The 56235-nt window shown below is 72.3% G+C and carries 53 protein-coding genes and 4 pseudogenes (2 of these 57 only partly in view); 33 read left to right on the top strand and 24 right to left on the bottom strand.

Features of this window, described 5'->3' with window-relative positions; genetic code table 11:
* Positions 1-535: the 5' portion of a transcriptional repressor LexA gene (gene lexA / locus GA0074694_RS29615; protein WP_091463168.1), read on the bottom strand. Its footprint begins 251 nt before the window's first position; only the first 535 of its 786 coding nucleotides appear in the window; it begins with the start codon at positions 533-535; its stop codon lies beyond the left edge, outside the window.
* Between the two features lie 519 nt (positions 536-1054).
* On the opposite strand from lexA, the gene nrdR reads away from it, so the two are divergent.
* From nrdR to GA0074694_RS29600, 5 genes and pseudogenes are all read left to right on the top strand, one after another.
* Positions 1055-1573, top strand: a complete 519-nt coding sequence (nrdR, locus tag GA0074694_RS29610; RefSeq protein ID WP_091463167.1) for a transcriptional regulator NrdR — start codon at positions 1055-1057, stop codon at positions 1571-1573.
* A 62-nt stretch (positions 1574-1635) separates the two neighbouring features.
* Positions 1636-3297, top strand: a pseudogene (locus tag GA0074694_RS34040) (vitamin B12-dependent ribonucleotide reductase); the annotation flags it as partial.
* Positions 3298-3309: 12 nt separating this feature from the next.
* Positions 3310-4575 (top strand): annotated as a pseudogene (locus GA0074694_RS34035) (LAGLIDADG family homing endonuclease); the annotation flags it as partial.
* A gap of 3 nt (positions 4576-4578) precedes the next feature.
* Positions 4579-5787, top strand: a pseudogene (locus tag GA0074694_RS34030) (TSCPD domain-containing protein); the annotation flags it as partial.
* A gap of 203 nt (positions 5788-5990) precedes the next feature.
* Complete coding sequence (locus tag GA0074694_RS29600; RefSeq protein ID WP_091463166.1) at positions 5991-6233, top strand: DUF5522 domain-containing protein; 243 nt, start codon at positions 5991-5993, stop codon at positions 6231-6233.
* Between the two features lie 30 nt (positions 6234-6263).
* On the opposite strand, the gene GA0074694_RS29595 is transcribed toward GA0074694_RS29600, so the two are convergent.
* Complete coding sequence (locus GA0074694_RS29595) at positions 6264-6953, bottom strand: iron-dependent transcriptional repressor DtxR (RefSeq protein WP_091463165.1); 690 nt, start codon at positions 6951-6953, stop codon at positions 6264-6266.
* 161 nt (positions 6954-7114) lie between these two features.
* Here GA0074694_RS29595 and GA0074694_RS29590 point away from each other — a divergent pair, with 161 nt between their 5' ends.
* The 3 genes from GA0074694_RS29590 to GA0074694_RS29580 all read left to right on the top strand — a co-directional run bounded on the left by GA0074694_RS29590 (position 7115) and on the right by GA0074694_RS29580 (position 11820).
* Positions 7115-7972, top strand: a complete 858-nt coding sequence (locus tag GA0074694_RS29590) for a sulfurtransferase (protein WP_091463164.1) — start codon at positions 7115-7117, stop codon at positions 7970-7972.
* Between the two features lie 49 nt (positions 7973-8021).
* Positions 8022-9203 carry an acetoin utilization protein AcuC gene (locus GA0074694_RS29585; RefSeq protein WP_091463163.1) on the top strand — a complete coding sequence of 394 codons (1182 nt, stop codon included), beginning with the start codon at positions 8022-8024 and terminating at the stop codon, positions 9201-9203.
* Positions 9204-9267: 64 nt separating this feature from the next.
* Positions 9268-11820 (top strand): bifunctional acetate--CoA ligase family protein/GNAT family N-acetyltransferase, encoded by a 2553-nt coding sequence (locus tag GA0074694_RS29580; RefSeq protein ID WP_091463162.1) that lies wholly within the window; start codon positions 9268-9270, stop codon positions 11818-11820.
* 98 nt (positions 11821-11918) lie between these two features.
* On the opposite strand, the gene GA0074694_RS29575 is transcribed toward GA0074694_RS29580, so the two are convergent.
* Together GA0074694_RS29575 and sigB are read right to left on the bottom strand one after the other, a co-directional pair.
* Positions 11919-12326 carry a VOC family protein gene (locus GA0074694_RS29575; protein ID WP_091463161.1) on the bottom strand — a complete coding sequence of 136 codons (408 nt, stop codon included), beginning with the start codon at positions 12324-12326 and terminating at the stop codon, positions 11919-11921.
* A 100-nt stretch (positions 12327-12426) separates the two neighbouring features.
* Entirely contained in the window at positions 12427-13434 is a 1008-nt protein-coding gene (gene sigB / locus GA0074694_RS29570; protein ID WP_281190362.1) for an RNA polymerase sigma factor SigB, read from the bottom strand.
* 220 nt (positions 13435-13654) lie between these two features.
* On the opposite strand from sigB, the gene GA0074694_RS29565 reads away from it, so the two are divergent.
* Positions 13655-14443, top strand: a complete 789-nt coding sequence (locus tag GA0074694_RS29565; RefSeq protein WP_091463160.1) for a sporulation protein — start codon at positions 13655-13657, stop codon at positions 14441-14443.
* Between the two features lie 57 nt (positions 14444-14500).
* Here GA0074694_RS29565 and dtd read toward each other — a convergent pair whose 3' ends face one another.
* From dtd to GA0074694_RS29545, 4 genes are all read right to left on the bottom strand, one after another.
* Positions 14501-14923, bottom strand: coding sequence for a D-aminoacyl-tRNA deacylase (dtd, locus tag GA0074694_RS29560; RefSeq protein ID WP_091463159.1), 423 nt, complete (start codon positions 14921-14923; stop codon positions 14501-14503).
* The gene (locus GA0074694_RS29555) at positions 14923-16404 is read right to left on the bottom strand and encodes a DUF7782 domain-containing protein (protein WP_176738161.1); all 1482 of its coding nucleotides are present in this window, start codon (positions 16402-16404) and stop codon (positions 14923-14925) included. Before GA0074694_RS29555 ends, dtd begins: the two co-directional genes overlap by 1 nt.
* Before the next feature lie 162 nt (positions 16405-16566).
* A complete protein-coding gene (locus GA0074694_RS29550; protein ID WP_091463158.1) occupies positions 16567-16767 on the bottom strand; it encodes a DUF397 domain-containing protein in 201 nt (66 codons plus the stop codon).
* Complete coding sequence (locus GA0074694_RS29545; protein WP_091463157.1) at positions 16758-17561, bottom strand: helix-turn-helix domain-containing protein; 804 nt, start codon at positions 17559-17561, stop codon at positions 16758-16760. The genes GA0074694_RS29550 and GA0074694_RS29545 overlap by 10 nt, the downstream gene beginning before the upstream one ends.
* 413 nt (positions 17562-17974) lie before the next feature.
* On the opposite strand from GA0074694_RS29545, the gene GA0074694_RS29540 reads away from it, so the two are divergent.
* The 3 genes from GA0074694_RS29540 to GA0074694_RS29530 all read left to right on the top strand — a co-directional run bounded on the left by GA0074694_RS29540 (position 17975) and on the right by GA0074694_RS29530 (position 19667).
* Positions 17975-18223: a flavin reductase gene (locus GA0074694_RS29540; protein ID WP_091463156.1), complete on the top strand. Its 249-nt coding sequence runs from the start codon at positions 17975-17977 to the stop codon at positions 18221-18223.
* 162 nt (positions 18224-18385) lie between these two features.
* On the top strand, positions 18386-18877 hold the full coding sequence (locus GA0074694_RS29535) for a glycine-rich domain-containing protein (RefSeq protein ID WP_091463155.1): 492 nt from the start codon (positions 18386-18388) through the stop codon (positions 18875-18877).
* Between the two features lie 16 nt (positions 18878-18893).
* Positions 18894-19667 (top strand): phosphotransferase, encoded by a 774-nt coding sequence (locus GA0074694_RS29530; RefSeq protein ID WP_091463154.1) that lies wholly within the window; start codon positions 18894-18896, stop codon positions 19665-19667.
* A 430-nt stretch (positions 19668-20097) separates the two neighbouring features.
* On the opposite strand, the pseudogene GA0074694_RS29525 reads toward GA0074694_RS29530, so the two are convergent.
* From GA0074694_RS29525 to GA0074694_RS29510, 4 genes and pseudogenes are all read right to left on the bottom strand, one after another.
* Positions 20098-20484 (bottom strand): annotated as a pseudogene (locus tag GA0074694_RS29525) (DUF7059 domain-containing protein); the annotation flags it as partial.
* A gap of 47 nt (positions 20485-20531) precedes the next feature.
* On the bottom strand, positions 20532-20732 hold the full coding sequence (locus GA0074694_RS29520; protein ID WP_176738160.1) for a hypothetical protein: 201 nt from the start codon (positions 20730-20732) through the stop codon (positions 20532-20534).
* Between the two features lie 35 nt (positions 20733-20767).
* A complete protein-coding gene (locus tag GA0074694_RS29515) occupies positions 20768-21739 on the bottom strand; it encodes a type II toxin-antitoxin system HipA family toxin (RefSeq protein ID WP_218105836.1) in 972 nt (323 codons plus the stop codon).
* Between the two features lies 1 nt (position 21740).
* Positions 21741-23354: a GmrSD restriction endonuclease domain-containing protein gene (locus GA0074694_RS29510; protein ID WP_176738159.1), complete on the bottom strand. Its 1614-nt coding sequence runs from the start codon at positions 23352-23354 to the stop codon at positions 21741-21743.
* Positions 23355-23714: 360 nt separating this feature from the next.
* On the opposite strand from GA0074694_RS29510, the gene GA0074694_RS29505 reads away from it, so the two are divergent.
* Positions 23715-24299: an HhH-GPD-type base excision DNA repair protein gene (locus GA0074694_RS29505; protein WP_091463150.1), complete on the top strand. Its 585-nt coding sequence runs from the start codon at positions 23715-23717 to the stop codon at positions 24297-24299.
* A gap of 124 nt (positions 24300-24423) precedes the next feature.
* Here GA0074694_RS29505 and GA0074694_RS29500 read toward each other — a convergent pair whose 3' ends face one another.
* Positions 24424-24735: a hypothetical protein gene (locus GA0074694_RS29500; RefSeq protein WP_091463149.1), complete on the bottom strand. Its 312-nt coding sequence runs from the start codon at positions 24733-24735 to the stop codon at positions 24424-24426.
* Between the two features lie 13 nt (positions 24736-24748).
* Positions 24749-24934 carry a hypothetical protein gene (locus tag GA0074694_RS33475; RefSeq protein ID WP_245714974.1) on the bottom strand — a complete coding sequence of 62 codons (186 nt, stop codon included), beginning with the start codon at positions 24932-24934 and terminating at the stop codon, positions 24749-24751.
* 208 nt (positions 24935-25142) lie between these two features.
* Between GA0074694_RS33475 and GA0074694_RS29490 the strand changes: the two genes are divergently transcribed.
* Positions 25143-25496 (top strand): DUF3099 domain-containing protein, encoded by a 354-nt coding sequence (locus GA0074694_RS29490; protein ID WP_091464324.1) that lies wholly within the window; start codon positions 25143-25145, stop codon positions 25494-25496.
* Between the two features lie 9 nt (positions 25497-25505).
* Here GA0074694_RS29490 and GA0074694_RS29485 read toward each other — a convergent pair whose 3' ends face one another.
* Positions 25506-26405, bottom strand: a complete 900-nt coding sequence (locus GA0074694_RS29485; protein ID WP_091463148.1) for a carbohydrate kinase family protein — start codon at positions 26403-26405, stop codon at positions 25506-25508.
* Positions 26402-27328 (bottom strand): pseudouridine-5'-phosphate glycosidase, encoded by a 927-nt coding sequence (locus GA0074694_RS29480; protein WP_091463147.1) that lies wholly within the window; start codon positions 27326-27328, stop codon positions 26402-26404. The genes GA0074694_RS29485 and GA0074694_RS29480 overlap by 4 nt, the downstream gene beginning before the upstream one ends.
* 85 nt (positions 27329-27413) lie before the next feature.
* Between GA0074694_RS29480 and GA0074694_RS29475 the strand changes: the two genes are divergently transcribed.
* The 3 genes from GA0074694_RS29475 to GA0074694_RS29465 all read left to right on the top strand — a co-directional run bounded on the left by GA0074694_RS29475 (position 27414) and on the right by GA0074694_RS29465 (position 30399).
* Positions 27414-27632 carry a DUF3039 domain-containing protein gene (locus GA0074694_RS29475; protein WP_091463146.1) on the top strand — a complete coding sequence of 73 codons (219 nt, stop codon included), beginning with the start codon at positions 27414-27416 and terminating at the stop codon, positions 27630-27632.
* A 40-nt stretch (positions 27633-27672) separates the two neighbouring features.
* Positions 27673-28326, top strand: coding sequence for a trimeric intracellular cation channel family protein (locus GA0074694_RS29470; protein ID WP_091463145.1), 654 nt, complete (start codon positions 27673-27675; stop codon positions 28324-28326).
* Between the two features lie 342 nt (positions 28327-28668).
* Positions 28669-30399, top strand: a complete 1731-nt coding sequence (locus tag GA0074694_RS29465; RefSeq protein WP_091463144.1) for a DEAD/DEAH box helicase — start codon at positions 28669-28671, stop codon at positions 30397-30399.
* Positions 30400-30646: 247 nt separating this feature from the next.
* Here the strand turns inward: GA0074694_RS29465 and GA0074694_RS29460 are convergent, their stop codons facing one another.
* Together GA0074694_RS29460 and GA0074694_RS29455 are read right to left on the bottom strand one after the other, a co-directional pair.
* Positions 30647-30880, bottom strand: coding sequence for a DUF7455 domain-containing protein (locus GA0074694_RS29460; RefSeq protein ID WP_091463143.1), 234 nt, complete (start codon positions 30878-30880; stop codon positions 30647-30649).
* A gap of 242 nt (positions 30881-31122) precedes the next feature.
* Positions 31123-32724 carry an RNA polymerase sigma factor gene (locus tag GA0074694_RS29455; RefSeq protein ID WP_091463142.1) on the bottom strand — a complete coding sequence of 534 codons (1602 nt, stop codon included), beginning with the start codon at positions 32722-32724 and terminating at the stop codon, positions 31123-31125.
* 290 nt (positions 32725-33014) lie between these two features.
* Here GA0074694_RS29455 and GA0074694_RS29450 point away from each other — a divergent pair, with 290 nt between their 5' ends.
* Entirely contained in the window at positions 33015-33824 is an 810-nt protein-coding gene (locus tag GA0074694_RS29450) for an inositol monophosphatase family protein (RefSeq protein ID WP_091463141.1), read from the top strand.
* 30 nt (positions 33825-33854) lie between these two features.
* On the opposite strand, the gene GA0074694_RS29445 is transcribed toward GA0074694_RS29450, so the two are convergent.
* Positions 33855-34376 carry a LytR C-terminal domain-containing protein gene (locus GA0074694_RS29445; RefSeq protein WP_176738157.1) on the bottom strand — a complete coding sequence of 174 codons (522 nt, stop codon included), beginning with the start codon at positions 34374-34376 and terminating at the stop codon, positions 33855-33857.
* Between the two features lie 438 nt (positions 34377-34814).
* Between GA0074694_RS29445 and GA0074694_RS29440 the strand changes: the two genes are divergently transcribed.
* Together GA0074694_RS29440 and GA0074694_RS29435 are read left to right on the top strand one after the other, a co-directional pair.
* Complete coding sequence (locus GA0074694_RS29440; RefSeq protein ID WP_091464320.1) at positions 34815-35111, top strand: DUF4193 domain-containing protein; 297 nt, start codon at positions 34815-34817, stop codon at positions 35109-35111.
* 134 nt (positions 35112-35245) lie between these two features.
* Positions 35246-36091, top strand: a complete 846-nt coding sequence (locus GA0074694_RS29435) for a hypothetical protein (RefSeq protein WP_245714973.1) — start codon at positions 35246-35248, stop codon at positions 36089-36091.
* An 8-nt stretch (positions 36092-36099) separates the two neighbouring features.
* On the opposite strand, the gene GA0074694_RS29430 is transcribed toward GA0074694_RS29435, so the two are convergent.
* Entirely contained in the window at positions 36100-36633 is a 534-nt protein-coding gene (locus tag GA0074694_RS29430) for a DUF3093 domain-containing protein (protein ID WP_425413650.1), read from the bottom strand.
* 84 nt (positions 36634-36717) lie between these two features.
* Here GA0074694_RS29430 and dut point away from each other — a divergent pair, with 84 nt between their 5' ends.
* The 4 genes from dut (at position 36718) to GA0074694_RS29410 (ending at position 39159) form a co-directional block, all read left to right on the top strand.
* Positions 36718-37266 (top strand): dUTP diphosphatase, encoded by a 549-nt coding sequence (gene dut, locus GA0074694_RS29425; protein WP_245714972.1) that lies wholly within the window; start codon positions 36718-36720, stop codon positions 37264-37266.
* The gene (locus GA0074694_RS29420) at positions 37263-37949 is read left to right on the top strand and encodes a DUF3710 domain-containing protein (RefSeq protein WP_091463138.1); all 687 of its coding nucleotides are present in this window, start codon (positions 37263-37265) and stop codon (positions 37947-37949) included. Before dut ends, GA0074694_RS29420 begins: the two co-directional genes overlap by 4 nt.
* 128 nt (positions 37950-38077) lie before the next feature.
* Positions 38078-38458 carry an OB-fold nucleic acid binding domain-containing protein gene (locus GA0074694_RS29415; RefSeq protein WP_091464310.1) on the top strand — a complete coding sequence of 127 codons (381 nt, stop codon included), beginning with the start codon at positions 38078-38080 and terminating at the stop codon, positions 38456-38458.
* A 26-nt stretch (positions 38459-38484) separates the two neighbouring features.
* A complete protein-coding gene (locus tag GA0074694_RS29410; protein WP_091463137.1) occupies positions 38485-39159 on the top strand; it encodes a DUF3159 domain-containing protein in 675 nt (224 codons plus the stop codon).
* A 91-nt stretch (positions 39160-39250) separates the two neighbouring features.
* Here GA0074694_RS29410 and GA0074694_RS29405 read toward each other — a convergent pair whose 3' ends face one another.
* A complete protein-coding gene (locus tag GA0074694_RS29405) occupies positions 39251-39943 on the bottom strand; it encodes a potassium channel family protein (protein ID WP_176738156.1) in 693 nt (230 codons plus the stop codon).
* Positions 39944-39945: 2 nt separating this feature from the next.
* The gene (locus GA0074694_RS29400; RefSeq protein ID WP_091464306.1) at positions 39946-40611 is read right to left on the bottom strand and encodes a potassium channel family protein; all 666 of its coding nucleotides are present in this window, start codon (positions 40609-40611) and stop codon (positions 39946-39948) included.
* 164 nt (positions 40612-40775) lie between these two features.
* Here GA0074694_RS29400 and GA0074694_RS29395 point away from each other — a divergent pair, with 164 nt between their 5' ends.
* From GA0074694_RS29395 to dxs, 4 genes are read left to right on the top strand one after another with little or no spacing between them, the layout of a single operon-like run.
* Positions 40776-42860 carry an APC family permease gene (locus GA0074694_RS29395; RefSeq protein ID WP_091464301.1) on the top strand — a complete coding sequence of 695 codons (2085 nt, stop codon included), beginning with the start codon at positions 40776-40778 and terminating at the stop codon, positions 42858-42860.
* Complete coding sequence (locus GA0074694_RS29390) at positions 42853-44118, top strand: class I SAM-dependent RNA methyltransferase (RefSeq protein WP_425413649.1); 1266 nt, start codon at positions 42853-42855, stop codon at positions 44116-44118. Before GA0074694_RS29395 ends, GA0074694_RS29390 begins: the two co-directional genes overlap by 8 nt.
* Positions 44022-45341 carry an anhydro-N-acetylmuramic acid kinase gene (locus tag GA0074694_RS29385; RefSeq protein WP_245714971.1) on the top strand — a complete coding sequence of 440 codons (1320 nt, stop codon included), beginning with the start codon at positions 44022-44024 and terminating at the stop codon, positions 45339-45341. The genes GA0074694_RS29390 and GA0074694_RS29385 overlap by 97 nt, the downstream gene beginning before the upstream one ends.
* An 11-nt stretch (positions 45342-45352) precedes the next feature.
* Complete coding sequence (dxs, locus tag GA0074694_RS29380; protein ID WP_091463135.1) at positions 45353-47305, top strand: 1-deoxy-D-xylulose-5-phosphate synthase; 1953 nt, start codon at positions 45353-45355, stop codon at positions 47303-47305.
* A 130-nt stretch (positions 47306-47435) separates the two neighbouring features.
* Here the strand turns inward: dxs and GA0074694_RS29375 are convergent, their stop codons facing one another.
* Positions 47436-48629 (bottom strand): hypothetical protein, encoded by a 1194-nt coding sequence (locus GA0074694_RS29375; protein WP_091463134.1) that lies wholly within the window; start codon positions 48627-48629, stop codon positions 47436-47438.
* Between the two features lie 388 nt (positions 48630-49017).
* Here GA0074694_RS29375 and GA0074694_RS29370 point away from each other — a divergent pair, with 388 nt between their 5' ends.
* Positions 49018-50784, top strand: a complete 1767-nt coding sequence (locus tag GA0074694_RS29370) for a DUF6311 domain-containing protein (protein ID WP_245715059.1) — start codon at positions 49018-49020, stop codon at positions 50782-50784.
* An 11-nt stretch (positions 50785-50795) separates the two neighbouring features.
* On the opposite strand, the gene GA0074694_RS29365 is transcribed toward GA0074694_RS29370, so the two are convergent.
* Positions 50796-52619 carry a DUF6311 domain-containing protein gene (locus tag GA0074694_RS29365; RefSeq protein ID WP_245715058.1) on the bottom strand — a complete coding sequence of 608 codons (1824 nt, stop codon included), beginning with the start codon at positions 52617-52619 and terminating at the stop codon, positions 50796-50798.
* 157 nt (positions 52620-52776) lie between these two features.
* Here GA0074694_RS29365 and GA0074694_RS29360 point away from each other — a divergent pair, with 157 nt between their 5' ends.
* The 4 genes from GA0074694_RS29360 to GA0074694_RS29345 form a co-directional block, all read left to right on the top strand.
* A complete protein-coding gene (locus tag GA0074694_RS29360; RefSeq protein WP_091463132.1) occupies positions 52777-53535 on the top strand; it encodes a PQQ-binding-like beta-propeller repeat protein in 759 nt (252 codons plus the stop codon).
* Positions 53536-53918: 383 nt separating this feature from the next.
* Entirely contained in the window at positions 53919-54587 is a 669-nt protein-coding gene (locus tag GA0074694_RS29355) for a response regulator transcription factor (protein WP_091463131.1), read from the top strand.
* Entirely contained in the window at positions 54584-55819 is a 1236-nt protein-coding gene (locus GA0074694_RS29350; RefSeq protein ID WP_245714970.1) for a sensor histidine kinase, read from the top strand. The genes GA0074694_RS29355 and GA0074694_RS29350 overlap by 4 nt, the downstream gene beginning before the upstream one ends.
* A 177-nt stretch (positions 55820-55996) precedes the next feature.
* A protein-coding gene (locus GA0074694_RS29345; RefSeq protein ID WP_091463130.1) for a VOC family protein crosses the window boundary here: on the top strand, positions 55997-56235 show its 5' portion. Its footprint extends 145 nt past the window's final position; the window shows 239 of its 384 coding nt (coding positions 1-239); it begins with the start codon at positions 55997-55999; its stop codon lies off the right edge, out of view.

Below are 56235 nucleotides of genomic sequence, written 5' to 3'. Positions count from 1 at the left end.
GCATGAAGACCTCGCCCTCGCCCACCAGTTCGCGGGGGAGCGGGAAGATGTCCTCGACGGCCTGCTCGGCGAGGATCGGTCCGCCGGCGGCGATCCGGCCGAGCATCGGCACGTACGCGGGGGTGGGCCGCTGCGAGCGGGTCGCCTCGTCGTCGATCATGTCGCTGGGCGGGCGGACGTCCACCGCACGGGGACGGTTCGGGTCGCGCCGGAGGAAGCCCTTCCGCTCCAGCTCTTTGAGCTGGTAGGCGACGCTGGACGGCGAGACCAGCCCGACCGCCTCACCGATCTCGCGCACGCTGGGCGGGTAGCCGTGGCGGTCCACCCAGTCCCGGATGAACTCCAGGATCCGCCGCTGCCGGGCGGTCAGGTCGACGGTGGCCGGGTCGGGGAAGGCGCTGACCACCGGGGTGACCGGACGCACGGCGGGCTGCCCGGTGCGGCTGCGCGCGGTGCGACGGCGGGTGGCCGGTGGCCCCGCCTCGGCGATCTGCTGCGGGGGCTTCGGCCGGCTGGCCCGGTCCTCGGTCGACACGTCCGTCCTCCCTGGTCGGCCGCTGGGTGCCTCGGCGGCTCGTGGTGCGTACGGGTGAGCACCGGTCCGCCTGGACGGCGCACCCGCGCCCGGTTGTTCCCGACCGTATAGGTGGGATGGGTCATTTTCAAACGTCTGTACGACCTGATCCGGCGTGTCGCGGGGAAATCCGTCCCCCCGGGCGGGCCCGCTTTCTGTTTAATGGTACGCCCGCTCGAACTGCTGTTCGAATTGCCGACCGGTTCACCGGTAACCGGTGCCCGCTGGCGGACGTTGGACGTGGGGGGCCCGGGTGACGCGCCGGACACGCCGCCCAACTTGACCGCGGTCGGTCGGCAGCATACGGTCGACCCCTAGATGTAGTAGTCACATGGGTGTAAGTCGCCTATAGGTTGGGTTTGACTACCCACCGCACTTCCCGTTCGCGCCCACGGCGGCCAGCCATCGACCGATGGTTCCGCCGCGGTCACGCGTGTCCGGGAACGGGGCGCGCCCGCGATCGATGAAGGAGGTTCGGCGATGCGGTGCCCGTACTGCCGGCACGCCGACTCCCGGGTGGTCGACTCGCGGGAGGCCGACGACGGCCAGTTGATCCGGCGTCGCCGGGCCTGCCCGGAATGTGGCAAGCGGTTCACCACGGTGGAGGAGGCGGTCCTCGCCGTGGTGAAGCGGAGCGGGGTGACCGAGCCGTTCAGCCGGACGAAGATCGTCGGCGGGGTTCGCAAGGCGTGCCAGGGGCGGCCGGTCGACGAGGACTCGATCGCCCTGCTGGCGCAGAAGGTCGAGGAGACCGTCCGGGCCAAGGGAGCGGCGGAACTCCCGAGCCACGAGGTGGGGCTGGCGATCCTGGGCCCACTGCGGGACCTGGACGAGGTGGCCTACCTCCGCTTCGCCAGCGTCTACCGGTCGTTCGACTCGCTGGCCGACTTCGAGCGCGAGATCGAGACGCTGCGGGCGGCGGCGCGGGCGCGGGCCGGCGTCGGGGGCGACCCGGACGGGGCCCGAGGCGCGGCCGGGGCGACCGACCGCACCAACTGAGTTTCCAGACGGTAAGTGACGACGCGCGGTCGGGTGGCCGCGCAGACGAGGGGGCGGATGAGATGGCGGGGGACGGCGTGACAGCCAGTCGGACGCGGGCGGCGAAGAACGGTGCTGCGGTCACCGGGCTGAAGGTCGAGCGGGTGTGGACCACCGAGGGGGTGCACCCGTACGACGAGGTGACCTGGGAGCGCCGGGACGTCGTGATGACGAACTGGCGGGACGGCTCGATCAACTTCGAACAGCGCGGGGTCGAGTACCCGGGGTTCTGGAGCGTCAACGCGGCCAACATCGTGACCACGAAGTACTTCCGCGGCGCGGTGGGAACGCCGGAGCGCGAGTGGTCGCTCAAGCAGCTCATCGACCGGGTGGTCGGCACCTACCGCGCGGCCGGCGAGAAGTACGGCTACTTCGCGAGCCCGGCCGACGCCGAGGTCTTCGCCCACGAGCTGACCTGGATGCTGCTGCACCAGGTGTTCAGCTTCAACTCGCCGGTCTGGTTCAACGTCGGTACGCCGTCGCCGCAGCAGGTCAGCGCGTGTTTCATCCTGGCCGTCGACGACTCGATGGACTCGATCCTCGACTGGTACAAGGAGGAGGGGCTGATCTTCAAGGGCGGCTCCGGCTCCGGGGTCAACCTCTCCCGGATCCGCTCCTCCCGCGAGCTGCTCTCCTCCGGCGGCAACGCCTCCGGCCCGGTCAGCTTCATGCGCGGCGCGGACGCCTCGGCCGGGACGATCAAGTCCGGTGGGGCCACCCGGCGGGCGGCCAAAATGGTCATCCTCGACGTGGACCACCCGGACATCCAGGAGTTCGTGGTCACCAAGGCGCGCGAGGAGAACAAGATCCGCGCGCTGCGGGACGCCGGCTTCGATATGGACCTCGGCGGCGCGGACATCGTCAGCGTGCAGTACCAGAACGCCAACAACTCGGTGCGGGTCTCCGACGAGTTCATGACGGCGGTGGAGACCGACGGCCCGTTCGACCTGCGCGGTCGGCTCGACGGGGCGACCATCGAGACGGTCGAGGCGAAGAAGCTCTTCCGCACCATCTCCGAGGCCGCCTGGGAGTGCGCGGACCCGGGTCTCCAGTACGACGACACGATCAACGACTGGCACACCTGCCCGGAGACCGGGCGGATCACCGCCTCGAACCCGTGCTCGGAGTACCTGCACCTGGACAACTCCTCCTGCAACCTGGCCTCGCTCAACCTGATGAAGTTTCTCCGCGCCGACGGGGGCTTCGAGGTGGAGAAGTTCGTCCGCTCCGTAGAGCTGGTCATCACCGCGATGGACATCTCGATCTGCTTCGCCGACTTCCCGACCGAGAAGATCGGCGAGACCACCCGCGCCTACCGGCAGCTCGGCATCGGCTACGCCAACCTCGGCGCGCTGCTGATGGCCTCGGGCCTGCCGTACGACTCGGAGCAGGGGCGCTCGGTCGCCGCCGCGATCACCTCGCTGATGACCGGCACGGCGTACCGCCGCTCGGCCGAGCTGGCCGGCATCGTCGGCCCGTACGACGGCTACGCCCGCAACGCCGAACCGCACAAGCGGGTGATGCGCAAGCACGCCGCCGCCAACGACGAGATCAAGCCGAGCGGCACCGTCGCCACCGCCATCGTCCGCGAGGCGACCCGGCAGTGGACCCAGGGCAACAAGGTCGGTGACAAGTTCGGCTGGCGGAACGCGCAGGCCAGTGTGCTGGCGCCCACCGGCTGCCTGACCGCCGACACGATGGTCACGACCGACCGCGGGCTGATGCGGCTGGGCGAGATCGGCGACGTGTACGGCGACCGTTGGCAGGACCTGGACATGCAGGTCTCGACCGACGAGGGTGCGCGTCAGGCGACGAAGTTCTTCGTCAACGGCGAGGAGCCGACCCGACGGATCGTGACCGAGGCCGGCTACCGGATCCAGGGCACCCTGGCCCACCGGATCAAGGTCGTGGACCCGGGCAGCGGCGAGTGGGTCTGGAAGCGGATGGCCGAGGTCGCCGCGGGTGACCTGGTGCCGATCCAGCTCGGCACGCTGGTGGGGGAGCCGCGGCGGGTCCCCCTGCCGGTGCTCGACCAGGCGTACTACACCGACGACCGGCGGCTGTACGTGCCGGACGTGGTCGACGCGGAGCTTGCCGAGCTCGTCGGCTACTTCATGGGTGACGGCAGCCTGCATGCCAAGGGCCTGCGGTTCTGCGTGGCCGACGCGGACCTCGACGTCGTCGAGCGCCTCCGGGTGCTCGGCAAGGGCCTGTTCGGCCTGGAACCGGTCGTCAGCGAGCAGGCCGGCTACCGGGAGGTGACCTTCGCGTCCGTCCGGCTTGCCCGGTGGTGGCAGGCGGCGGGCTTCGCGAAGACCCTCCCGGGCGTCGACCACACCGGTAAGGGCTGGTCTCCCCGGGTGCCGTCGGCGGTGCTCGAGACCAACGACGTCAGCGTGTACGCCGCGTTCCTGCGGGGCCTGTTCGAGGCCGACGGCACGGTGGCCTCCGGCGTGCCGTCGTTGTCGACGGCCAGCGAGGCGTTCGCGGCCGAGGTCCGTACCCTGCTGTTGACGCTCGGGATGGCCACCACCACCCGTCAGACGACCAGTGGCCTGGGCTCGGACATGTGGCAGGTACGGCTCCGCAACACCGTGCACGCCATCGTTTTCGAGGAGATCGTCGGGTTCATCGGCGAGCGCAAGGCCGGCCTGCTCGTCGTCGAGCCGACGCAGACCGGCAACCGGGACCGCGTCCACCTGCCCGCTGCGGTCTGGGATCTGCTGGTGCCGGCCGGTCACGAACTGCGCTCGCCGGTCACCCAGTCGCTGCGCAAGACCGGCGGCGTGCCCCGGGCGGTGGCGATGCGGCTGTTCGCGGAGACCGGCGACGACCGGCTGGGCCACGCCCTCGGCTACCTCTTCGAGGCGGTCGCCGTGAACGAGGACGGCGGGATCCAGCCGACGTACGACCTGTCAGTGCCGGAGAACGTCACGTACGTCGCCGGTGGCTTCGTCAGCCACAACACCATCGGCCTGATGATGGACTGCGACACCACCGGCGTCGAGCCGGACCTGGCGCTGGTCAAGTTCAAGAAGCTGGTCGGCGGCGGCTCGATGCAGATCGTCAACCAGACCGTCCCGCGTGCCCTGCGCAGCCTCGGCTACCCGGAGGAGCAGGTCGAGGCGATCGTCGAGCACATCGCCGACCACGGCCACGTGGTGGATGCCCCCGGCCTCAAGCCGGAGCACTACCCGGTCTTCGACTGCGCGATGGGCGAGCGCTCGATCGCCCCGATGGGGCACGTGCGGATGATGGCGGCGGTCCAGCCGTTCATCTCCGGCGCGATCTCCAAGACGGTCAACATGCCGGAGGCGGCCACCGTCGAGGACGTCGAGAAGATCTACTTCGAGGGCTGGAAGCTCGGGCTCAAGGCGCTGGCGATCTACCGGGACAACTGCAAGGTCGGCCAGCCGCTGTCGGCGGCCAAGCCGAACAAGGCAGCCGAGTCCGCGCCGGCCCAGGTCGAGAAGGTCGTGGAGAAGGTCGTCGAGTACCGCCCGGTGCGCAAGCGGCTGCCGAAGAAGCGTCCGTCCCAGACGGTCAGCTTCTCCGTCGGGGGCGCCGAGGGGTACCTCACCGCGTCGTCGTACCCGGACGACGGGCTGGGTGAGGTCTTCCTCAAGATGTCCAAGCAGGGATCCACGCTGGCCGGCGTGATGGACGCCTTCTCGGTGGCCATCTCCATCGGCCTCCAGTACGGCGTGCCCCTGGAGACGTACGTCAGCAAGTTCACCAACATGCGGTTCGAGCCGGCCGGGATGACCGACGACCCGGACGTGCGGATCGCCGCCTCGGTGATGGACTACATCTTCCGCCGCCTGGCGCTGGACTTCCTGCCCTACGACACCCGCGCCGAGCTGGGTATCTTCACCGCCGCCGAGCGGACCGCCCAGATGCGGGCCGAGGCGGAGGCGGCCGAGGGCGGCGCGGACCTCACCGCCATGGCCTCCTCGGCCCCGGTCGAGTCGAAGCCGGAGCCGGCGGCCGAGCCCGCCGCCGAGGTCGCCGTCGCCAAGCCGGCGTCGTCGGTCGGTTCCTCCACCGAACTGCTGGAGGCCGTGATCGGCAAGGCCGCCGACGCGCCGCTCTGCTTCACCTGCGGTACGAAGATGCGCCCCGCCGGCAGCTGCTACGTCTGCGAGGGCTGCGGCTCCACCAGCGGCTGCAGCTGAACCGGGACGTTTGTGCTTATCCGGTGAGTGACTCCTGAGTAGATGCCTCCCACCTGATCGCGGGTGGGAGGCATCTACTTTCGGCGTACGAGAGGTGCGGTGAAGCTGTCGGTGAGCGTCATCTCGGCCACCGCCCGTCAGGATCTGGCGGACAGAAGGAGCGTGACCAGCATGGATCGCCGTCCCGACCCCCTGCTCTGTCCGTGACCGGGAAACGACTGCCGCTGGCGGCGCGGGCGTTGACCGAGCCGCATCCGTCACGCCTCGCGCCGGAGCACCCGGACCGGAAGCGGATCCTCGCCGCGCACGCCGCCGCGCTGGCGGCCGGTGCGGCCGGCTACGCCGACCCGTCGACCGGGCTCTTCGTGCTCACCGCGGGTTTCCTCGCCCGGCGCGGCACCTGCTGCGGACGCGGCTGCCGGCACTGCCCGTACGTCACGGACTGAGCCGGTCGACCGCGATCCCGCACGTGAGGCTCAGCCGGCGGCGACGAACACCCGGGAGGCGACCTCGCGGGGAAGGCGGATCTTCTCGCCGGAGCGGTCGATGGTGACCGCGTCCCGATCCTGGGCGACGGTCACCGTGGCGCCCGGGTCCACCCCGGCGGCGTGCAGTTGGCGCAGCACGTCCGCGTCGGTCTGCACGCTCTCGCAGATCCGTCGGACCGTCACCGTGCCGACGAGACCGGGGAAGGCCAGGTTGCGTTCGCCGTCGGCCGCCTCGGTGGTCGGCTGCTCCGGCGGACCCAGCTCCTCCAGCCCCGGGATCGGGTTGCCGTACGGGGACCGGGTCGGGCGGTTGAGCAGGTCGTAGACCCGCTTCTCCACCGCGTCGCTCATCACGTGCTCCCACCGGCAGGCCTCCTCGTGGGCCTCCTCGTAGGGCATGCCGATCACGTTGACCAGCAGCAGCTCGGCGAGGCGGTGCTTGCGCATCACCGAGACCGCCGTACCGCGGCCCAGCGGGGTGAGTGCGAGGTGCCGGTCGCCTTCTACGGTGAGCAGCCCGTCGCGCTCCATCCGGGCGACGGTCTGGCTGACGGTCGGACCGCTCTGCCGCAGCCGCTCGGCGATCCGGGCACGTAGCGGCGGCACCCCCTCCTCCTCGAGTTCGAGGATGGTGCGTAGGTACATCTCGGTCGTGTCGACGAGGTCGTGCCGGCCCATCTACCCCCACCTTTCATCGGAGGTATCTACGCCTTCGGTCGTGTCGACCAGATCAAGCTTCACGTCGCAGGTCCTCCCGGGAACCGATGCTACCCCGGTGACCGACCGGCGGCCGTCGGCGAACCGCCGGTCAGGGCCCGCCATGGGGTTAACTGGACGCCATGTCCGGTACCGAGGATCTCCTGATCGAGGCGGCGGAGCTGGCCGTCGAGATCGGTCACGACCACCCGCCGACCCTGCTCGACGTCCGCTGGCGGCTCACCGGCCCGCCCGGCCGGGACGACTACGCCGTCGGCCACCTGCCCGGTGCGGTCTTCGTCGACCTGGACACCGAGCTGTGCGGCCCGCCCGGTGCCGCCGGGCGGCACCCGCTGCCCGACCCGGTCGCGCTTGAGAAGGCGCTGCGCCGGGCGGGCGTCCGGCAGGGGCAGCCGGTGGTGGTGTACGACGGCGGCGACGGGATGGCCGCGGCCCGTGCCTGGTGGACGCTGCGCTGGGCCGGGCACCGGCCGGTCCGGCTGCTGCACGGGGGCTTCCCGGCCTGGGTCGCCGCCGGCCTGCCGGTCGACACCGACGTGCCCGACCCCACGCCCGGGGACGTCACCGTCCGGCCCGGTGGGCTGCCGGTGCTCGACGCCGACGCCGCAGCCCGGCTCGCCGCCGCCGACACGGCGGTACTACTCGACGTCCGGGCCGCCCCGCGCTACCGGGGCGAGACCGAGCCGATCGACCCGGTCGCCGGGCACATCCCCGGCGCGGCGAACCTGCCCGCCCCGGCGTACGTCACCGGGGGACGCTTCCCGTCCGCCGCCGTGCTGCGGGACCGGTTCGCCGACATCGGGGTCACCGACGGCCGGCCGGTCGGGGCGTACTGCGGATCCGGGGTGACCGCCGCGCAGGCGGTGCTGGCGCTGCACCTCGCCGGCCGGCCCGACGCCGCCCTCTACGTCGGCTCGTGGAGCGGCTGGGTGGCCGACCCGGACCGGCCGGTGGCCACCGGGACCGGGCCGGGACGCTGACGGGCGGCGTGCGGCGGGTCGGATCCGGCCCGCGTGCGACGATGACCCCATGGCCGACGACACGGTGGTGGTGTGGGACGAGGCGCTGCTCGCCTACGACCTCGGTGACCATCCCCTCGATCCGGTACGGGTGGAACTGACCGTCGCCCTCGCCCGCGAACTGGGCGTGCTCGACCGGCCCGGGGTGCGGCTGGTCCGGCCCGCGCCGGCCGACGAGGCGCTGCTGACCCGGGTGCACCGCCCGGACTACCTGGACGCGGTCCGGGCGGCTCCGCACGACCCGTTCTTCTCCGGGTACGGCCTGGGCACCTCGGACAATCCGGTCTTCGAGGGCATGCACGAGTCCAGCGCGCTGGTGGCCGGCGCGACCGTGGCCGCCGCCGAGGCGGTCTGGCGGGGCGAGGCACGACGCGCGGTCAGCGTGGCCGGTGGGCTGCACCACGCCATGGCCGGGCGTGCCGCCGGGTTCTGCGTCTACAACGACCCGGCGGTGGCCATCGCCCGCCTGCTCGACCTCGGCGCGGAGCGGATCGCCTACGTCGACGTGGACGTGCACCACGGGGACGGGGTGCAGCAGATCTTCTGGGACGAGCCCCGGGTGCTGACGGTCAGCGTGCACGAGACCCCGCTCGCACTCTTCCCCGGCACCGGCTTCCCGGACGAGACAGGCGGCCCGGCGGCACCGGGCAGCGCGGTGAACCTGCCACTGCCGCCGGGCACCGACGACGCCGGCTGGCAGCGGGCGTTCCACGCGGTCGTGCCGTCGGTGCTGCGCGCGTTCCGCCCCCAGGTGCTCCTCACCCAGTGCGGTGCGGACGGGCACCGCCTCGACCCCCTGGCCGACCTGCGGCTCAGCGTCGACGGGCAACGGGCCACCTACCTCGCCCTGCGGGCCCTCGCCGACGAGCTGTGCGAGGGACGCTGGGTGGCCACCGGCGGCGGGGGGTACGCCCTGGTCGAGGTGGTGCCCCGGGCCTGGACCCATCTGCTCGCGGTGGCCACCGGCGACCCGGTCGACCCGGCCACCCTCACCCCGCCGGCCTGGCGGGCCCTGGCCGCCGCCCGCCGACCCGGCCGGGAGGTGCCGCTGCGCATGGGCGACGGTGTCGACCCGGCGTACGAGCCGTGGCAGCCGACCGGCGAGCCCGACGCGGTGGACCGGGCCGTCGCCGCCACCCGCCGGTCCGTCTTTCCGCTGTTCGGGCTCGACCCGCACGACCCGAGAGACTGACCGCGCGATCCGCGCGACCGGGCGTGCGACCGAGAGAGGCGAACCAGCCGGGGAGGTGCCGGACGTGACCACGGTGGACCCGCCGGTGGACGTGCTGCTCAGCGACGGTACGACCGTCCAGCTGCGGCCGATCCACCCGGACGACGCGCCGGGCATCGTGGCGATGCACTCCCGCTTCTCCGAGCGCACCCGCTACCTGCGCTACTTCTCCCCGTACCCGCGCATCCCGGACCGGGACCTGCACCGTTTCGTGTACGTCGACCACCACGACCGGGAGGCGTTCGTCGTGCTGGCCGGCGACCGGATCGTCGCGGTCGGCCGGTACGAGCGGCTCGGCCCGCGCTCACCCGACGCCGAGGTCGCGTTCGTGGTGGAGGACGCCTACCAGGGGCGGGGTATCGGCTCGGTGCTGCTGGAACACCTCGCCGAGGCGGCCCGGCGGACCGGCATCACGTCCTTCGTCGCCGAGGTGCTCCCGGCCAACGGGGCGATGCTGCGGGTCTTCTCCGACTTCGGCTACCAGGTCCAGCGGCAGTTCGCCGACGGGGTGGTGCACCTGAGCTTCCCGATCGCCCCGACCGAGCAGACCCTCCAGGTGCAGCGGGGCCGGGAGCAGCGCACCGAGGCCCGGTCGATCGCCCGGCTGCTCGCCCCGCGTGGGGTGGCCGTCTACGGTGCCAGCGCCTCCGGCCAGGGCGTCGGCGCGGCGGTGCTCGGGCACCTGCGTGACTACGGGTTCGCCGGTGCGGTCGTCCCGGTTCATCCGCACGCGGCCACCGTCGCCGGGCTGCCCGCGTACCCGTCGGCGGCTGACGCCGGGCAGCCGGTGGACCTGGCGGTCGTCGCGGTGGCCCCGGAGGCGGTGCCGGCCGTGGTGGCCGACGCGGCGGCGGCCGGGGCGCACGGCCTGGTGGTGATCTCCGCCGGGTTCGCCGAGGCCGGTGCGGCGGGGGCGGCGGCGCAGCGGGCCCTGGTCCGCCAGGCGCACGCTGCGGGGATGCGGGTGGTCGGCCCGAACTGTCTCGGCATCGCCAACACCGACCCGGCGGTACGCCTCAACGCCACGCTCGCCCCGGGGCTGCCGCCGGCCGGTCGGGTCGGGGTCTTCAGCCAGTCCGGTGCGTTCGGGGTGGCCCTGCTCGCCGAGGCGGACCGGCGCGGCCTGGGACTGAGCAGCTTCGTCTCCGCCGGTAACCGGACGGACGTGTCCGGCAACGACCTGCTCCAGTACTGGCAGGACGACCCGGCCACCGACGTGATCATGCTCTACCTGGAGACCTTCGGTAACCCGCGCAAGTTCGCCCGGCTGACCCGGCGGATCGGTCGGGCCAAGCCGGTGGTGGCGCTCGCCTCCCCGGCCCGCCCTGCCGCCCTGCCCGGCGGCCCGGACGAGGTGGCGGTCAGCGCGCTCTTCGCCCAGTCCGGCGTGATCCGGGTCGACACCGTGGCCGAACTCCTCGACGTCGGGGTGCTGCTGGCCAAGCAGCCGTTGCCGGCCGGCCGACGGGTCGGCGTCGTCGGCAACTCCTCCGCGCTGACCGTGCTCGCCGCCACGGCCTGCGCGGCACACGGGCTCGACGTCGCCGTCGGCTACCCCCGCGACGTCGGCCCCCGGGCGGGGGCGACCGAGCTGGCCCTGGCCCTGACCGGAACCGCCGCCGACGAGCGGGTCGACTCGCTGGTCGCGGTCTTCGCCCCGCCGCTGCCGGGGCAGCTGGTGGACACTGCCGCCGACTTCGCCGCCGCGCTGGCCGGTGTGCTGGACGCGGGCAAGCCGGTGGTGGCGACCTTCCTGGCCGGCGGGGTCCCGGCCGACGTGCCGGCCTACTCCGGCGTGGAGGAGGCGGTCCGGGCGCTGGCCCGGGTCACCACCTACGCGGACTGGCTGCGCCGGCCACCGGGCACCCCGCCCGAGCTGCCCGACGTCGACCCCGCCGCGGCCGAGGCGGCGATCCGTGCCGAGGGCCCCGGCCAGGCCAACCGGCTGCTCGCCGCGTACGGCGTCGAGGTGGCCGACTCGGTGCCGGTGCGCTCCGCCGACGAGGCGGCTGCGGTCGCCGGACGGCTCGGCTTCCCGGTGGCGTTGAAGGCGGCGGCCGCCGGGCTGCGGCACCGCCTCGACCTCGGCGCGGTCCGCCTCGACCTGGCCGACCCGGCCGCGGTACGCCGCGCGTACGGCGAGATGGCAGCGGTCTTCGGGGCGGACGCTCTGGTCCAGGCGATGGTCCCGCCGGGGGTGGCGTGCGTGGTGGAGCTGGTGGAGGACCCGACGTTCGGGCCGGTGGTCGGCTTCGGCCTGGGTGGGGTCGCCACCGAGCTGCTCGGCGACCGGGCCTGGCGTGCGGTCCCGCTGACCGACCGGGACGCCCGCGAGCTGGTCGACGAGCCGCGTGCGGCACCGCTGCTGCGCGGTTACCGGGGTGCCGAACCGGTCGACCGGGAGGCCCTTGCCGACCTGTTGCTCCGGGTCGGCCGGCTCGCCGACGACCAGCCCCGGGTCCGGGCGCTGACCCTCAACCCGGTGCTGGTCCGCGCCGACGGCATCTCGGTGCTGCACGCCAGCGTCCGGATCGGTGCCGCCGCAGCCCGCCCGGACACCGGCCCCCGTCGGTTGTGACGGAGGCGGCAGCGGTGGGGTGAGGTGGTTGCAGGGGACCCCTGCTCACGGTTTCCGGTGAGGAAGGGCCCCCTGCAACCAACACCCCCCGAACCCGGTCACCCCCGGCTGGAGATCTGCTGCACCGCCCAGCCGTTGCCGTCCGGGTCCTCGAAGAAGAAGAAGCCGACGTTGTCCAGCGGGTCCGGCACCGGGCGCGGGTTCTCGCCGACGACCTGGATCTCACCCACCGGCACCCCGCGCGCGGTCAGTTCGGCGTGCGCACGGCGCAGGTCCGGCACGACGAGTTGGAGCCCCTTGAGCGACCCGGGCGGCATCCGGGGCACCGCGCCGGTGCCGATCACGACCGAACAGCCCGACCCGGGCGGGGTCAACTGGACGATCCGTACGTCGTCGCCGATCCGGGTGTCGTGGTCGACGGTGAAGCCGAGCTGCCCGGCGTAGAAATCCTTGGCCCGGTCGACGTCGGTGACCGGCACCACCACGACCTCCAGCGTCCAGTTCACGACGGCCTCCCACGATCGGTTCCCACGCGGTCGCGGCCATTCTCCGCCCCGGACGGCCGAGGGCCCCGGCGAACCGCCGGGGCCCTCGGGTGGTGCCGGTTCAGCAGGCGTAGGCCTCCAGCCGTTGCGCCCGCTCCGGGTCACGCAGCTTGAGCAGGGTGACCTTCTCGATCTGCCGGATCCGCTCCCGGGAGAGGCCGAACTCCCGGCCGACCTCGTCGAGGGTGCGCTGCCGGCCGTCGTCGAGGCCGAACCGGAGCCGGATCACCGCCTCCTCCCGCTGGGAGAGGGTGGCCAGCACGATCCGGACCTCCTGGCGGAGCTGGCCGTTGGCGATCTCGTCGCCGGGTTCCTGCCGCGGGTCGACGGCGGCGACGAAGTCGCCGAGGGCGCTCTCGCCGTCCTCGCCGACGGCCTGGTCCAGGCTGACCGGCTCCCGGTCGTACGAGATCAGCTCGATGACCTGGAACTCCGGCACCCCGAGCGCGACGGCCACCTCGGCGACGGTGGGCTCCCGGCCCAGCGAGACCGACAGCTCGCGGCGGACCCGGACCATCCGGTTGACCTGCTCGACCATGTGCACCGGGATGCGGATGGTGCGGGCCTGGTCGGCCATGGCGCGGGTGATGGCCTGGCGGATCCACCAGGTGGCGTAGGTGGAGAACTTGTAGCCCTTGGTGTAGTCGAACTTCTCGACGGCGCGGATCAGGCCGAGGTTGCCCTCCTGAATGAGGTCGAGGAAGGCCATGCCCCGCCCGGTGTAGCGCTTGGCGATGCTGACCACCAGCCGCAGGTTCGCCTCCAGCAGGTGGTCCTTGGCGGCACGGCCCTCGGCCGCGACGACCTCCAGGTCCGCCCGGAGCTGGACGGAGACCGGGGTGCAGGTGGCGAGCTTCTCCTCAGCGAAGAGGCCGGCCTCGATCCGCCGGGAGAGTTCGACCTCCTGGGCGGCGGTGAGGAGCTTGGTCCGCCCGATGCCGTTGAGGTACGCCCGGACCAGGTCGGTCGACGCGCCGCGCTCGTCGGTGGCGTCCAGGTCCGCCAGGGTCTCCATGGACGCGTGGTCGTCGGTGTCGGTCGTGGCCGGGGTCATCGCGTGCTCGCTCATCTGCAGAACCATCTCTGTCGCCTCCCCGCGTCAACTTCGCGCGTACCGGGCCAGTGGCGCCGGTGACACACAGCTTGCCGGGGAGGGCGTGAAACGGGAGTGAGGCGATCGGGGAACCGACAGGAATAGTGGGAGAACGTTGGCGGGGGTTGCCCCGCCCGGTTACGTTGCCACCGGTCGGCCCGTCGGGCCGCCACGACACAGCAAAGCGGAGGTCGGAGTGGTCTTCAAGAAGTTCATGCAGGCGATGGGGATGGGCGGTCCCTCGGTCGAGACGGTGCTGGCCAACCCCAACTGCCGGCCGGGCGGACACCTGGAGGGACGGATCCAGGTGCTCGGTGGGGACCACGCGACGGACATCGAGTACCTCGCGCTCGGGCTGGTCACCCGGGTCGAGGTGGAGAGCGGCGACAGCGAGTACGAGACCACCCAGGAGTTCCACCGCCAGCAGGTCACCGGCGCGTTCCGGCTGGAGGCCGGGCAGCGGTACGACGTGCCGTTCCGCTTCGAGGTGCCGTGGGAGACCCCGCTCACCAGCCTGTACGGCCAGCACCTGCACGGCATGACGATGGGGCTGCGCACCGAACTGGAGGTGGCGCGGGCGGTCGACAAGGGCGACCTGGACGCGGTGGCGGTGCACCCGCTGCCGGCCCAGGAGCAGATCCTCCAGGCGCTGCTGCGGCTCGGCTTCCGGTTCGCCCGGGCGGACGTGGAGCGGGGCCGTATCTACGGCGTGCAGCAGCACCTGCCGTTCTACCAGGAGATCGAGTTCTACCCCGCGCCGCAGTACGCCAGCGCGATCAACCAGCTCGAACTGACCTTCGTCACGAACCCGCAGCACATCCAGGTGGTGCTGGAGGTCGACAAGCGGGGTGGCCTGTTCACCGAGGGACGGGACGCGTTCGGCCGGTTCACCGTGGACCACGCCACCGCCGGGCAGACCGACTGGGCCGCCCAGCTCGACGGCTGGCTCCGTCAGTCCCTCCAGCGTCGCGGCCTCTTCTTCTGAACCCCTCCCCGTCCCCACCCGACCCCGAGAAGGCCGGGTGGGGAGGGGACAGAGGGCTCAGAGGTCCAGCAGGAGGGTGCGGGGGCCCACGTTGACGCTCTCGACCAGCATGTGGGCGCGGAAGCGGCCGGTGGCGACCGTGGCGCCCCTCGATCGGAGCGCCTCGACGACCTCGGTGACCAGGGGTTCGGCCACCTCGGCCGGAGCGGCGGCGGTCCAGCTCGGACGGCGCCCCTTGCGGGCGTCGCCGTAGAGGGTGAACTGACTGACCACCAGGACCGGTGCCCCGGTCTCCGCCGCCGACCGCTCCTCGTCGAGGATGCGTAGCTCGTGGATCTTGCGGGCCATCGTCCGGGCGGTCTCCGGGGTGTCCGCGTGGGTCACCCCGAGGAGGACCAGCAGGCCGTCGGTGATCGCCCCGACCACCTCGTCGTCCACCGTCACGCTGGCCCGGCCGACCGTCTGCACCACCGCCCGCATCAGGCGGTCACCGGCTCGACGAATCCCCGCTCGACCAGGTGCGCCACGATCGGGCCGGCCGCCTCGGCCAGCTCGTCCGTGGCGACGTCGTGCGCGGCGGCCAGCAGGGCGAGCTGGTCGCGCAGCGGCAACCGGCCGTCCGCGCCCCCGACCAGGGCCAGCACCAGCGGGTCGATCTCCTCGCTCCACCGCAGCCCGTGCGGCGCGGCCAGCACCTGCCGGTCCACCGCCCAGCCCTCGTCGCCCATGGTCGCCTCCTGCCGGAGCTGCAACCCCTCGGCCGCCCGGTACCGGTGCGCCAGCAGCCCCTCGGTGTCGTGGGCGCGCAGCCAGTCCTGCCGGTCGAACCAGCCGGCGACGTGGTCGCCCATCGGCGCCTCGACCCGCTGCCGCAGGTCCTCCACCCGGACCACCGGATCGTCGTGGCCGCTGTTGCGCAGGCTGACGATGCCGAAGCCGACCGCCTCCACCCGGTGCGCGTCGAACCAGTCCAGCCACGCGGCCATCCGGTGCGGGTCCGGGGTCTCGCCGACGTCGGTCAGCCACAGGTTCACGTACGCCATCGGGTCGGCCACCTCGCGCTGGACCGCCCAGGCATCCAGCCCGGTGTCGGCGAACCAGCCGGCGACCCGTTCGCCCCAGTCCTCGCCGGTGACGTGCACCCAGTTCGCCAGGTACTGCATCGTGCCACCCTCGGTGAGCAGCCCGGGGGCGGCGGCGGCCAGCTCCGCGCCGACCGCGTCGCCGACCCGGCCGGAGTCCCGGTAGACGTGGGTGGTCGTACCCGGCCCGACCACGAACGGCGGATTGCTCACCACCAGGTCGAACCGGCGGCCGGCGACCGGGGCGACCAGGTCACCCCGGAGCAACTCCCACTCCTGGCCGTTGAGCGCGGCGGTGGTGGCCGCGAAGCGCAACGCCCGCACCGAGACGTCGGTGGCGGTGACCCGGCGGGCGTGGGTGGCCAGGTGCAGGGCCTGGACGCCGGAACCGGTGCCGAGGTCGAGGGCGCTCTCCACCGGTCGGCGGACCGTCGCGCCGAGCAGGGTCTGCGTCGCCCCGCCCACGCCGAGCACGTGCTCGGCGTGCAGCGGACCGGGCCGGGCGCTGGCCGGCAGGTCGGCGAGCATCCACCAGTCGTCCCCGTACGGCTCCAGGTCGATGCCGGCGCGCAGGCCGTCGCCGTACGGCTCGACGAGCCCGGCGTCGAGGGCCTCCGCCACGGTCAGCGGCGCGAGGGCGGCGGCGACCGGCGCCGCCGGCTCGGTCTGCTCGCAGATGAACAGGCGGATCAGCGTGCCGAGCCGGTCCCGGTCCTCGGTCGCGCGCAGGGCGGCCCGGTAGTCGTTGCGGCCCATCGCGGCGGTGGCCTGCGGCCCGAGGCGGGCGGCGACGCCGGTGGCGGTGAAACCGGCGCTGGTCAGCGCGGTGCGCAACCGGTCGATCCCGGTAGGGGAGAGCAGCATGTCGTGTTCGTCCACCTCGCCATCCTGCCCTGCCGAGGAACATGGCCAGCCTGGCACCCGGCTCAGAACACTCCTCTAGCCACGGGGAGCGTGTCGAGACGCCGTGGGTAGTACCCCCGCAACGCAAAGGCCCCTCAGCGTCACGCTGAGGGGCCTTTTCTTCGCTACTGGAGAGGGTCAGGCGACCGGGCCAATCTGCTTCGCCAGGTCAACGAAGGACTGCCAGGCCGAGGGGGTGATGTGGAGGGTGCCGCCCTCCCGGTCCTTGGTGTCGCGCACCAGCACGACGCCCGGTAGGTTGTCCGCCACTTCCACGCAGTCGCCACCGCCGGAGCCGCTGCGGGTGGACTTGCGCCAGGTTGCGCCGATTAGGTCCATGACTTCACAACTTCCTTCATCAGCTCAGCCGACTGCCGGCGGGGCAGCGCCTCGCTGCGCACCGACTCCCACCGTGTCAGCAGGGTAGCCACGTCGGCCTCACGGTCGACAACGACCCCGCCCAACTGGTTCTCCAGATTAGCCACCCAGTTTCCGTCCCCACCCCTGGCCAAGATGAAGGGACCTGTCAACCCGACATGCATGGAGACCTCGTCGGGCAGGACGTGGACGCTCATGTTCGGCCGTTCGGCCATGGCCAGCAGGTGCTCTACCTCCTCCTTCATGACCTCGCGGAACCGCTGGTCGGTCCGGCGGAGAACATGCTCGTCGATCACCGCCACGAACTGCGGGCCGTTCTCCCTGATCAGGACGGATTGGCGGTCCATCCGCTCGGTAAGGCGAGTCTCGGCCTCCGCCTCGGTGAGGGTGTCATCGCAGCGGATGACCGCACGCGCGTAGTTCTCGGTCTGAAGTAGGCCCGGAACCAGGGTCGGCTGGTAGCACCTGAGCTGCGTGGCTGCCCGCTCGGCATCCAGCCAGGGCAGGAACCAGGACACCTGTCCAAGCTCCTCCGCCATCTTCAGCATCCCTTGCAGTAGGCCGCCGGTTCCTAGCACCTCGTCGGCCCTCGTCGCCAGCGGCAGATCCAGCGGACGCGAGCCCAGTTCCACCGCCGAGACCAGCGAGGCGGAGTAGTTCAGGCGTCGCCCGAACTCCTCCTGGTTCAGGCCGGCAGCGATCCGGAGTCGACGGAGCTGGGCTCGAATCATGTCGGAGTAACGGTCGGCTTCCACGGTTCCTCCAGGATTCTCGCCAAGATCGCCAGGGCCTCGCCAGAGGCAAGGGCCGGGCAGCAGGATGCCGCCGCAGCCAGCGCCAATGGCTTCCGACGGTAGCCCTGTCCTAACCAGACTGTCATGCATGCGGGCTTACTTCACGCCAGGGAGGGCTGGGGTGAGCTTCGGCCAGAGGCCGCCTAACCACCCGGCGGGGCGGCCCCTCTCCAAGTTTCGAGGTGAGTCGACGTGCGTATCCCGAGGTTCCGTCTAGACCGAGTGGCCGAGCCGATGTCGCCGAAGCGCGAATCGCGGCAATCTCTGCCTGACTGGGCGGCCGAGCGGACATACATGTTCCCAGATCTTCAGGTTGGCCGGGTCGGCAGGCTGACGCTCGCCCAGGAGAGCCGAGGGCGCGGGCGGCAAGGGCGATGAGACCTCGGCGAGCCATCCCGCACGTGGCGATGCGTCCGCTCTGGAGGTGCCGCAACTGTGGCGCGGAGTGGCCCTGCCAACCGGCACGCCTGTCCCTGCTCGCTGAGTACGAGGGCAACCGGGTCTCCCTGCTGGTCTACCTTGGCGCGTTGGCGATCGAGGCGGAAGGGCAGCTACGCCAGCTCAACCCGGACCACGAGGTCGACCTATATGGCCGCTTCACGCATTGGGCCAGGGCCCGATGAGCCGCGACCGCGCCCCGAGGGTGAGGGGTCCGCCGGCTCAACACCGCCGCAAGCCGGCCCCACCTGACGATCATTGACGGACAGACATGGAAGCAGGGGCTTCGCCCCCGCACGCGGCGCGAACCCAGTGCCGCGCTGACTGCACAGGTTGAAGGAGAAGCCGTGACTATCACCGCAGACAGATCGACCACGATCGCCTCCGATCCCCGAACCCTCGTCACGCCCGAGGTGTTCAGCAAGCTGGTCGACTACTTCGCCGCCGACCGGCACGTCACCCGGGCCTACGCAGAGCGGGCCGTCGAGCAATTCCTCGTGTTCCTGAAGGCGCACGCCGACAACGTGGGGAACCCGGACTTCGGGATGCCGCTGCCGGACGGGTCGATCGGCCGCGTCGTGCCGACTCTCCCCGTGGACGCGGTGTGGCACTCCGTGTTGCAGCACACCGTGCCATACGCCGCAGCCTGCGAGCAGATCGCAGGCGGCTTTGTCCACCACATCCCCATCCTCACCGAGGGGATGATGGACGGCACCGCCGTAACCTTCACGCTCGCGGCGCTGCATGCGACCGGGTACCGGGTCGAGATGGAATTCTGGGCCGGCGAGGCGGAATCGTGCTGCCCGCCGAACCCGCCCATGCCCGGAGAAGGTAAGTAGTAGCGAAAGGTAACCCATGCGCAGTGAGTGGACCGCTCTGCCCGACGCCGTCACGGCGGAGGTTTCCGAACGGGTCGGCGGCATCATCGACGTGTACCCGGCTCCGAGCGGCAATCACGCGGAGATCGCTTCGACTGTCACCGGCCCTGACGGCAAGGTCTTCGTCAAGGCGGCCTCTGGCGACTTGAGCGCCCGGTCACTGCGCTACGAGCTGGCGGCAACCAGGGCGGTCGCGTGGTACCCGCCTGAAGTGCTGTGGCACTTCCAGGTTGACGACTGGCTGGTGGTGGGGGTCGAACATCTGGTCGGCCCCCACCCCGACCTCTCTCCTGGCAGCCCCGATCTGGACCTGCTGGGAGTGACCTTGAAAGGGCTCCAAGAAACCCCAGCGCCAGACGGGACATGGTTCACCCCTTCGGCCCGCGTCGGGTTCTCGCATCCGGCGATGGACGGCGGGAATCTCGTCCACTCCGATCTCAACCCAGCCAACCTGATCATGACTGCAAGTGGCCTGCGGATCGTCGACTGGGCGTGGGCAACCCGGGCGGCCCCGTGGCTCGAACTCGCGCTGCTCGCCCAGTGGCTCATCGGCAGCGGCCATGCCCCCGGGCAGGCGGAGGAGTGGCTGGCGCAGTTTGCGGCCTGGGCCGCGACCGACCGCCGAGCCTTGGACGACTTCGCATCGAGGAACGCCTCGAAGTGGTCGGCCAAGGCTCGGCAGAGCAGCGAGATATGGGTGCATGACCTTGCGGCCTGGACCGGCGAGTGGGCAGCCCATCGTCGCGGATAGTGCCCAGCAGGCAGCTTGAGATTGATGGCTGGCCCGCCTCACCTTACGCAGGTACCGGCACCTTCGGCTCCCGCAGGTTCAGCTCGTCGAGTAGACGCCGCGCCCGGTCGGGGCCGGTACCCAGTACCTTCGCCGCGACCTTCACCGGTACCGTGCCGTTCGGCTTCCGGGGTACCGCCTTCGGGTCGAGCAGTACCTTCTTCAGCTCCTCGTCCCCGCTGACGTCGACCCGGGTGCCGGTACCCGCAGCGGTGCCAGCCGGCGGTGTCGCCCTTCTGCGGGGGACGGGTACCGCCGTGACCAGGGCCGGTACCTTCTTGGGCGGTGCCTTCGGGCCCGGGGGGCGATCGGCAGTACCTTCGCGCCGGCTGGCACCGGTACTGGGAAGGTGGCCGGTGGTGCCGGTACCTCGGCGGGTACCGGCTCGCGGACCGGGCCGGGCGCTGGCCGGCAGGTCGGCGAGCATCCACCAGTCGTCCCCGTACGGCTCCAGGTCGATGCCGGCGCGCAGGCCGTCGCCGTACGGCTCGACGAGCCCGGCGTCGAGGGCCTCCGCCACGGTCAGCGGCGCGAGGGCGGCGGCGACCGGCGCCGCCGGCTCGGTCTGCTCGCAGATGAACAGGCGGATCAGCGTGCCGAGCCGGTCCCGGTCCTCGGTCGCGCGCAGGGCGGCCCGGTAGTCGTTGCGGCCCATCGCGGCGGTGGCCTGCGGCCCGAGGCGGGCGGCGACGCCGGTGGCGGTGAAACCGGCGCTGGTCAGCGCGGTGCGCAACCGGTCGATCCCGGTAGGGGAGAGCAGCATGTCGTGTTCGTCCACCTCGCCATCCTGCCCTGCCGAGGAACATGGCCAGCCTGGCACCCGGCTCAGAACACTCCTCTAGCCACGGGGAGCGTGTCGAGACGCCGTGCGTAGTGCTCGGCGAGAGCCGCGAACCGCTTCGTCGCCTCGCTGGACAGCCCGCCGCTCCACGCGTCGCGGAGCCGGGTGACGGTCCCGAGCACGATTTCGACCGTCCGGTCCGGGTCCGAGTCGGCGCGTTCTGCCATCCGCCGGAAGTCGTCCAACGTGATCGCTGACGGCAGCGTCTCTCCGTTCAGGCTCAGGGCGAGCGTCGCATACGGTAGGGCTGGTAGACGGTGAGAGAGTGGAAGTCGTAGACCGGAGCCAACCTTGGGGTGCGGCCATCCGGGTAGAGGATCGCCCAGTTCTTCAGATGTGCGTCAGTGTTGCCGACGATCAACATGGCGACCAGCCGACGGACGAATTCCTCATAACCGGCGTGGCCGGTTAGCTGTCGGATCGCGGTGGCGAGCGTGTCGTAGGAAACTCCCGACTCGCTGTACTTGAACTTTGGATCGACGTCGGCGACCTGAGCGAAGTCCTCCACGTGTATTCGGCCCGTCGCAGTGCGATCGAATCGGTTGATCACATAAACCGGATCCGTGGCGTCGACCATTCCATCCGGAAGGCTAGCTACGTCCTTGGCAGGCAGGAGGTGTACGTCAGGCACCGGAAGTCCGGCAGCGTTGAGCCACCGCATGGTGAGGTATTCGTTGGTCGGTAGGTTCCGAAGAGCCTGGTCTGGAAGCTTGACGATCCACCAACCTCCATCGCCGCTCGCTGAAATCGCGAGTCGGCTTGCTGATATCGAATATTTGAGCTGTACTCCGGCCAGCGAATGTCGCAACGGGTGGTCCGAGGGGACGTCGTCGAGGTCATCCGGCATGCGGTCGTCGAAAGGTTCCTGATTCCCGTGTACGGTGACCGCTCCGGGAAGATCGCTACCGACCCGGAGCAGTAGGGTGAAGTTCCCCACGTTTCCGCCACCGAGTTCGCGCACGATTTGTCGACGCAAGGCGCCTTCGGGTAAAAGGTTGGCAAACCAGGAAGGTACCCCTACTCGTTCCCGTCGGACGATCCGTGGGGCATCCTCAAACACCTGGCCCAGTACCTGATGGTCTGGTCGGGAGAGGTCGTCCTCGTAGTGGAACTCGGACCCGCCCTGGCGGTAACGCAACTCGCCGACCCGACGACCGTGGAGTCGCACCTCGGCGACCGTCCAGTGGTTCATGTCAGGCGGCCGAACGGAGAATATCGGCCAGGGCGCGGCCATCTCGGGCACCCCACTCGGCCATCTGATCGACGTGCGTTGCGATGGCTCTTGAGCAAGCGGCGCTCCGGTGGTGGACGAAGTCACTCCACTTGCCCCTCAGGAGGAGACCTTGTCCTTCCTCGTCAATGAGATGGCTCGTAGCAACAGAGGTGGAGGCGGATGCCAGTTCACGTGGCTGTGTACGTTCGCCAGGCGGCAGGACGAGGCGATTTCCGATGGTGTCTGACAGTGGAAGTCCTTGCTGGCTCAGAAGCGGCCGCAGCGGGCTGCCATGATCCAACATTCGGGCGACATCGAGTAGTTCCCCGGTGGTCGGATCGCGGGGTTCGGCTGACAGGAGACCAAGGGCGTTGATCTTCGTCATCGCGTGATTGAAGTGGATCTTGTCAAGCTCCGGCGTGAACTCGGGAAACGGCTGCACACGCTTGAGAAGTTCGGTGGCCGCGTCCAGCGGATCCGGTACGTCTACTGCGGCCACTTGGTTCCGGATGTCCGCGACGCTGATTCCCCGCGCACGGGTGCCGGCCACTGCGCTCCTCCAAACCCATCGCCGAAGCAGTGTCGCGCAGCGATGTTCCGGCACCCCGTGTAGTCGGACAAAGCGCACCATCGTCGGTAGAACATGTGAGTAGGGCAGTAGCTTGATGTGCGGGATGCCGCAGCCGCCGCGTAGGAAGCGCACCGCATCCCCGAGCGCTCCGGCCACCTCGCGCAGTACTTCGGCGGGATCGTCCCCTGGTGCGAACTCCTGCCGGAAGTCCTCCCGGAAGACATCACCGCCGCGAAAAGCCAGGATGCAGCGGAGAGCCAGCCTGTCATCGATGGTGCCGAAGCCGAGTTCTGCTGAGAGGCGCCCCAAACCGTGTAGCGTAGTGAGATCCTCCGCCACCGCGCCGGCATGCAGGGCTTGAAAGACCTCTGACTTGGTCAGTCGTTTGCCTGTGGTGTTCATGCGGGTGAAGATCTCCAGCAGGGCGCTCTCATCCCCTGAACTAACCACGTATGTCGGAATCTGGTACTCGCGAATCGCCTTGGCGGCCTGATCGGCAAGCGTCAGCTGAGGCTCGGTCAGCCAGCCGGAGTTGTCCCGCATCCAGCGCAGGAGCACGGCGGTGTCGAGCAGAGAACTGACCGGCACCCAGGATCGGGGAGGTTGCTGACGGCTCCCGGCAGTGTGGAATTCGCCGGTGTCCAGATCGAGGTGCACCCGGAAACGGGGATCAACTGACTGGTTGGCCTGGGTCAAGGCGCCGACGAGCGACACGATGCGTTGCTGCCCGTCTACGACCCAGAGCGCCGAGGCGGATTCCGGAGCGGCTATCGAGAGCGGGCCGACCTGCAGCCGCTGAGCGGGAGCCGGGCGACGCCAGAGGAGGAGATTGCCGATGGGGAATCCGCGCAGCAGGCTGTCGAAGAGCTTGACGATGTCCGCTGCCTCCCACTTGAACGCGCGTTGAAACGGCGGCGCCTTCAGGCGGGGGAGGAAACGGATCGCCTGTGGAGCAGGACAGGGAAAGCCGGTTCGCCGCCAAGGCGAACAGGCGTCAGGTACCTGCGGTGCGCGACTGGACACACGTGGTAATCTCCGTGCGCTCGGCCGGTGACAACCAAACCGGTCGGGCCTACCGCCGGGCTGGCGGGAAGTGACGTCTGTGGAGACTGTGTAAGACCGATGGGCGGTACACCGTCCCTTGCCGGTGTTCCGGGTCGGCTGTGGTCGGTGAAGCAGAAAGCTCAACCCGCGAGGGTTGAATCCCCCTGCTTCAGCTGGGGGAGATGTCAAGCCTGTGGAGCGCTTGCGCCGCGCCGGATGCGGTCGAAGCCGAGGGCGATGGAGTGGCCCCGGGTGCCGGTGCCGGTTTGCAGGACCGATACCCGGGCCACAGGTCGTCTCCGGTACGTCGCGTCGGCCGGCATGGCCCGGCCGGGCAGGATGAGGCGTATGACGCTCTCGCTGCCCATCGACCCCGAGGCCAACCGGCTGCTCAACGACGATCCGCTGGCCCTGCTGGTCGGCATGGTCCTGGACCAGCAGATTCCGCTGGAGAAGGCGTTCACCTCGCCGTACGTGCTGGCCGAGCGGCTGGGACACACTCCGGACGCCCGGGAGTTGGCGGCGTACGACCCGGAGGCGCTGGTCGAGGTCTTCGCCCGGCCGCCGGCCCTGCACCGGTTCCCGAAGGCGATGGCGGCCCGGGTGCAGGAGGTGTGCCGGGTGCTCGTCGAGCGGTACGACGGGGATGCCGCCCGGATCTGGACCGGCGTCGCCGACGGTGCGCAGCTGCTGCGCCGCCTCACCGACCTGCCCGGTTTCGGCCGGCAGAAGGCGCAGATCTTCCTGGCCCTGCTCGGCAAGCGCTTCGACGTCCACCCGACGGGCTGGCGGGAGGCGGCCGGCGGGTACGGCGACGCGGACGCGTACCGGTCGGTGGCCGACATCACCGACGTGGCGTCGCTGCGCCGGGTCCGGGAGTACAAGCAGCAGCAGAAGGCGGCGGCCCGGGCGGCGAAAGGCTGAACCAGCTTCGGTGCACCCGGCCGTCGGCGGTGCGGACGGCGCACCCCCGCCGCCGGCCCGGCCGGCGGTCCGCTGTCGCCGGATCCGGCGACCGGGCGATCCGGGCGGGTGGCTGCGGGTGGGATCAGGCGGCGGTGGGCTGGGCGAGCGCGGCGAGGGCCCGCCGGACGTCGGCGAGGGAGACCGTCGCCGAGTCGTCCAGGTCGGCCAGGCCGGCCTCGATCCACTGCCGCATCAGCGTGGTGACCCCGAGCCCCCGGGCCTCGGCTGCGGCCCGGACCCGTTCGTACGTCTCCAGGGGCAGTCGGACCGAGCGGCTGACCATCGGCACGTCGGTGTCCGGCGTCGGCAGCCGGGCCGGCTGACCGTCGTCGACCAGTTCGGCGAGCCGGTCGCCGCCCTCGTGGAACTGCCTGGTCGCGTCGTCGCGGTTCATCGTCCCGGCCTCCTCATCGGCGCGATCTCCGCACGGCGTCCTCGTAGCGCTTGGCCTCCACGTCACTGAGGTCGCGGGCGGAGAGGATGTCCCAGTCGTTGTCGAGTCCGTCGGCCGCGGCGAGCAGCACGGCCAGCCGTCGCCCCCGGCGGGCGGCGGCGTAGACGATCATCACGTCGTCGCCCAGGTGTCGGATCACACCCGGCGGGAGCTGTGCAGAGCCTCCCAGACCTCGCCCGGAGAGACGCCGTAGACCCGCAGGTTGACCAGTGCCTGCTCGGTGACGCTGAACCGAGTGCCCACTCCGCGGAGCGTACCACGCGCGTAACACGGAATCCGTCGCGTCGATTGTCGCCGTCACCGGCCGGGAGGTGACAGGATGAGTCGAATCCCTCGAGGAGGTCGTGGTGAAGCGACAGGCGTACGAGCCGATCCTGATCACCGACGCCCCGCGCAGCCAGGACGACCAGCTCAACAGCCGCCAGCGACGGTACGTCGTGATGATGTCCATCCGGGCGGCCTGCCTGGTCGCCGGAGCCGTCCTGGTCGGCGTGGAGGCCCCGCTGCTCTGGCTCTGGCTGCCGCTCTGCGGCATCGGCATGGTGCTCATCCCCTGGCTGGCCGTGCTGATCGCCAACGACCGGCCGCCCAAGGAGGAGCACCGCATGTTCCACCGGGCACCGCGCCGGGAGGCACCCCCGCCGCGCAGCCTCGCCGCCACCGAGGAGCGCCCGCACCGGGTCATCGACGCCGAGCTGTAGAACCCGACCTCACCGGGTCGGTCGCGCGCCGATCCCGGCGACCGCACGGGCACCCAGCTCACCGGCACGGGCCAGTGCCACCGCTGGGGTCGCCCCGACCAGCCAGCCGGCGAGCAGCCCGGCCGCGAAGGCGTCCCCGGCCCCGGTGACGTCGACCACCGTCACCGGCCGTGCGGGTGCCGTCGTCACCGCGCCGTCCGGCCCGGCCCACACCGCCCCCGCCGACCCGCACTTGACCACCACGTGTCGTGCCGTGGCCGTCAGCGCTCGGGCCTGCTGCGTCGAATCGGTGCGGCCGGCGAGCGCCTCGGCCTCGTCGGTGTTGACCAGGAGCAGGTCGACGTCGCGTACCCAGTCCAGGAAGGCGGTCGCGCCGACGAGCCGCAACGGCGCCGCGGAGGCCGCGTCGACGCTGGTGGTGAGGCCGGCAGCGCGTGCGGCGGCCAACGCCGCCAGTCCCGCGTCGCGCGACGCGGCGTCCAGCAGCGGGTACGCCGACAGGTGCAGGTGCCGCGCGTCCGGCAGCGCGGCCAGGGCCTGCCGCACCTGTGCGCCGGTCAGCCGCTCGTTCGCCCCCCGCTCGGTGAGCATGGTCCGCTCCTCGCCGGAGGCCAGCACCACCACGCTGCCGGTCGGTCGGTCGGGGTATGCGGTAACCGCGCAGTCGACCCCGGCGCGGGTCAGCTCGACGACCCGCGCCCGGCCCGCCTCGTCGTCGCCGACCGCCCCGACCAGGGTGACCGGTACGCCCACCTCAGCGAGCCAGGCGGCGGTGTTGGCGGCCTGGCCGCCCCCGCCGACCCGGATCGTGGCCGGGGTGTCCGAACCGGTCGCCAGCGGCCGGGCGACCACCGCGACCACGTCGGTCACAACGTCGCCGACCACGACCACCCGACCCGGACGGCTCATCCGGCGACGGTCCCGGCGGCGGCCACCGCGATCCGGGCGGCCAGGTCCGCGTTGCGCAGGATGATCCGGACGTTCACCACCAGGCTCGCGCCCTCGGTGGCCGAGTGGAAGTGGGCGAGCAGGTACGGCGTCACCGCCTTGCCGGTCACCCCGTCCCGGTCGAGCAGGGCCAGCCCGTCGGCGAGGGTGCGGTCGTGCAGGTCCCGGTCGAGCTGTTCGTCGACGGGAAGCGGGTTGGCCACCACCAGCCCGCCGTCGTGCAGACCGTGCGCGGCGCGGGCGGCCAGCACCGCCGCCACCTGCTCCGGCGAGTCGACCGACCAGTCCAGGTCGAACCCGCCGTCGGTGACGAAGAAGCCCGGGAACCGGTGGGTACGGTAGCCGACCACCCCGACGCCGAGCGTCTCCATCCGCTCCAGGGTCGCCCCCACGTCGAGGATCGACTTGACCCCGGCGCAGACCACCGCGATCGGGGTGCGGGCCAGGGTGGTCAGGTCGGCCGACTCGTCGAAGGACTGCGCGGCCTCCCGGTGCACCCCGCCGAGCCCACCGGTGGCGAAGACCCGGATCCCCGCCGCCGCGGCCACCGCGCTGGTCGCGGCGACCGTCGTCGCGCCGTCCGCACCCGCCGCCGCCGCCACCGCCAGATCGCGTACGGAGAGCTTCGCCACGCCGTCGGCGGTGGCGAGTCGGGTCAGTTCGGCGTCGTCGAGCCCCACCACCAGCCGGCCGCCCACCATGCCGATGGTCGCCGGCACCGCCCCCGCGTCGCGTACCGCCTGTTCGACCTGCCGGGCCACCCGCAGGTTGTCCGGCCGGGGCAGGCCGTGCGAGACGATGGTGCTCTCCAGGGCGACCACCGGACGCCCGTCCCGCAGCGCCTCGGCGACCTCGTTGCCGTGTTGAATGTGAAAGTCGGTCACGCCGCCACCGTACGGCGCGGGGCGGGGGCCTCTCCGGTGGACCACGCGGAAGTGACCTGCCAGACTGGAAAGTTGGAGGTGTGACGTGAGCACAGAGGTTCTCGAGCGTCCGGAGCTGAAGGACGCCGATACCGGCCCGGAGATGTTCCACTACGTCCGGAAGGAGAAGATCGCCGAAAGTGCCGTGATGGGTACGTTCGTGGTGGCGCTCTGCGGGGAGACCTTCCCGGTGACCAAGGCGGCCAAGCCCGGTTCCCCGGTGTGTCCCGCGTGCAAGGAGATCTACGACTCCTGGGGCGACTGACCGTGGGCGGCCCGCCCGGCCGCCCACGTAACCTGCGGCGGTGACCACCTCCACCGCCCTGCTCCTGGCCGACCTGGTCGGCGTGGCCGTCTTCGCCGCCTCCGGGGCCTCCGCCGCGGTGGTCAAACGACTCGACCTCTTCGGTGTCGTCTTCGTCGGCTTCGTCGCCGCCCTCGGCGGCGGCATCCTGCGGGACCTCGTCGTCGACGAGGTCCCCCCACTCGCCTTCGCCGACTGGCGGTACGCCACCACCGCCGTGCTCACCTCGGCGGTCGTGTTCCGGTGGCACCCCCACCTCGCCCGGTTGCGGACCACCGTGCTGGTGCTGGACGCGGCCGGGCTGGCCCTGTTCACCGTCACCGGCACGCTCCGCGCCCTGGACGCGCAGGTGCCGCCGGTCGGCGCGTGCCTGGTCGGCATGCTGACCGGGATCGGCGGCGGCCTGGGCCGGGACCTGCTCACCGGGGAGATCCCGGTCGTGCTGCGCCGGGAGATCTACGCGGTGGCCGCCCTGGTCGGGGCGACCGCGGTGGCGGCGTTGGACGGTCTCGGCCGCACCGGGCCGGTCCCGCTGACCGCCGCGGCGGTGCTGGTCTTCGGGCTCCGCCTGGTCGCCCTCCGCCGGCGCTGGTCCGCCCCGGTGCCCGTCCTCCGGCCGCCCCACGCCCCCGACGGGCAGCCGCCCGCCTCCTGACGGCGACGGTGCGGGCTGTGTGGTTGCAGCTGCGGGCTGTGTGGTTGCAGGGGACCCCTCCTACCGCTTTCTGGCGAGGAAGGGCCCCCTGCAACCACACACCGGCGGGAGAAGGCACCACCCACCACACGTCCGGCGGGAGCCGGTGGGCCGTGGGGCGTGGCCGGTGTGACCGGCGGCGCGTGGTGTCGACGGGCACCCGCGAGGGTGTCCTGGTTATGCTGATCCGGCCTTCGCGGCATCCGCGCGCGGAGGCGTTTTCATGGGCGGCGGTACCCGTGGCCCCGGCGGGTTCCGCCTGCGGCGGTCGAAGACCTACGGCGGTCGGAGAGGAGCGGTTGCGTGCCTGCCCCGTTGCCGGCGATCGAGACGTTTCCGCCACTGCGTGCCTGGCAGCGCAAGGCCCTGGTGGAGTACCTGCGCCGCCGGGATCCCGACTTCACGGCGGTCGCCACCCCCGGGGCGGGTAAGACCACCTTCGCCCTGCGGATCGCGGCGGAGTTGCTTGTCGACGGCACCGTCGACGCGGTCACCGTGGTCGCCCCGACCGAGCACCTGAAGACCCAGTGGGCTCTGGCGGCGGCGCGGGTCGGCATCCAGCTCGACTCCGCCTTCCGCAATGCCGACCTGCACTCCTCCGCCGACTTCCACGGCGCGGTGGTCACCTACGCGCAGGTGGGAATGGCACCCCACGTGCACAAACGGCGCACCCTGACCCGTCGGACCCTGGTCATCCTCGACGAGATCCACCACGCTGGGGACTCCCGGTCCTGGGGTGACGGGGTGAAGGCGGCCTTCGAACCAGCGGTACGCCGGCTGATGCTCACCGGTACGCCGTTCCGCTCCGACGACAATCCCATCCCGTTCGTCACCTACGAGCGGGGCGGGGACGGCCTGCTCCGTTCCCGTGCCGACTCGGTCTACGGCTACTCCGACGCGCTCCGCGACGGCGTGGTCCGGCCGGTGCTGTTCCTGGCGTACTCGGGGGAGACCCGGTGGCGCACCAACGCGGGGGAGGAACTGGCCGCCCGGCTGGGCGAGCCGATGACCCAGGATCTCGTCGCGCAGGCCTGGCGTACCGCCCTCGACCCGGCGGGCGACTGGATGCCCCAGGTCCTGCGCGCCGCGGACGCCCGGCTGACCGTGCTGCGCACGGCGGGCATGAGCGACGCCGGTGGCCTGGTGATCGCCAGCGACCAGCAGACCGCCCGGTCGTACGCCAAGCTGATCGAACAGGTGACCGGCGAGAAGGCGGCCGTGGTCCTCTCCGACGACGTCGGCGCCTCGGCCCGGATCGCCAGCTTTGCGGCCTCCAACCAGCGCTGGATGGTCGCGGTGCGGATGGTCTCGGAGGGGGTCGACATCCCCCGCCTGGCGGTCGGCGTCTACGCGACCAGCGCCAGCACACCGTTGTACTTCGCCCAGGCGATCGGGCGGTTCGTGCGGGCCCGTCGCACCGGGGAGACCGCATCGGTCTTCCTGCCGAGCGTCCCGCACCTGCTCGGACTGGCCAGTGAGATGGAGGCCGAGCGCGACCACGTGCTCGGCAAGCCCAAGGAGGCCGACGGCTTCGACGACGACCTGCTGGAGCGGGCCCAGCGGGACGACCAGGCCAGCGGCGAGCTGGAGAAGCGTTTCGCCGCGCTGTCCGCCACCGCCGAACTCGACCAGGTGATCTTCGACGGCGCCTCGTTCGGCACCGCCGCCCAGGCCGGGACGCCGGAGGAGGAGGAGTACCTCGGTCTCCCCGGCCTGCTCTCCGCCGACCAGGTGGCGCTGCTGCTGAGCAAGCGGCAGGCCGAGCAGCTCGCCGCCCAGCGCCGGCGTTCCGCGACCCGCACGGCGGAACCGGCCGTCGCCGCGCCGCCGGCCCCGCCGCCGATGAACGCCGCCCAGCGTCGGGTGGCGCTCCGGCGGCAGCTCAACGCCCTGGTGGCCGCCCGGCACCATCGCACCGGCCAGCCCCACGGCAAGATCCACGCGGAGTTGCGTCGGCTCTGCGGCGGGCCGCCCAGCGCCCAGGCCACCATCGAGCAGCTCGAGGAACGCATCGCCACCGTCCAGACCCTCTGATCGCCCCCCCCGTCCCGCTCCGGCGTGAGTGTCGGGGTGGCGCGGCGGTGCCGGGACGGCCGGCTGCCGGGGCGCCCTGTCGGCTGCCGGCCAGCGGGGCACGGCGGTGCCGGGGACGGGGGCGGGGACGACTGGTCGGTGCGGCGGAGCCGTGGGCGGGACCGGACACCGGGCCAGGACCCGGACATACGAGAGGACCGGGAGCCCGCAAGCGGGCTCCCGGTCCTGCCATATGTCGGTTGTGCGGTTAGTTCGCCATCAGATCGGCGCCACGCCAGGTGAACTCCGGGTCCGTCGCGTACCGCACGGTGATCTTCACGAGATCCTCCGCGTACTTGTTCGCGTGGTGCCCACAGAACACCAGCTCGCTCCCACCAGCCAGAGTGATGCGGAGCTTGCCGGCAGCATTGCAGCGGTCGCACCGTTCATCGGCGGCTGGGGGAGCCACCGTCTCGGGCGGCGGCGTGAGGGTCGGGGTCATCGCCTTCCTCCTCTGGTCGTCACCGATGAACACTCTCGTCGGTCATTGCTCACCTATCGTGCAACACCCTTGCGGGGCCCTGCCTTCCCAGTGTGCCCGCGGGGGACCGGGGTCACACATGGGAGACAGTGTGCCGTGCACCAAGGGTGCCACGTCAACGATCACAATCGTGCAACCGACCGGTCACCAGGGCGTGTTGTACGTCTGGTGATCAAACCGACACGGTTGGTTGACGGAATCGTTCAGTCCAGGTAGTCGCGCAGCACCTGGGACCGGGACGGGTGCCGGAGCTTCGACATCGTCTTGGACTCGATCTGCCGGATGCGCTCCCGGGTCACCCCGTACACCTGGCCGATCTCGTCCAGCGTCCGGGGCTGACCGTCGGTCAGGCCGAAGCGCAGCCGCACCACACCCGCCTCACGCTCGGAGAGCGTCTGCAGGACCTGCTGGAGCTGGTCCTGCAACAGCGAGAACGACACCGCGTCGACGGCGACCACGGCCTCCGAGTCCTCGATGAAGTCACCGAGCTGGCTGTCCCCCTCGTCACCGATCGTCTGGTCCAGGGAGATGGGCTCCCGAGCGTACTGCTGGATCTCCAGCACCTTCTCGGGTGTGATGTCCATCTCCTTGGCCAGCTCCTCCGGGGTGGGCTCGCGGCCCAGGTCCTGGAGCAGCTCGCGCTGTATGCGGCCGAGCTTGTTGATCACCTCGACCATGTGCACCGGGATGCGGATGGTTCGGGCCTGGTCGGCCATGGCGCGGGTGATGGCCTGGCGGATCCACCAGGTGGCGTAGGTGGAGAACTTGTAGCCCTTGGTGTAGTCGAACTTCTCGACGGCGCGGATCAGGCCGAGGTTGCCCTCCTGGATGAGGTCGAGGAAGGCCATGCCCCGCCCGGTGTACCGCTTGGCGAGGGAGACCACCAGCCGCAGGTTCGCCTCCAGCAGGTGGTTCTTGGCCCGCTCGCCGTCCCGCGAGATCCAGCCCAGGTCGCGCTGCATCTCGCGGGTGAGCTTCTCCTCGCCCTCCTCGGCGGCGCGCAGCCGCTCTGCGGCGTAGAGCCCCGCCTCGATCCGCTTGGCGAGTTCCACCTCCTGCTCGGCGTTGAGCAGCGGGACCTTGCCGATCTGCTTGAGGTATGCCCGGACCGAGTCGGCGGAGGCGGTGAGTTCGGCGTCCCGTCGGGCCTGCTTGAGGGCCTCGGACTCCTCGTCGTCCCACTCGAAGTCGTTGTCGCTGGCGGAGCTGGCCGCGTCGGCCTCGGCGGCCTGGGCCAGCTCGACCGGCTCCTCGACCACCACGTCCTCGATCTCGGCGGCGAGTTCCTCGGGATCGATGTCGCCCTCGGGCCCCTCGCCACCCTTGGCCTTGCCGGCGGCCTTGGCCGGGGCTCCGGGGGCGGCCGTCGCCTTGGTGGCCCGGGTCGCCTTGGTGGCCTTGGCCGGTGCCGCCTTGGCGGCCCCCTCGGCGGTCGCGCCGGCCGCCTTCCGGGGCGCCGCCTTGCGCGGGGCCGGGCTCGCCTCCTCGGCGGCGGGAGCCTGCTTCGGCGCCGGGGCGGCCGTCTTCTTGGTGGTCTTGGCGGTGGTGGCCCGGGACGCCGGTGTGGCCGACCGGGCGGCGGCGACCCGGCGGCGGGTGCTCGCCGAACCGTCGACCACCACGGTCACGCCCGCGTCGGAGAGCGCGCGCAGGATCTTCTTGGCCTGGGCCGGAGTCACCTCAGCGGACTCGACGGTGCGCGCGAGCTGGGCCGACGTCAACTGGCCGCCGGCGCTCTGCGCGTGGGCGATCAGCGTGTCGGTGAGCGAGCGTACGTCGGCGCCGGTGTGGCGGGGTTCTGTCACGAATGACCTTCCGGAGGCGATGAGCGAGCACGGCCGGGTTCGTCCGGCGCAGCATGGGGCACCGCGTCGGGCGATGTGGTTGAGGGACCCCCGTGTCCCGGGCCGGCCGGTCGTCTGGCGGTCCGTGGCGCGTGGGCAGGGGTGAATTGTAACGCCGTCTGCGGCGATCATCCTGCGCCGCACGGCGTACCGGCGGCCGGGGGCCGCGAAATTGGCGAACTTGTGGACTTTGTATGGATGATACTCGCGGGCGACACCGGGACGCCCCGGGACGTGCGGAAGGGGACACCATGGGCTCGGCGACGCCGGAGGAACTGATCGAGGTCGCCCTCGGGGTCGTCCGGGCCGCGGCCGCGACGGCCCACCGGATGTGGGGTGAGGGCGTCGCGGCGGTCGCGACCAAGAGCACCGCCACCGACGTGGTGACCGCCGCCGACCGGGCGGTGGAGGAGCAGGTCACGGCGGAACTGCGCCGGCTGCGCCCCGGGGACGTGGTGCTGGGTGAGGAGTACGGCCAGGGCCGGTCCGCCGAGGCCGGCGGCGTCCGGTGGATCGTCGACCCGATCGACGGGACGGTCAACTACCTCTACGGCCTGCCGTACCACGCGGTGTCGCTGGCGGCCGAGGTCGACGGCCGGGTGGTCGCCGGTGTGGTCCGCAACATCGCCACCGGCGACGAGTGGACCGCCACCCTCGGCGGTGGCGCGTACCGGGCCGGGCGACGGCTGTGCGGTTCCACCGGGACCGATCTCGGCCAGGCGCTGGTCGCCACCGGCTTCGGCTACGACCAGGCCCGACGGGCGCACCAGGCGCGGGTGGTCGCCGGACTCATCCCGCACGTGCGGGACATCCGCCGGCTCGGGGCCGCCGCGCTCGACCTCTGTCTGGCCGCCGAGGGACGGGTGGACGCGTACTACGAGAAGGGGCTGGCCGCCTGGGACATGGCCGCCGGTGCTTTGGTGGCCGCCGAGGCGGGGCTGCGGGTCACCGGGCTGCGCGGGCGTGGCCCGGGCCCGGACATGGTGGTCGCGGCGCCGCCCGCGCTGTACGACGCGCTGCACGACCGTCTCGCCGACCTGGACGCCTCCGGCGGGCCGTGACATCCCGCCGCAGGCGTCCGCCGGTGGCGGCTACTTGTCGACCGGGGCCGGGCAGGTGTTCTCCGGGGCCTGCGGCGAGCCGAGGTCACCGAGGGACTGGTTGACCTCGGTGGTGGTGGCGAGCTGCTGGAACGACTCGCCGATCACCACGTCCACCACGTCGTCCTCGCGCTTGGCGTCGTACTCGTAGACGGCCTGGTTGAGGAAGTACGCGCGCAACAGGTGCGCCGAGCCGACGCCCTTCGGGCCGTACCGCAGCGCGGCCACCTCGTCGACGGAGCGCTTCTGCGGGTCGTTGCCGGCCTTCTTCACCTGGAACTTCCGGTTGCGGAAGTCGTCGGCCACGTTGATGGCCAGCCCCGCCTTGTCGGTGGCGTTGTAGACGTTGATCTTGACGTCCTTGGACTCGCGCAGTGTGACGTCGGCCAGCGGCCACCCCGCCGGGCAGCCCTTCGCGGCTCCGGCGTCGCCCTGGCTGTCCTTGACCAGCGCCACGACCGCGAACACCAGCGCGAAGACCGCCAGCAGACCGACGACAACGAGTGCTCGCACTCGCGCAAAGCTCATCTGGGCGCTCCCCCGGGAGAGGTGGACGAGGACGGCCCACGACGGGTTGGGGCGTACGGACGGGCCGTCGGGTACGCCGCTGAGGTTATCGGTTGTCCGGCGGACGCGTGGAAACAGCCGGACATGCCGGCGTGCCGACCGGCGAGCGGGTAGTACTACCCCTATCTTCGTGTCGCCTGAGTCACATTGGGAACAACTTTGGGGACGAGGGCGTACATCCATGCCACGAGGGCGGTATACATGCCTCGCCCAGAGGGGGGTAAGGTACCGCGCTCGCTGGGGGACGTTCCTCTGGCAAGCCCCGATCCGACCGACTGTCGGGTCGGGTGACCGACACTGTGGTGGCCGGCCAGCGGAACCGGAACAGCGTCGTCCGGCGTGACAACCGGGTAGCGACCATATCGAAATGGGAGAGTGAAACCGATGGCCACCGACTACGACGCCCCGCGTCGCGACGAGGTCGACCTCGGCGAGGACAGCCTGGAAGAGCTCAAGGCCCGGCGGGTCGACTCACAGTCGGGCGCCGTGGACGTCGACGAGGCCGAGGTGGCCGAGAGCTTCGAGCTGCCCGGTGCCGATCTGACTGACGAGGAACTGACAGTCAAGGTGCTACCGATGCAGCAGGACGAGTTCCGGTGTGCCCGCTGCTTCCTGGTGCACCATCGCAGCCAGCTGGCCACCGAGCGGAACGGAGAACTGATCTGTCGCGAGTGCGTGTGATCGTGTCCCGCGACGCCTCCGTCGGAGCCGTCGCGGGACACGATCGTCGTGCGCCGTCGTGTGGGAGCTGATTCACTCGGGTAACCGGTGGGTGGGTGTCCCGAGAACGGCGGACGACGCGGGAGGGTGGCGGTATGAGCGGACGCGGGACGGATCCGGGCCCGACCCCGGAGCCGGCGACCACGGCGGGGTCGGGCCCGTCGCCCGACGGCCCAGCGGGGGGCCTGTCGGCCGGCGAGGAACTGGGCGCGACCGTTGCCGCGCTGACCGCCGACGACCTGTCGACGGGGCGACGTCGACAGCTGCTGACCCGACTGGTCGGCCAGGCCCGCACCCGGGGCCTGGCCGACCTGTTCAAGCCGCGGGCCGCGTTGCGCTGGATCGCCGACACGGTCGGCGATGTCGCGCCGTACGTGCCCGTACGGGACCTGGCCACGCTGCGCAGCCACCACGGTGGACTCGACGGCGAGGCGCTCGCCGAACGCCTGGTCCGGAATGCCTCGCGAGCGACGGCCGGGGTGGGGGCGGCCGGCGGCGGCGTCGCCGCCGTGGAGTGGGCGGTCGCCCCGACCCTGCTCTCCGCGCCGGTGCTGCTGGCCGCGGAGACGGTCGCCGTGGTGGCGATCGAGCTGAAACTGATCGGCGAGCTGCACGAGGTCTACGGCGCCCAGTTGCCCACCGGCGGCACCCAGCGCGCGGTCGCGCTGGTGCAGAGCTGGGCCACCCAGCGGGGGGTCAATCCGATGGCACCGGGCGTCGGGGTGGCGGCGGTGCTCGGCACGGCCGCCCGGAAGGAACTGCGGGACAGTCTGCTCAAGCGCTTCGGCCGTAACCTGACCACACTCGGCCCGTTCCTCACCGGCGCGGCGGTGGCCAGCTACCTCAACCGGCGTGCCACCCGCTCGGTGGGCGACCAGCTCCGCGCCGACCTGCGCCGGCAGCGCAGCACCCTACCCGGCCCGCCACCGGTCGCGCCCTGAACCGGTCCTCAGCCGCCGGCCGGGTCGGCCTCGGCCGGAACGGTCTCCCGCCGGTCGGTGGCGGCGTCGCGGGCGGCCAGCAGCGCCGCCGCGAGCCGGACCGGGTGCCGGGTGCTGACCACCCAGAACGGGGTCGGGTCGGCCGGGTCGTCGAGCAGCACCTGCACCGCCCCGCCGATCCACGGTCGCTGCACCACGAAGGCGAGCGGATCGGCGCCGACGCCGAGCACCTCACGCCGCCCGTCGGCGTCCAGCGGCACCACGTCGGCCACGAAGTGCACCGGCAGCCGGGCGTCGTCCACCCGCAACTCGCCGTCGCCGACCGCGACGCGGATCCGCCCCAGCCACCACAGCCCGGCGGCGGTGGCGGGCAGGAGCACCGCGAACGGCAGCCAGGCGCGCAGGCCGGACGCGCCCATCCAGATCTCGGCGGCGAGCAGTACCGCGACCGCGAGGCCGCCCAGCCAGAGCCACCACGGCAGGGTGAGCCGCTCGATGTGCTCGCCGGGGGGGCTGGGTGGGGAGGAAGGCGACAGGCTCACAGTCCGAGGGTACGGCGCGGCGCGGGCGTCGGAACCGGCAGGATGGCAGGGGCAGGCGGAGCGAACCGGAGGAAGAGGCGAGACGTGAACGACCCCGTACCCGTACCCGTACCCGTGCGGCAGCTCGACCCGCGGCTGCCGCTGCCGGCGTACGCCCATCCCGGCGACGCCGGAGCCGACCTGGTGGCCGCCGTCGACGTCGACCTGGCGCCGGGCGAGCGGGCACTGGTGCCCACCGGCGTCGCCCTGGCGCTGCCCGACGGGTACGTCGGCCTGGTGCACCCGCGCTCCGGACTCGCCGCCCGGCTCGGCGTGACGGTGCTCAACGCTCCCGGTACGGTCGACGCCGGCTACCGGGGTGAGATCATGGTCAACCTGATCAACCACGATCAGGTGAGCCCGGCGAGGATCTCCCGTGGCGATCGGATCGCGCAGCTCGTTGTGCAGCGGGTGGAGCGGGCCGATTTCCACCCGGTGACCGAGCTGCCCGACTCCCGCCGTGGGGTCGGTGGACACGGTTCGACCGGCGGGCACGCCGGCCTCGTCCCGCCACCGGCCGACGGCGAGGCGGGCGGGCGACCAGACGGAAGAGGTGGCACGGTGAGTGCGAACAGCGGAGGGCGGACGCAGTGATCTTCTCCCGAAAGCGGGCCGGTTCCGGGCGGCACGCCCGCGACGAACAGGCCGCCGAGCGCCGGGTCGGGCAGGACACCGACGAGACCGCGGGCACGCCGGCCCGCGGCCCGTACGACATCTCCGAGGCGCCCGACGACGTCCAGCGCCTCGACCTGGGCAGCCTGCACATCCCGGCGGTGCCCGGGGTGGAGGTGCGGGTGCAGGCCGACCCGCAGGGCGTGGTCCAGCAGGTCGTCCTGGTGCACGGGGAGAACGCGTTGCAGCTCGGCGTCTTCGCCGCCCCGCGTAGCGACGGTATCTGGGACGAGGTGCGCGAGGAGATCCGGCAGTCGTTGTTCAACGACGGGGCCGCCGCCCAGGAGCTGTCGGGGGAGTACGGCACCGAGCTGCGGGCCCGCCTGCGTACCCCGGAGGGCATCACCGACCTTCGGTTCATCGGGGTGGACGGCCCGCGCTGGATGGTCCGTGGCGTCTACCAGGGCCTCGCCGCGGTCGATCCGGCGGCTGCCGGCCCGCTCGCCGAGTGCCTCGACGGGCTGGTGGTCGACCGTGGTCAGGAGGCGAAGCCGGTGCGCGAGCCGCTGCCGCTGCGGCTGCCCCGGGAGGTCGCCGACCAGCACCAGGCGCAGGCGGAGGCGCAGGGCGCGGGCACCACGCCCGACGCCTCCGGTGCGGCCTGAGCCGGTGGCACCGACCGGCGGCACCGGGAAGCCCGACCGTCGGCGTACGCTGACGGGGACGGGTCCCGGTGCCGGGCCCGGCCCGGTACCGGTCCGCCGGTCGGCGTGAAGAGGGTGACACGGAGGTCATGGTGACCGACGAAGGGCGGGTGTCGCTGCGTCGCCTGCTGCGCCGGCTCACCGCCGACGAGGCCGAGATCGAGGCGCAGGAGCTGCGCCGGGAGAGCGCCCAGTGCGGCGGGACTCCCGCGCGGCAGTGCCGGCGCGGGCAGGTCGTCTCGGTGTCCGGGCGACTGCGTACCGTGGTGTACACGCCCCGGACGAACCTGCCGACGTTGGAGGCCGACCTCTACGACGGCAGCGACGTGGTGACCCTGGTGTGGCTCGGCCGCCGGCACATCGCCGGCATCGAGCCGGGTCGACACCTCACGGTGCGGGGGCGGGTGGCCGTGCGGGATGATCGCAAGGTCATCTACAACCCGTACTACGAACTCGAGTCGCCACGGTGACGGGCCTGCGAGCGGAGGACGTACCGATGACCACTGGGCAGCACCCGGCCGCCCCGCCCCGAGACGACTCACCCGACGAGGAGCGCCTGCCCACCCTCGCCGAACAGATGGCCGACCAGCTCGGCGGCTGGCGCGGGCTGGTCGAGTCCAGCGTGCCGGTGGTCGTCTTCGTGGTGGCCAACATCATCACCGACCTGCGGCCGGCGATCGTCGCGTCGGTCGGGGTGGCGCTGGTGATCGCCGTGCTCCGGCTGATCCAGCGCCGGCCGGTCCGGCACGCGGTCAACGGCCTCTTCGGCGTCGCCGTCGGCGCGGCGATCGCCTGGCGCACCGGGGACGAGAAGACCTTCTACCTGCCCGGCATCCTCTACGGCATCGCGTACGGGCTGGTGCTGCTCGGCTCGGCCGCGATCCGGCAACCGCTGGTCGGTTGGATCTGGTCGGTACTGGCTGCCGGCGGGCGCTCCGAGTGGCGGCAGGATCCCCGGCTGGTGCGCACCTTCACCTGGCTGACCGCGCTCTGGGGCGTGGTCTGGCTGGCCAAGGTGGGTGTGCAGGCCGCCTTCTACCTCGCCGACATGGACACCGCGCTGGGCATCGCCCGGCTGGCGCTCGGCTATCCGCCGTACGCGCTGCTGCTGCTGATCACCGTCTGGGTGGTCCGCCGGGTGACCCGGCAGCCGGCCGCCCCCGCCGCCTGAGCCGCCGGGAACCCGCGACCGGCACGGTCGTCCGGGACCCGTCACCGTCGGCACTGTCGTCCGGCGGCACCGGTCCGTCCGGCGGCGCGGGTCAGCGGTCGCCGTTGCGGGTGCGTTCGACGCTGTCCGGGCCGAGGACCACCGCGCGGACCGCGTCCTCGACCTCGGCGGTGCAGACGAAGACCAGCTCGTCGCCGGCCTCGATCGGGTCGTCGGGGCTGGGCACCAGCACCCGCCGGCCACGCACGACGGCCACCAGCGCGCTGTCCCGGGGCAACGGCACGTCCCGCAGCGGCTGCCCGACGTAGGGGGCGGCCGGGGGCAGGGTGATCTCGACCAGGTTCGCCTCGCCCTGCCGGAAGGTCATCAGCCGGACCAGGTCGCCGACGGTGACCGCCTCCTCGACCAGGGCGGCCATCACCCGCGGCTTGCTCACCGCGACGTCGACCCCCCACTGCTCGGTGAAGAGCCACTCGTTCTCCGCACGGTTGACCCGGGCGACCACCCGGGGCACCGCGAACTCGGTCTTGGCCAGCAGGGAGACCACCAGGTTGACCTTGTCGTCGCCGGTCGCCGCGACCACCACGTCGCAGTCGGCGATCGCGGCCTCCTCGAGGCTGGTCAGCTCGCACGCGTCCGCCAGCACCCAGTCGGCGCCCGGCACCCGGTCCGGGCGGAGCATCCGGGGCTGACGCTCGATGAGCATCACCTGGTGGCCGTTGTCGATGAGCTCCTGGGCGATCGAGCGACCCACGTTGCCCGCCCCGGCGATGGCGATGCGCATGCTCAGTGCCCTCCTTCCGGCGGGGCCACGGCCACCGCCGTGACCGACGCCGCGATGTCGTCGGTGACCAGCATGAAGAGCTGGTCACCCTCCTGCACCACCGTGGAGGCGGTGGGCAGGGTGCCGATGCCGAAGCGGGTCAGGTACGCCGTGCGCGCGCCGGTCGTCTCCTCCAGCACCCGCAGCGGCCGGCCGATCCAGTCCTTGTGGGTCGGCACCTCGATGATCGACACGGTGCTGGTCGGGTCGCGGAAGATCTCCACGTTCCCCTCGGGAATCAGATGCCGCAGCATCCGGTCCGCGGTCCACCGGACGGTGGCGACGGTGGGGATGCCGAGCCGCTCGTAGACCTGTGCCCGGCGCTGGTCGTAGATCCGGGCGGCCACCCGGGCCACACCGAACGTCTCCCGGGCCAGCCGAGCGGAGATGATGTTCGAGTTGTCGCCGCTGGAGACCGCGGCGAAGGCGTCCGCCCGCTCGATGCCGGCCTGCCGCAGCACGTCGCCGTCGAACCCGGCACCGGTCACGGTGATCCCGGCGAAGTCGGGGCTGAGCCGCCGGAACGCGTCGGCGTCCTGGTCGATGACCGCCACCGAGTGCCCCCGTGCGTCCAGGTTCTGGGCGAGGGTGGAGCCGACCCGGCCGCACCCCATGATCACGACATGCACGGCGTCCCTCCCGAAGGTGCGCACCCGCCCGTCGAGGGCATCGTCGTCTGTGAGCCTGCCATGTTCCCGGCCCCGACGCGGAGGAGACGGTACCCGGCCGTGTTTCCGGTGACGACCGGCCACCCCCGGGCCGTCGGCCTGTGCTGGTCGTACGCTTACCGGTTGTGGCCAGTCCCACCTCGCTGTTGAAGCGACTCCTCGTCGGTCGTCCGTTCCGGTCCGACCGGCTCCAGCACACCCTGTTGCCCAAGCGCATCGCCCTGCCGGTCTTCGCCTCGGACGCGCTCTCCAGCGTCGCCTACGCCCCCGACGAGATCCTGCTGACCCTCTCCATCGCTGGCGCGTCGGCGTACCTGTTCTCCCCGTGGATCGCGCTCACGGTGGTCGTGGTGATGCTCACCGTGGTGGCCAGCTACCGGCAGAACGTGCACGCCTACCCCTCCGGCGGCGGCGACTACGAGGTGGCCACGGTCAACCTCGGCCCCCGGTTCGGCATCGGGGTGGCCAGCGCGTTGCTGGTCGACTACGTGCTGACCGTCGCGGTGTCGGTCTCCTCCGGGGTGGCCAACCTGGGCTCGGTCATCCCGTTCGTCGCCACCCACAAGGTGCTGGTCGCGGTGACCGCGGTGGTGCTGCTCACCGCGATCAACCTGCGTGGCCTGCGCGAGTCGGGCACCGCGTTCGCCATTCCCACCTACGGCTTCATCATCGTCGTGGTCGGCATGATCCTCACCGGCCTGGTCCGGGTCTTCGTGCTCGGGCACGACCTGCGCGCACCCAGCGCCGACCTGGAGATCGTCGCCGAGTGGAGCGACATGACCGGGTGGGCCATGGCGTTCCTGCTGCTGCGCAGCTTCTCCTCCGGCTGCGCGGCGCTGACCGGCGTGGAGGCGATCTCCAACGGTGTGCCGGCGTTCAAGCAGCCGAAGAGCCGCAACGCGGCCACCACCCTGCTGCTGCTCGGCACGGTCGCGGTCACCATGCTGGTCGGCATCGTCTGGCTGGCCCGGCTGACCGGCCTCCAGTTCGTCGAGGACCCGAACCACCAGATCGTCTCCGGCCCCGAGGGGTACGTCCAGAAGACCGTCACCGCCCAGCTCGGCGAGACCATCTTCGGCTCCGGTTCGGTGCTGCTCTTCGTGGTGGTCGGCGCGACCGCGCTGATCCTCTTCCTGGCCGCGAACACCGCCTTCAACGGCTTCCCGGTGCTCGGCTCGATCCTGGCCCAGGACCGCTTCCTGCCCCGGCAGCTGCACACCCGGGGCGACCGGCTGGCCTTTTCCAACGGCATCCTCTTCCTGGCCGCCTTCGCGATCGTGCTGATCGCCGGGTTCCAGGCCGAGGTGACGAAGCTCATCCAGCTCTACATCGTCGGGGTGTTCGTCTCCTTCACCCTCTCCCAGGCGGGCATGATCCGGCACTGGAACCGCCTGCTGCGCACCGAGCGGGATCCGCAGGCCCGCCGCCGGATGCTCCGCTCCCGGGCGATCAACAGCTTCGGCATGGCGCTGACCGGCATCGTGCTGGTCATCGTGCTGATCACCAAGTTCCTGCTCGGCGCCTGGATCGCCATCGCCGCGATGGCGGTGATCTACGGGCTGATGGTCGCCATCCGGCGGCACTACGACCGGGTCGCCGTCGAGCTGACCCCGGACGACGGCCGGCCCGTGCTGCCGGCCCGCAACCACGCGATCGTGCTGGTCAGCAAACTGCACCAGCCGACCCTGCGCGCGGTCGCGTACGCGCGGGCCACCCGGCCGGACTCGCTGACCGCGGTGACGGTGAACGTGGACGACAAGGACACCCGCGCCCTCCAAACCGAGTGGGAACGGCGGGCGGTGCCGGTGCCGCTCACCGTGATCGACTCGCCGTACCGGGAGATCACCCGGCCGATCCTCAACTTCGTCGCCTCCACCCGCCGGGAGTCGCCCCGGGACGTCGTCACCGTGTTCATCCCCGAGTACGTGGTCGGGCGCTGGTGGGAGAACCTGCTGCACAACCAGAGCGCGCTCCGGCTCAAGACCCGGCTGCTCTTCGAGCCCGGGGTGATGGTGACCAGCGTGCCCTGGCAGCTCGCCTCGTCCCGGGGCAAGGACCTGACCCGGTTCGACGAGACGCTCAGCCGGGGCCCGGCCCGGGGGCCCCGGGTGGCCCCGCGCAGCACGCTGCCGCCGGCCCTCCCGCCGGTGCCCGTGGCGGCTCCCGGCGAGGGCGGCTCCGCCAGGGACCGGGAGGCCGGCGATGAGTGACGTCGACGTCGAGATGGAGGGGGCACGGATGGGACCGGAGGAGGCCGAGCGGATCGAGGTGACGGTCGGGGCGGTCGCCCCGGGCGGGCACTGCGTGGCGAGGCTCGACGGCCAGGTGGTCTTCGTCCGGCACGCGCTCCCCGGGGAGCGGGTCGTCGCCGAGGTCACCGAGGTGCACCGGGGCTTCCTCCGGGCCGACGCGGTGACCGTCCTGGCGGCCGCGCCGCAGCGGGTCGAACCGCCCTGCCCGTACGCCGGGCCGGGGCGCTGCGGGGGCTGCGACCTCCAGCACGTCGCGCCGGAGGCGCAGCGCGACTGGAAAACGTCGGTGGTGCGCGAGCAGCTCACCCGGCTCGGTGGTCTGACCGACGCGGAGGTGGACGCGCTCGACCCCCGGGTCGCGGCGTTGCCCGGCGGACCGCTGGGCTGGCGCTCCCGGGTCCGGTACGCGGTCGACGCGGCCGGCCGGGCGGGGCTGCTCAAGCACCGCTCGCACGAGGTCGTCCCGATCGACCGTTGCCTGATCGCCCACCCGGCCGTCCAGGAGACGGGGGTGCTGGCGGCCGACGGCACCCGCTGGCCGGAGGCCGAGGCGGTGGAGGTGGTCGCCTCCACCGGCGGGGACGTGACCGTCACCGCGGTGACCGAGGGGGTCGGCACGCCGGTGCGCGGGCCGGCGACGGTTCGCGAGGTGGCCGCCGGCCGGGACTGGGCACTGCCGGCAGGCAGCTTCTGGCAGGTCCACCCGGCCGCGGCGGACACCCTGGTCGCGGCGGTGCTGGAGTTGCTCGAACCGCGGGCCGGGGAATCCGCCTGGGACCTCTACGGCGGGGCTGGCCTCTTCGCCGCCGCGCTCGCCGACCGCGTCGGCCCGACCGGCCGGGTGACCCTGGTCGAGGCGGCGGCCGACGGCGTCCGGGCCGCCCGGGAGAACCTGGCCGACACCGGGCGGGTGGAGGTGGTGGCGGCCCGGGTCGAGACGGCCCTGGCCCGCCGGCGGATCACCGGCCCGGTCGACGTGGTGGTGCTCGACCCGCCCCGGGCCGGCGCGGGGGCCCAGGTGGTCCGTGGCCTGGTCGCCGCCGCGCCGCGTGCGGTGGCGTACGTGGCCTGCGACCCGGCCGCCTTCGCCCGGGACGTACGCACCTTCACCGCCGCCGGATGGCGGCTGGCCGCCCTGCGCGGGTTCGACCTGTTCCCGATGACCCAGCACGTCGAGCTGGTCGGGCTGCTGCTGCCCCCGGCCCGGGAAGGCTGAGCCGTGCTACGGGTCGTGGGCCTGATGTCCGGCACCTCCTACGACGGGGTGGACGTGGCCGCCGCCGGGTTCGCGGTCGAGGGGGAGACGCTGCTGCTGCGCCCGCTCGGCCACCGGGGGATCGACTACGACGACGACCTGCGCGCCGCGATCGGGCGGCGCTGCCACCGAACCCGACCACCGTCGAGGCGGTCTGCCGGCTGGACAACCGCCTCGGTGAGGTGTTCGCCGAGGCGGCGGCGGTCGGGGTGGCGCTGGCCGGCGGCGACGTCGACTTGGTCGTCTCACCCGGGCAGACGGTCTTCCACTGGGTGGAGGCGGGGCGGGCCCGGGGCACCCTGCAACTCGGCAGTGCGGCCCGGGTGGCCGCCCGGGTGGGCGTACCGGTGCTCAGTGACCTACGCAGCGCGGACGTCGTCGCCGGTGGGCAGGGCGCGCCCCTGGTGCCGGCCTTCGACGCGCTGCTGCTCGCCGACCCGGACGCCACCGCGCCCCGCGCGGCGCTGAACCTCGGCGGCATCGCCAACCTCACCGTGGTCGCGCCCGGCGTGCCCCCGGTCGGGTACGACATCGGGCCGGCGAATGCGCTGCTCGACGCGGCGGCCCACCGGTTCCTCGACGCGCCCTGCGACGCAGGTGGCGCACGTGCCGCCGCCGGCCGGGTGCACCCGGCCCTGCTGGCGTCGCTGCTCGCCGAGCCCTACTACGCCGCGCCGCCGCCCAAGTCGACCGGGAAGGAGCTGTTCCACGCCGGCTACCTGGCCGACCGGCTCGCCGCGCTGGACGGGCCGGTGGCCGTCGACGACGTGTTCGCCACGCTGACCGAGCTGACCGCCCGGACGGTGGCCGCCGCGTGCGACCGGCACCGGGTGGTCGAGGTGGTGGCGGCCGGCGGCGGGGTGCGCAACCCCACCCTGCTGCACCGGCTGGCCGCTCTCGGGGACGGGCGCTGGCGGCTGCGTACCACCGACGAGCTGGGGGTGCCCGCGCAGGCCAGAGAGGCGTACGCGTTCGCCCTGCTGGGCTGGCTCTCCTGGCACGGCCTGCCGGGGGCGGTGCCCTCGGTCACCGGGGCGCGGCGGGCCGCGGTGCTCGGTGCGTGGACCCCCGCCGGGCCGCCCAGTGCCGGCGTCGCCACCGGTGCCCCGCGACGGCTGCGGGTGGTCGACGGGCGGTCCGGGGCGAGTTCCGGCCCGGACTGCGGGTTGCGCGACGGCCGATAGACTCATCGCCTATGAGTGTTGAAGAGGACACGGCCAACCACGGCCGGCTACTGGCCACGGTGCGCGGTCCGCAGGACGTCAAGCGGATGTCCGCCGAGGAACTGGACATCCTCGCCGCCGAGATCCGGGACTTCCTGATCGCCAAGGTGTCCCGCACCGGTGGGCACATCGGCCCCAACCTCGGCGTGGTGGAGCTGACCGTCGCCATGCACCGGGTCTTCGACTCCCCTCGCGACCGGCTCCTGTTCGACACCGGCCACCAGGCGTACGTACACAAGATCCTCACCGGCCGGCAGGCCGGCTTCGACCGGCTGCGGCAGCGCGGCGGCCTCTCCGGCTACCCCAGCCAGGCCGAGAGCGAGCACGACCTGATCGAGAACTCGCACGCCTCCACCGCGCTCTCCTACGCGGACGGCCTCGCCAAGGCGTACAAGCTCCGGGGTGAGCAGCGCAGCGTGGTCGCCGTGGTCGGTGACGGCGCGCTGACCGGCGGCATGTGCTGGGAGGCGCTGAACAACATCGCCACCGCCGGCAACCCGCTGGTCATCGTGGTCAACGACAACGGCCGCTCGTACGCGCCGACCATCGGCGGGCTCGCCGACCACCTCTCGTCGCTGCGGCTCAACCCCGGCTACGAGAAGATCCTGGACACCGTCAAGGACGCCCTCGGCTCGACCCCCCTGGTCGGACGGCCGATGTACGAGGTGCTGCACGCGGTCAAGAAGGGCATCAAGGACGCGGTCGCCCCGCAGGCGATGTTCGAGGACCTCGGCATCAAGTACGTCGGCCCGGTGGACGGGCACGACGTCGGCGCGGTCGAGTCGGCGCTGCGGGCGGCGAAGAACTTCGGTGGTCCGGTGATCGTGCACGCGGTGACCCGCAAGGGCTACGGCTACCGCCCCGCCGAGGAGGACGAGGCGGACTGCTTCCACGGTCCCGGCGCCTTCGACGTCGAGACCGGCAAGCTGGTCGCCGCGCCGGCGGTGAAGTGGACGAACGTCTTCGCCGACGAACTGGTCGCGATCGCCGACGGGCGGCCCGACGTGGTGGGCATCACCGCCGCGATGGCCGAGCCGACCGGCATCGCCAAGCTGGCCCGCAAGTACCCCGACCGGGTCTACGACGTCGGCATCGCCGAGCAGCACGCGGCCACCTCGGCGGCCGGGCTGGCGCTCGGCGGGCTGCACCCGGTGGTGGCGGTCTACGCGACCTTCCTCAACCGGGCCTTCGACCAGGTCCTGCTGGACGTGGCGATGCACCGGCTGCCGGTGACCTTCGTGCTGGACCGGGCCGGCGTCACCGGCCCCGACGGGCCGAGCCACTACGGACTGTGGGACATGTCGGTCTTCGGGGTGGTACCGGGCCTGCGGATCGCCGCACCCCGGGACGCCGCCACGCTGCGCGAGGAGTTGCGCGAGGCGGTCGCCGTCGACGACGGCCCGACCATCGTCCGCTTCCCGACCGGTACGGTCGCCGCCGACCTGCCCGCCGTGCGCCGGGTCGGCCCGGTGGACGTGCTGGCCGAGGCGGAGCGCAAGGACGTGCTGCTGGTCGCGGTCGGCTCCTTCGGCCAGCTCGGCATGGAGGTCGCCACCCGGCTGGCCGAGCAGGGCTACGGGGTCACCGTGGTCGACCCGCGCTGGGTGCGGCCGGTCCCGGCGGAACTGGTCGAGCTGGCCGCAGCACACCGGCTCGTGGTCACCGTCGAGGACGGCGTCCGCACCGGTGGCGTCGGCAACGCGCTGGCCCAGGCGATGCGCGACGCCGACGTCCGGGTCCCGCTGCGCGACCTCGGCGTACCGGCCGACTGGCACCCGCACGGCACCCGGGCGCAGATCCTCGCCGACCTGGGCCTGACCGCGCAGGACGTGGCCCGCGACGTCACCGGTTGGATCTCCGGCATCGACTCCGAGCCGGTCGAGCCGGTCCGACTCGCCGCCGGCAAACCCGCGGCACAGAACTGACCCACCCCTGGCGGACGGCCGGCACCCCACGCGGGTCGCCGGCCGTTTGGCTACCTCGCCGACGGCCGGGGCCGGACGGGTGGGCCCGGGGCCGGCGGGGACGCGGGCACCCGCTGGTGCCCGCAGCGGGTCAGCGCCCGCTGACCGAGCGGTAGTAGGTGCGTTCGGCGTTGGCCAGGCTGAAGGTCTGGTTGGACTCCGGTTGCGGCACGACCACCAGACCGGGGCGGTCCACCAGTCGTCGGGTGCCCGGCGGGGTGGACAGGGAGGTCGTCTGGCTGGCCCGCCAGCTCAGGACCACCAGCGGCTGTCCCGGCACCGGCAGCACGTACGTCTGGAGGGTGCTGGTCCGGTCGGCGGAGGAGATCACGGTCGGTCCCCCGGCGGGGGAGCGGTGCACCAGGGCCGTCATCGGTCCCGCCTCGCTCTCCCATCTGAGCTGCTTCAACTCGGCCGACGCGCCACCGTCGAGGGTGATCTCGCCCAGCACCCGGGTGGTGATCTGCTCCATCGGCCAGGAGCGCGGGACCGACTCGGGGGTCTCCCGGTCGCGCACCCGACGGGGGACGCTGACGAACGGGCCGTCCTCCCCGGCGAGCTGGCAGGTGTCCAACCCGTGCAGGGCCCGCTGGCCGGCGCCGGAATCGTCGCGCACCAGCGGGTAGCGGGGCGGTTCGGTGGCCGTACCCAGGTCGATCAGGCGGTCCGCGGCCCGGCCGCGCGGCAGCGACGCGGTGGCCCGCAGGGTGGCGGTCAGTGGCACGGCCGCGCAGGCCGGGACGGCGACCGGCCCGGTCAGGCCGTCGGTGACGGCCAGTGGCCGCCCGTCCGGCCCGAGCAGGCGCTCCACGCGGGCGGAGGTGAGATAGCGGCGTTCGGCACCGAGCTGCACCGGCAGCACGTCGGCGTAGACCAGGTAGCCCCGGTCGGTGTAGTCGACGGCCCGGGTGACCGTGTACCGCGACCCGTCGCCGGTGAGCTGGAGCAGCCAGGAGGCACTCTCCCCGGGCACGTCGGCGGCGACCAGTGCCAGCCGCGTCCCGCCGACCTCGCCGGACCAGAGGATGCCCGAGGTGGGCAGGTGGACCCGGTCGTCGACCGGTGAGCGCCAGTCGCGGACCGCCTCGGTCAGTGCGGCCGTCGCGTCGGCGTCCGCGGCCAGACCGCCCCGCGCCGGCCACACCGCCAGGGCACCGTCGAGGGAGTCGTAGCCGACCGGAAGCCGGGCCTGCTGCCGCTGGGCGACCGGCCCGCAGCCGGCCGCCGTCAGGGCCAGGGCCAGCAGCGCCGTGGCCGTCCTGCCGCGCCAGCGGACTGAAGCCACGTGTACGCCCCCGATCGTTCTGCCCGGTCCGGAAGCCACATGCTACGAGATGTCCGGAGGTCCCCGGCCGGCGCCTCGGGCCGCGGGACGCGGGCACTGTGGCGTCCGTCCCGGGCGTCGCCGGCGTTTTCGTGGCTTTTCTCTGCTCCGGTAGACTCCGCCGACTGTGACGCCTGCCGTGCCCCGTGGGGTATCCACGCTGGAATCCGCCACCACCGGCCCGGGAAGCGACCCGACAGTGGCGACCGGGCGGGTCGCCGCCCGCTCCGTCGACGCGCGGACGCTCGACGCGCGGACGCCCGACGGGGGACCGGTGGACGGGACCACGGCCGACGGGGAGCCCACGGTCGTCCGGGCGGAGGCCGGCGGCACGGACACCCCCGGTGCCCTGGCGGGGGCCACCGCCGACCGGCGTCGACGGTGGCCCACCTGGCGGCGGGACCTCGGCGTCTTCGGCTTCTTCCTGCTCGCCGCGATCTGGGTGACCAGCCAGATCTGGGTCGACCCGGCCGGCCGGGTGGCCTCGCTCTACAGCAGCGACCCGGCCCAGGTGCAGTTCTTCCTCGCCCACTCGGTCCGGGTGGTGCTGCACGGCGAGTTCCCGTTCTACACCGAACAGTTCAACTACCCCGACGGGGTCAACCTGATGGCCAACACGGCCATCCTGGCGCTCGGCATTCCGATGGTGCCGATCACGCTGCTCTTCGGCCCGGCGGTGACCTTCGTGGTGCTGGTCACCCTCGCCCTGGCCGGCACCGCCTCGACCTGGTACTTCGTGCTCTCCCGGCACGTCCTACGGACCCCGCTGGCGGCCCTGGTCGGCGGCTGGTTCTGCGGGTTCTCCCCGGCCATGCTCTCGCACGCCAACTGGCACCCCAACATCATCTCGCAGTGGCTGCTGCCGTTCATCGTCTGGCGGGTGCTGGTCGTCACCCGTTCCCGCCGGCCGGTGCGGGACGGGGTGATCCTGGCGCTGCTGGTCACCTGGCAGGCCTTCATCAACGAGGAGATCCTGCTCTTCACCGCGATGGCCTGCGGCATCTTCCTGCTCGCCGTGCTGGCCCAGCGGCGGGAACTCTGGTCGTCCGCCTGGCGTCCGACGGCGGTCGCGCTCGGGGTCTGCACCGTGGTGGCCGGGGCGCTGCTGGCGTACCCGCTCTACATCCAGTTCGGTGGCCCGATGGCGTACCACGGGCTCAGCGACGCGGTCCGCGACTACGGCAACGACATCGCGGCGTTCGTCACACCGGGCTCGCCGACCCTCGGCGGTAACGAGCGGGCCAACGCCAACCTGGCCCCCAACTACTCGGAGGAGAACGCCTTCTTCGGGTGGAGCCTGGTGCTGATCACCATCGGCATCGTGCTGTGGCTGCGTCGGGAGGTCGTCGTGCGGGCGCTCGCGGTCACCGGCGCCTTCTACGCCGTGCTCTCGCTGGGGGAGCGAATCTCCTGGTGGGACCGGGACCTGTTCACCGGCCCGTGGGAGTGGCTGGTCCACCTGCCGCTGCTGGACGCGGTGGTGCCCACCCGGTTCGGGATGATCACGACGGTGGTCATCGGCGTGCTGCTGGCCGTTGCCGTCGAGCGGGCCTGGACGACGCGTCCGTTGGCCCAGCACACCCGCACCCTGGTCGGCGCCGGCCTGGTCATGGCGCTGCTGCCGATCGCCCCGATGCCACTGAAGGTGACCGACCGCCCGCCGGTGCCGGACTTTATCACCTCCGACCGGTGGCGACGGTACGTCGCGGCGGAGCAGACCCTGGTGCCGGTGCCGATTCCGAGCATGGGCAACACCCACGGCATGCGCTGGGCCGCCTCGACCAACCTGGACTTCAAGATTCCCGGTGGGTACTTCCTCGCGCCGCGCAACGGCAACACCGGTGACCCGGGTCGGTTCGGCGGCCGGCCCAGCGGGGTGGGCGAGATTCTCCAGCAGGTGGCGACCACCGGGCGTACCGCGAAGCTGACCGACCGGGAACGTCGCCGTTCCCTGGACGAGCTGCGCTACTGGCGGGCGGCGATCGTGGTGTTGCCAGTCGACCAGAAGAACGTCGAGCCGCTGCGGCAGACGGTCGAGCAACTCGTCGGCCCGGCGCGGCGGGAACAGGACGTGTGGCTCTGGGACGTGCGCCCGATCACCACCCGCACCGACTGACCGGAGGTCGCTCAGACCAGGGGACGGACGTCCCAGAGCCACACGTCGTCCACCCGGCGGGGCTCGCCGAGCAGGCCGGTCATCAGCTCGCGCAGCACCGCCTCCCGGGGATGAGCGCCGAGCACCACCACCGAGGCCCGCCAGAAGCGCAGGTCCTCGACGGCCCGGCGGCGGTCCTCGTCGGTCAGCGCCGGCACCGCACCCTTGTCCATCGTGGAGTAGATCAGGGTGCTGGTCGGGCGGTTCGGGGCGCCGAAGATGCCCTCGTCGTTCGGGCCCGGGCCGATGAAGTAGCCGCCGGGAACCGGGAACTCGTGCCGGGTCAGCGCGCTCCAGCGCAGCGTGGACAGGCCGTGCACGTTGCTCGGGACGGGCACCGGCACCAGGGTCCGGCCGTCCGGCACGTAGGGCCGCCAGGCGCCGGAGGTGATGAAGGCCGGCGGCGGGTCGATCTGCTGGGCCGGCAGCGGCCGGGGGACCAGCGGCAGCACCGCCAGCGCGATCGCGGCGTACCCGACCGGCCGGACCCAGCGGCGGCGGGGCCCGGCGGCGACCTCGGTGGCGGCCGACTGGAGGTCGGCGTCGGACGCGGGGGCCGGTCGTCCGCTCCTGGCGGCGGCGTCCCAGGCCAGCGCGAGCAGGACGCCGACCGCGCCGGTCACCACCAGGGTCATCCGGGTGGGCATCATCATCTCGACCAGCGGCAGGTCGTCCGGGACGTAGTGCCAGGGGCCGTAGGTCCCGGTCTCCACGCCGTTCAGGCGGATCCGGGGGCCGAGAGAGACCACCGTGAAGACCGCCACCAGCACCGCCGCGATCCGGGCGGCCAGCGAACGCCGCCAGAGCAGCACGATCGCCGCCAGTGTGACGAGCACCACCGGCCAGCCGAACCAGGTGTTCTGCTCGGTCAACCCGATGGTCTTCTCCACCGCCGGGTCCCCGGCCAGGGTGTCCCGGGCGAAGGTGACGAAGGCGGCCAGGTCCTCGCCCCAGCTGTGGAAGACGCCACCCTGGAGGCCCCGGTAGGACTGCGGGCCGTTGAACTGGAACCAGATCGGGTACGCGGTCAGCAACAGCGCCAGTCCGCCGCCCACGCCGAGGGCGGCGAGGAAGGTGCCGGCCTGGGCCCGCGCCACCCGCCAGCGCGCCACCGCGTACGCGACCACGACCACCAGGCAGGCCAGCGCCGTCAGCAGCAGCATCTCCTCGTTGATGAAGATCTGGTACGCGACCAGCAGGCCCAGCGCCAGCCCGTTGCGCCGCCACCGTCCCGGCTCGCCGAGCCGGAGCACCCGGGCCACGATCAACGGCAGCAGGAAGTTCGACACGAAGTTCGGCTGCCCGTTGGCGTGGTGCACGATGCCGGGCGCGAACCCGAGGAACGCGCCGCCGACGAACGCCGCCGCCCGGGAGCGGACCAGCCGGCGCGAGAGCACCCAGTACGACGTGGCGGCGGTGGCCGCCAGCGCGCCGCCCAGGTAGAGGGCGTACACCACCTGCGGACCGAGCAGGAGGGTCAGCGGGGCCAGCGGCAGGGTCACCCCGAGCAGCGAGGTGTTCGCCATCATGTTCACCCCGTCCGGGGCGTTCTGACGGTCGGAGAAGAGCGGGTTCTCCAGGTGGCGTACGGAGTACGCGCCGTGCGAGAAGAGCCACTCGAACCAGCTGTGGTCGGTGGGCAGGTGCGAGGAGACCCGGTTCCCGACGTCCCCCCAGTAGTTCAGGCACACGAGAACGCCGAGGAGCACATAGGCTCCGATGGCCAGGACGTCGGCGCGGACGAACCGGCCGGTCGCCGGCCGGGTGTCCGTCGGCGGGTCGGCCGTAGCGGACACGGACGCGGACTTCAACGAGGGGTCTACCACCGGCACAGCCACGACGCGCCATCGTACGCGAGGGGCATGTTGCTTTTGCCGGGCCGGTGCCGGTCGCGGGCGCCGGCCCGGCGCGCGACGGTCCCGGTGCTGGCGGGAGGGCACGGGGAGGACGCGGATGGCGCTGATCGATCTGGGTGAGGTGCGCGACGACCCGGAACCGGCGGTGCGGCGGGGCCCCGGGGTGTCACGGCGCTGGCGGTTCGCGCTGGTGCTCGGCCTCGTCCTGGTCACCCTGGCCGGAGCGGCACCGGTGCCCCGGCGGATCTCGGTGACGGTGCCCGGCCGCGCCGGATCCGAGGCGTTCCTCGTCGGCGACCAGCTCGTGGTGGTCGTCCCGCCCGTCGGTGGCGCGTGGAGCGACCGGGAGCTGGTCGCCTACGACCTGCCCGACGGCGGTCCGTCCGCGTCGTCGACACTGCGGGCCCGCGTGACCGCGTACGGGCTCGACCGGCTGGACCGGCGCTGGACCGCCGAGCTGCCGTCGGTGGGGTACGTCAGCACCTGCGGCGCGATGCTCTGCGTCTGGCAGCAGCCCGGCGGGGTGCGACTGCTGGACCGGGCGACCGGCCGGACGGTCTGGCGCGACCCCCGGTGGATGGCGGCCGTCCCGGTCGGGGACCGGCTGGTGGCGACCACGTCGGTCAGTTCGGTCCGGGAGGAGGTCTTCGTGCTGGACGCCGCGACCGGCCGGGAACTGGCCGACCTGGGCACCTGGAACGGGTTGCGGACCCCGGTCGACGGCCGGCCGCCGATCGCCTCCCGGCAGATCCGGGACCGGGGACTGTTGGTGGCCGAGTTCGACGTCGTACGCGCCCCGTCCCCGGATCCTGGACGTGCTGCCCGGCACCTACGGCGAGTGTCGTTTCCATCCTGAGGTGCTGCTGTGCCAGCAGGCGGACGGCTCGTTCCGCCTCTGGTGGCCGCGCGGGACACCCAGCGGCCCACGTCGTACCGGGTGCGGACGCCGGTGTGCGGATCGGTGTACTCCAGCCGGGACGGGGGTCCGCCCAGGACGAGCCCGCCGTCGTCGGGGCGTACGCCGAGAACCGTGCCGTCGTCGAGGTCCGCCGGGAACCGGAAGACCCGGTAGACGACGTCCCGGTGCTGCGTCGCTGCGGTCATCACGGTCCGATCCGTAGACGAGTTTCGTGCAGCATCGCGTACCCGAAGATTGTTTGCAATGTCCGGGTGGCCGCGACCACCTCGCGTTTGGCGGCCGACACTAGGTTGTGGTGGGCAGCAGCGAGGAGGCCGGGGATGCGGGTACTGGTGGTCGAGGACGAGCGCAACCTCGCCGACGCGATCGCGCGGGGGCTGCGTCGCAAGGGCATGGCGGTCGACGTCGCGTACGACGGGGACGCCGGGCACGAGATGGCCTTCGTCACCCGGTACGACGTGGTGATCCTCGACCGTGACCTGCCCGGCGTGCACGGCGACCAGATCTGCGCCGAGCTGGCCGCCTCCGGCACCCTCACCCGGGTGCTGATGCTCACCGCCAGCGGCACCGTCTCCGACCGGGTGGAGGGGCTCCAGCTCGGGGCCGACGACTACCTGCCCAAGCCGTTCGCCTTCGACGAGCTGGTCGCCCGGGTCCAGGCGCTCGGTCGGCGGGCCACCCCGCCCGCGCCGCCGGTGCTGGAGCTGGCCGACCTGGTGCTCGACCCGGCCCGGCGGGTGGTCACCCGCGGCGGGGCGCCGGTCGACCTGACCAACAAGGAGTTCGGCGTCCTCTGCGAACTGCTCAAGGCCCGGGGCGCGGTGGTCTCCAGCGAGGAACTGCTGGAACGGGTCTGGGACGCCAACACCGACCCGTTCACCACCATCGTCCGGGTCACCGTGATGACCCTGCGCAAGAAGCTCGGCGACCCGCCACTGATCGAGACGGTGGTGGGCGCCGGCTACCGGACGGCCGGAGACCTGTCATGACCCTCTACCTCACCCGCCGCCCCCGGCTGCGCCCCACCCTGCGGCTGCGGTTGACCCTGCTCAACGGCATCCTGCTGATCGGTGCCGGGGCGATCCTCGTCCTGCTGGCCTGGCTGCTGGTGCGCGACGCGCTCCGCCCCACCGACGAGCTGCTCCCCGGCACGACCGTGGTGCTCGCCGACGGCCGGACCCTGGACGCCGGGCAGTGGCAGCGGCAGCTGGTCGACACCGCGTCCCGGGAACTGCTCGCCAAGGGGCTGGTCGCGCTGCTGGCGATCAGCGCCGTCGCGGTGGCCGGTGCCTACGCGGTCGCCGGCCGGGCGCTGCGCCCGCTGTACCAGGTCACCTCCACCGCTCGCCGGCTCGGCGAGGCCACCCTCGACCAGCGGATCGGCTACTCCGGGGCGGACGACGAGGTGGCCGAGCTGGCCAAGACCTTCGACGCGATGCTGGACCGGATCGCCGGGGCGTTCGAGGCGCAGAAGCGGTTCGTCGCCAACGCCTCGCACGAGCTGCGGACGCCGCTGGCGGTGATGCGTACCGAGATCGACGTGACGCTCTCCGACGACGAGGCCGACGTCGCCGAGTTCCGCCGGATGGCCACCGTGGTGCGGGACGCCTCGGAACGCGCCAACGGCCTGGTCGACGCGCTGCTGGTGCTGGCCCGCAGCGAGGCGCAGGCGGGGCGGCGGCTCGGCCGCAAGAGCGAGTGCGACCTCGCCGACGGCACCGCCAACGCCCTCTCGGCGGTCCGCCGCGAGGTGGAGCGGATCAAGTTGCGGGTGGAGACCGCGCTGGAGCCGGCCCCGGTGGTCGGCGATCCCGGCCTGCTCGACCGGCTCGCCGGCAACCTGATCGAGAACGCGGTGCGCTACAACCACCTGCACGGCCGGCTCTGGGTGCGGACCGGCTCCGACGGGCACGAGTCCTGGCTGGTGGTCGGTAACACCGGCTTCGAGGTGGACCAGGCGGACGTACCGGGGTTGTTCGAGCCGTTCCGGCGCGGTGGGCGGGAGCGGACCGGGGCACGCGGCTCCGGGCTGGGACTCTCGATCGTCCGGGCGGTCTGCGACGCGCACGGCGGCAGCGTCCGGGTCATCGCCCAGCCGGGCGGGGGCCTGGAGGTGACCGTGACCCTGCCCGCGGCGGCCGTCACCCCGGTGGTCAGCGCCTCGGCAGCGGTGACCACCGACGTGCTGCCCCGCATCGCGGCCGACGTGAAGGCCGACTGACCGGCTGCGCTAATGCGTTTGCGTCGACCGGATCCGGCCTGGCACGATCGTCCGGTCAGCCGGAGGCGGAAGGAGGTGCGGTCGATGTCCAGCATGATCATTCCCGCGCCTCGCCGCCGGCACCGCTGACAAGTCGACTCACGCGGGGCGCGTCCCATCCTCGTACGGAGGAAGACCGTGAGTTCAGGAATTCACAGCGTCACCGTCGACTGCCACGACACCTACGTCCTCGCCGGGTTCTGGGCCGAGGTCTACGGCTGCTCTCGCCGGCCCGAAGACCTCCCCGGGGACCCGGAGGCGACGCTGCTGCCGCCGGGCGGCCCGATGATGCTCTTCGTGCAGGTGCCAGAGGGCAAGAGTGTCAAGAACCGGATGCACGTCTGCCTGCAGCCGGTCGACCGGGACCGGGACGCCGA

The sequence above is a fragment of the Micromonospora inyonensis genome, from assembly GCF_900091415.1.
Classification (GTDB): Bacteria; Actinomycetota; Actinomycetes; order Mycobacteriales; family Micromonosporaceae; genus Micromonospora; species Micromonospora inyonensis.
Note: the sequence above shows the minus strand (reverse complement) of the source record. Positions and strands in the feature narration are given on the sequence as shown.

Coding starts and splice junctions, on each gene's coding strand:
- GA0074694_RS29515 (WP_218105836.1), bottom strand. CDS start 21,739: ATGAACCACTGGACGGTCGCCGAGGTGCGACTCCACGGTCGTCGGGTC.
- GA0074694_RS29550 (WP_091463158.1), bottom strand. CDS start 16,767: ATGGACCTAATCGGCGCAACCTGGCGCAAGTCCACCCGCAGCGGCTCC.
- dtd (WP_091463159.1), bottom strand. CDS start 14,923: ATGCGGGCGGTGGTGCAGACGGTCGGCCGGGCCAGCGTGACGGTGGAC.
- GA0074694_RS29450 (WP_091463141.1), top strand. CDS start 33,015: ATGGGCTCGGCGACGCCGGAGGAACTGATCGAGGTCGCCCTCGGGGTC.
- dxs (WP_091463135.1), top strand. CDS start 45,353: ATGAGTGTTGAAGAGGACACGGCCAACCACGGCCGGCTACTGGCCACG.
- GA0074694_RS29500 (WP_091463149.1), bottom strand. CDS start 24,735: ATGAACCGCGACGACGCGACCAGGCAGTTCCACGAGGGCGGCGACCGG.
- GA0074694_RS29385 (WP_245714971.1), top strand. CDS start 44,022: ATGGCGGCTGGCCGCCCTGCGCGGGTTCGACCTGTTCCCGATGACCCA.
- GA0074694_RS29595 (WP_091463165.1), bottom strand. CDS start 6,953: ATGGGCCGGCACGACCTCGTCGACACGACCGAGATGTACCTACGCACC.
- GA0074694_RS29435 (WP_245714973.1), top strand. CDS start 35,246: ATGAGCGGACGCGGGACGGATCCGGGCCCGACCCCGGAGCCGGCGACC.
- GA0074694_RS29590 (WP_091463164.1), top strand. CDS start 7,115: ATGTCCGGTACCGAGGATCTCCTGATCGAGGCGGCGGAGCTGGCCGTC.
- GA0074694_RS29460 (WP_091463143.1), bottom strand. CDS start 30,880: ATGACCCCGACCCTCACGCCGCCGCCCGAGACGGTGGCTCCCCCAGCC.
- GA0074694_RS29355 (WP_091463131.1), top strand. CDS start 53,919: ATGCGGGTACTGGTGGTCGAGGACGAGCGCAACCTCGCCGACGCGATC.
- GA0074694_RS29415 (WP_091464310.1), top strand. CDS start 38,078: ATGGTGACCGACGAAGGGCGGGTGTCGCTGCGTCGCCTGCTGCGCCGG.
- GA0074694_RS29410 (WP_091463137.1), top strand. CDS start 38,485: ATGACCACTGGGCAGCACCCGGCCGCCCCGCCCCGAGACGACTCACCC.
- GA0074694_RS29440 (WP_091464320.1), top strand. CDS start 34,815: ATGGCCACCGACTACGACGCCCCGCGTCGCGACGAGGTCGACCTCGGC.
- GA0074694_RS29360 (WP_091463132.1), top strand. CDS start 52,777: ATGGCGCTGATCGATCTGGGTGAGGTGCGCGACGACCCGGAACCGGCG.
- GA0074694_RS29390 (WP_425413649.1), top strand. CDS start 42,853: ATGAGTGACGTCGACGTCGAGATGGAGGGGGCACGGATGGGACCGGAG.
- GA0074694_RS29485 (WP_091463148.1), bottom strand. CDS start 26,405: ATGAGCCGTCCGGGTCGGGTGGTCGTGGTCGGCGACGTTGTGACCGAC.
- nrdR (WP_091463167.1), top strand. CDS start 1,055: ATGCGGTGCCCGTACTGCCGGCACGCCGACTCCCGGGTGGTCGACTCG.
- GA0074694_RS29540 (WP_091463156.1), top strand. CDS start 17,975: ATGAGACCTCGGCGAGCCATCCCGCACGTGGCGATGCGTCCGCTCTGG.
- GA0074694_RS29585 (WP_091463163.1), top strand. CDS start 8,022: ATGGCCGACGACACGGTGGTGGTGTGGGACGAGGCGCTGCTCGCCTAC.
- GA0074694_RS29405 (WP_176738156.1), bottom strand. CDS start 39,943: ATGCGCATCGCCATCGCCGGGGCGGGCAACGTGGGTCGCTCGATCGCC.
- GA0074694_RS29505 (WP_091463150.1), top strand. CDS start 23,715: ATGAGGCGTATGACGCTCTCGCTGCCCATCGACCCCGAGGCCAACCGG.
- GA0074694_RS29350 (WP_245714970.1), top strand. CDS start 54,584: ATGACCCTCTACCTCACCCGCCGCCCCCGGCTGCGCCCCACCCTGCGG.
- sigB (WP_281190362.1), bottom strand. CDS start 13,434: ATGAGCGAGCACGCGATGACCCCGGCCACGACCGACACCGACGACCAC.
- GA0074694_RS29530 (WP_091463154.1), top strand. CDS start 18,894: ATGCGCAGTGAGTGGACCGCTCTGCCCGACGCCGTCACGGCGGAGGTT.